The organism is Pseudomonas moorei (assembly GCF_008801475.1).
Lineage (GTDB): Bacteria > Pseudomonadota > Gammaproteobacteria > Pseudomonadales > Pseudomonadaceae > Aquipseudomonas > Aquipseudomonas moorei.
The window spans coordinates 454788-511075 of record NZ_VZPP01000004.1 but is presented as its reverse complement, the minus strand read 5'-3'; the positions used below and the strand labels follow the sequence as shown (position 1 = coordinate 511075).

Here is a 56288-nt window from a genome sequence, read left to right as displayed (position 1 = left end):
CAAACAGATGTTCAAGCGACATTAAAGCGCGCGGACAACTGATCCAGTGCCCGCGCCAATTGTTCCAGATCCGAGGCGGCCACCGCGCTGCGCCCGGCGCTGGCGGACAGCGCACCGGTGCCGCTGGAGACACTCTCGACCCGCGTGACCATTTCCCGGGTCACGCGCACCTGCTCGGTGATCACCGTGGCGATGGTATCCACGCTGCGGATCACATCATCGGTGCCACTGCGAATTTGCGCCACCGAATCGCCGGCCTCATGAGCCAGGTTGACGCCGTCACGCACCCGGGTGACCACCCGGCCCATGCCGTCAACCACCGCCAAAGTGCCTTCCTGAATACGCTGTACGGTGTGGTCGATTTCACCAATGGAGCTGGCGGTGCGTTGGGCCAGCAGGCGCACTTCGTCGGCGACCACGGCAAACCCGCGCCCCGCCTCGCCGGCCCGCGCAGCCTCGATGGCGGCGTTCAGTGCAAGGAGATTGGTCTGCTCGGCAATGCTGCGAATCACATTGAGCACGTGGCTGATCTCACCGGAGTACCCTTCAAGCTCGCGTATATGAACGGCGGTGTCGCTGATCACGTCGCTGATACGGTTCATCTCCCGAGCCATGTCGCGGATAAAGCCCTCGCTCTTGCCTGAGCGCCCCGCTGAATGCTGGGTGATATCGCGGGACACCGCGACATGGTTTTCAACTTCGCTGATCGACCCCGACAACTCCTCCACCGCCCTGGAAATCCCGAGTACCGCGTCTGCCTGTTGCTGGGTGGCCGTCGAGGCCAACTCCGCCGATTCGGCCATGTGCGCAGCTTCGCAACTGACCCGCTGCACCAGCTCGCGCATTTGTGAAATGAGCCCGTGCAGACTGTCACGCATCAGCGCGATGTCGCGCAGCATTAGCGCGAACTCATCGCCCCCCCTGATCTCGATCGGTTGCACCAGATCGCCGCTGGCGATGGCCCGCACGCTCGCACCGGCCTGGGCGAAGGCACGCTTGAGACGACGCAAAGTGGAAATCGCGGTGAGGCTTCCCGCCAACCCGCCCACCACGGCCAGCGCCAGGTAGGCCAATAGCGTCGAGCGATAGCGCTGCTGCGCCGCCTCGTAGGCTTGTGCCGCGCTGGCCTTCTGAAAGGCCTGCAACTTGCTCAACTCGGCCACGGCGGCGTTGCCTTCAGGTTCGGCCATGCGCAGAAACGACAGAATGCCCGGCAGACGAAAATCGCCGGCGCGAAACGATTCCAGAAGGATGCCCAACTCGTCCAGCCACGCCCGATAGTGTTTATCGAACGCATCGGCCGCCTGTTGCTCTTCAAGGGTCAATGAACGCTGGCGATAACTCGACCAGATCTCGGTCATCGCCCTGTCGTTGCTCTCGATTGCGCTCAGTGTGGTTTCCACCGGACGGTCGAACGCCGCCACCAGCGGACCTTCAGGATCCTGCTGGATCGCCAGCAGAACCTGACGACGACTTTCACCAAGTCGATGCTCGATGTCACCGAACATCAACAGTGTGGCCAGGTTGTCCTCGTTGATCGCTCGCAGGCTGTCGCGTGCCTGCTGCAAACCATAGGCACCGAGCAATACCGCCATAACGAACAACAACGTGGCCAACAACGCCCAGAGCCACAAGCGCTGTGCGATAGTAATTGCCTTGAACATTTTCAATGGCCTGTCTCATGCAGCACAAGGGCGCGCAAGGCGCCCGACACTGGAATCAGTCGCAAGTGACCGCGGCCAACATGGCCGCCAGGTAGTGGTCGCCATAAGGCGGCAACAGACCCCATTCGCGGCGTGGGTCGTGGACCGAAGCCTTGAACACCGTGCGCATGTGACTGAATTCGAGAAAGCCTTCGCGGCCATGGTAATGGCCCATGCCCGAGGCGCCGACACCGCCGAACGGCGCATCGTGCATGGCAGCATGCATCATCACGTCGTTGATGGTGACCCCGCCTGACAGGGTATGCTCCAGCAGATGACGTTGCTCCTGCGCATCCTCGCCGAAGTAGTACAGCGCCAGGGGACGAGGCCTCCCGTTGATTTCAGCGATGACTTGGTCGAGGTCGTCGTAGCCCAGTACAACGACTGCCGGGCCAAAGATTTCTTCGTGCATGATCAGGCTGTCCGGAACCGGATCAACCACCACTCGCAACGGCCGGCGACGGTCCTGGACATCGACGGCCAGGGGTTCGGGCAGGCATTCGATGCGCGCACCGCGCAACTGTGCGTCCTGAACCAGTCCCTCGACCCGGTCAAGGTGACGCTGATTTACCACCGCCACGATATCCGGGTTTCCGGCCACTGTCGGGTTGAAGTCACGATAGGCACTGCGCAGCGCATTGAGGAAAGATTCGAGCGAGTCCCTGGGCACGTACACCAGGTCCGGATTGATACAAACCTGCCCACCGTTGCACGTCTTGCCCGCCGCAATGTTGAAAGCGGTTTTGTTCAGGTCGGCGCCGCGCGAGATGATCACTGGCGACTTGCCGCCCAACTCCAAAGTGACCGGCACCAGGTTTTTCGCGGCATTGCCCATCACCCGCCGGCCAATCGCCGTACTGCCGGTGAAGACCAGGTGATCGAAAGGCTCGCTACTGAAGGCTTCACCCAGCTCCGGGCCACCGTTGACCACCGCCACGACCAATGGGTCAAGGTGTTCGGCGCACAGGCGCGCCACCAGTTCCGCCGTACGTGGTACGACTTCCGAAGGCTTCAGGATGGCGCGGTTGCCGGCCGCCAGGGCCGACGCCAGCGGGCTGAACAAGGTATACAACGGCGCATTCCACGTACCGAGGATGCCCACTGTCCCCTTCGGCTGATGCATGACCCAGGACGTGGCGCCGAGTTGATCGTAGGGGGGGAACATCTGGCGCGGTTCGTCCTGCATCCATGTCTGCAGATGGTCGCGGGCATGTTTGAGCGAAGCCAGTGCGCCCAGTACGTCGTTCATCAGGGAAAAACCGGCAGGCCGCCCACCAAAATCCTGGTCGATCGCCGTGGTCAACGCTTCATGGTTCTGGACCAACAGCTCGATTACTTGCTGGAGTCGCTGGCGGCGGGTGTCGGCGCTGACACTGCCAGCGCTGGCAAAGGCACTTTTCTGTCGCGCCAGCAGGCTGGAAAGATCTTGGACGGAAGACGTGGCTGAACTCATTGTTATCCCCTTGCAGGTTGGCTCGATGGCCATTGAGCGCCCGATGCGCCTGGCGCCACCCTAGCCTCGCGAATACCTGTGCCGCCTCGTCCAATCGGACGAGGCCCTGCATTAGCGTTAGTCCGTTGAGACGATGTTCAGCGCCTGCAAACGCTCAATACTGGCTATACGAAAATTCCACCCCATGAGGCCAGTCATGGCAATGCAAAACATCAGCTTCGATCCCCAGGCATTTCGTGCCGCGCTTGGCACCTTCACCACCGGCGTCACGATCATCACCACCCAGACCGAAGACGGCTCGCCCGTGGGCATTACCGCCAATAGCTTCAACTCGGTGTCACTCAACCCGCCGCTGGTACTCTGGAGCCTCTCCAAGCAGGCGCGCAGCCTGCCGGTATTCAGCAGCGGCAAGCATTGGAACGTGCACGTACTGTCCACGGAGCAAGAGACCCTGTCGGGACGTTTCGCCACTCAGGGTGAGGACAAGTTCGCCGAAATCGCACTGGATCGCGGCGTCAGCGAAGCCCCCTTGCTACAAGATTGCACCGCTCGCTTCCAATGCCGCACGGCGTTCCAGTACGAAGGTGGCGACCATGTGATTTTTGTCGGCGAAGTACTGGCCTTCGATCACAGCGACCGGGCGCCGCTGGCATTCCAGAGCGGCCAATACGCCCTGGCCACACGCAAACCCCGTAGCGAGCTGCGCCTGGCGACCACGCCGCCACCGCCTGATTGCAGCTACACCGAGGATTTGCTCGGCTATCTGCTTGGGCGCGGACATTACCAGACACTCAATGCCCTGCGGCAGTTGCTGAGCAGTCAACAACTGGACGAACAGACATTTTTTGTTCTGTCGATTTTGTGTATCCGGGACAATCTGACCCTTGAGGAAATCAATACTTTTGTAAACTACACAGGCCGCGTCGTTTCGCTCGCCAGCATGCGTTTTCTCGAACGCCAGCGCCTGGTAGCGTTTGAGGGCCCGGCCCAATCGCTACGTTTTGTGCTCACGGCTCAGGGCCGCGAAGTTTCATTGCATCAACTGGCGCTGGCCAAGGCTGTGGAGGAAGACCTCTCGGTCAAACTCGGTGCCGCCGACGCACAAGCCTTGAAGGTCTTGCTCAAGCGGTTGATCGTCGTGAGTGACCCAGGCTTGCCTGATCTGTGGGCACCGCGATGACCGCCAGCGCAGGCAACTTGCCTCCGGCCAGGGTTGGCTGGGGCAACCACGGTTTGCTGTTGTTGCTGGCTATGGTGTTTGCCGACAACTTTGTCGGGCGACAGATTCTCGCTGTCATGGTCGAGCCGATCAAATCCGAATTCGCCGTCAGCGACACCGCCATCGGTTTGATCTCTGGCCTGGCGTTCGCAGCCATGTATGCACTGATGGGCCTGCCCGCCGGACGGTTGGTGGACCGCATGCCGCGCATTCGCCTGTTGGCTATGTCTTGCCTGCTCTGGGCCGTGGCAACAATGGCTTGCGGGCTGGCCGGCAGCTTCCTTGCGCTGGCCATTGCGCGAATGCTGGTTGCAGTCAGCGAATCGCCTACGACTTCGGCCTCGCTTTCACTGATCGCCGACCTGTATCCACCTCAACGACGCTCCTTCGCCATTAGTTGTTTCACCGCGGCACCCACATTTTCCTCGATCATCGGTTTAAGTCTCGGAGCCTGGGTGGTCGAGCACTTTGGCTGGCGCAGTGGGTTTATTGCCCTGGGCGTGCCGGCACTGGTGTTTTGCGCCATCCTGGCCCTCGTTGCGAAGGAACCGCTGCGCGGTCGTTGGGACCTCACGCCACACACGCAAAAGCCTTCTGCGCTGCTGGGCATGGGCGCCGAAGCACGCAAACTTTGGGCACTGCCAGCGTACCGCTGCCTGATCCTGGCAGGCGGTCTGACCACGCTCAGCTCCTACGCCATTGGCATGTGGAACACCAGTTTCCTGGTGCGCTCCCACGGCTTGTCATTGCAACACGCCGGGTTGCTGGCGGGGGTCATCTGTGGCACCTCGGCCGGGTTTGGCGGCATCTTCAGCGGGTGGCTAAGTGACCGCCTGTGTCGGCACAATCCACACTGGCAAGTTTCGATCCCCATAATGGGTCACCTGGCGGCCCTCTGCGCACTGGTTCCCTATCTGCTCTGGTCCGACGCCCTACTGGTTCGCCTTGGCGATGTGCCGATTCCAAACGCCATGCTCTGGTGCGCGCTCTATTCGTTCTTCGCCGTGTGGTGGGTAGCCCCCTCGTACAACCTCGTTACCCAACTGGTGCCGCCCGGTCGACGCGGAACCGCAATGGCTTTGCAAACTATCGTCAGCACGCTACTCGGGGTCGGCGTCGGACCGCTGATTACCGGCTTGTTCAGCGACATGTTGCTGCCTCTGCTTGGCCAGGAGTCACTGCGATATTCGCTGCTTTTGGTGAATCTGCCAGTGATTTGCGCGGTGCTGTTACTGATGCGAACCGCTAATCATGCTTCCAGAACTGACTATCGCCACGCGGGATAAATCTTGCAGCACGAGTTATTTGAGAATGACACGACACAGAGCGCTAATAACTTGGGATCGCGGATACTATTAATCTGCCGCCCGAAGAACAAGCTGACTCTATAGGACTCAGGCGCTCATTGATTAGTTGAGAGATCGGCATGCCAATTGAGATTACATCAACCAAACCGGTACACAGTGCCCGTGATCGACTACTTGACGCTGCGGGCAAACTCTTCGCAGTACACGGCTTTCACGCCATCGGTTTGCGAGATTTGGCGAGCTACCTGGGCTTACACGCCGGATCGCTGTATCACCACATCGAAAACAAACAGTCCTTGTTGTTCGAACTGATTGAGTCCGGCTTATCGGATTTATTGCTCGATACTGAGCGTCGAATGAAAGGAGCACGAAGCACCCGCGAACGCTTGCGCGCTTTCATCCAGGCCTTCGTCGCCTTCCACTTCAATGAAAAGCACAAGCTGGTGTTGATTACGCATGAATTTGGCAATCTCAATGAAGAACAAAAAGCCCACCTCATCCAGCTGAAAGACAGATATTCGGCTGTTCTAAGACCAATTATCGCAGCTGACTACAGCGTTCAAGGAAACGTCTGCGGCGACCACTGCCTGATGACCAGCACCATCATTACAATTCTATTTGGGCAATCCCAGTGGTATAGCATCGCGACCACCAAACCACAGCTCACAGAAGCCCTCACGAACATTATTACGGGCATTATCGTTCAAAATAAAAATGCTCAACCACCTGCAACTCTGCGAAAAATTACTTAACACCAGGACTGTGCCAGTATAGAAGACCCGATATCCGGGATAATTGAACAACTTTATTACCGCTTCCCTCACCAATGGTATTCGCAGACAAAATCCGCGCTCTTCTGAGTACAGATCAAGGAAAACAGAAATTTCCCCCTGACTCCTTGATTCGCTTTATCCTTGAGTCGAACCCCGAAGAAAAGCCATGAACCCTGCTCACCGCCCCTGACTGTTTCCCCATGCGCAAACTTTTGTACCTGACCCTCTCCATGGCGCTGATTGCCGTCCTGACGACCTACGCCATGTGGGCTGCGGATCGCCCGGTGGGTCATTACCTTTCGGACTTGCGGATCAACCTTGCCGTCGATCAGGGCGTACCTGCCGATCGCGGCAATCTGTTGGGCATCCAGCCTGAACTGTTTCCTACTGACTACCAGAGCCCTGAACGCCTGCACCGCAAACTCGCGGCCTACTTGCAGAAAGCCAAGAACCAGGGACTGCTCAATGAGAAAACCATCGTGGTCCTGCCGGAGCATGTCGGCACCTGGCTGATGGTCAGCGGCGAGAAGGATGAGTTGTACCAGGCCACCACGCTGAAGGAAGCCATGAACTGGCTGGCCGTGAGCAACCCCTTGAAGTTCGTCCGTGCGTTGATCAGCGCCCAGGGCGGCAATCGCCTGGACGATGCTCACCTGCGCATGAAAGCCAAAGCCATGGCCAAGGATTACCAGGCGCTGTTTGGCGGGCTGGCGAAGGAATTCCACGTGACACTGGTGGCAGGCTCCATTGTATTGCCCGAGCCGAGTGTCATCGACGGCACCCTGAAAATCGGCCACGGTGCGCTTTACAACAGCAGCGTCGTGTTTGGCCGCGATGGCCTGCCGATCGGACAACCGCAGCGCCAGATACATTCGGTGTTTGCCGAGAAGGACGGAATCAAGGCCAACGGCGAACATTCGCTCAATGCTTTCGATACGCCGGCCGGACGCCTGGGTGTGCTGATCGGTCGCGACAGCTGGTATCCGGAAAACTATCGCAAGCTCGATGATCAGAGCGTGCAACTGGTAGCGGTTCCAGCCTTTGTGGCAGGGCGTGGCACCTGGGATCAGCCGTGGCGAGGATTCCGGGGCTCGTCGACACCGGTCTCGGTCAATCTCAAGCCAGGAGAGCTCAGCGAAGGTCAGGCCTGGCAGCGCCTGACCCTGACTACCCAGGCACCGGCCAGTCAGGCCACGGCTGGCGTCAGCGTGTTTCTGCGCGGGCAATTCTGGGATCAAGGCAGCAGCGGACAAAGCTTCATCAGCAGCAACGGTCAGCAGTTCATCAACGCCAACGCGCATGGTGCACGCCTGCTGAACCTCTGGTTGTAGCGCATGAAACCGCTTCCGATGCGTCTGGGCGATCTGTCGGTGGGCTTTGTTCACAGCCTGGCCGACGCGGTGCGCAGCCACGGTGTAGATCCGCAACCTCTGCTGGACCAATACGGCCTTGATGCCTCTCGTCTCGGCGAAGCGGGTGCGCGGCTCTCGATCCCCCGTTACATGCGATTGGGCCACAGTGCCATCCAACTGACCGATAACCCGGCGCTCGGCTTGCGCATGGGCCAGTTCAGTCGCCTGAGTCAGGCCGGTCTCGCCGGAGTCACCGCCGCCCAGGCGCCGACGGTACGCGAAGCGGCACGTTGTCTGATTCGTTTTGAAGCCTTGTATGGTTCCAACTATCGCGGGCAGTCGAGCTTCCACGAAGACGCTCAGGGTGCCTGGTTGCGGTTCTATTCCATCAGCCCTTACAACACCTATAACCGCTTCGTGGTGGACTCGATCATCGCCGGATGGTTACAGCAATTATCCAGTGTAAGCACCGTCCCGCTGCGTGCCGAACGCATCGAGATCGAGTTCGAAGCACCCGACTATCGCGCGGACTATGAAGTGCTGGGCGACTGTCCGATCCAGTTCGGCTGCGAACACAATCAGTTGCGCCTGAACCTGGCGAGCCTTGCCCAGCGTAATCCCGAACATTGCCCAAGTACGTGGCGGCACTTGCTGCAACTGTGTGAGCGGGAACTGGAGCAACTGACACGCACCCGCAGCCTGCGTGAACGCATCACTCAGCTGCTGGGGCCTTTGCTCAATGGTGGCCGGGAACCCGACCTGGAAGAAGTGGCGGCACGCCTGAAGCTGCCTACCTGGACCTTGCGTCGCAAACTCGCCGAGGAAGGCACGCAATTTCGCGCAATCCTCAACGACACACGTCGCGATCTGGCCATGACTTACATACGCGATACCGAACTGGCGTTCGGTGAAATCGCCTACCTGCTCGGCTTTGCCTCAGCCGAAGCCTTTCAACGCGCCTTCAAACGCTGGAACGGGCAGACGCCCGGCGAATTTCGCCGCAGCCATCGCCAGTCCGCCTGACGCTTACAGCTCGGTAGCGTCTTCGGCCGGTTCCAGTGGATCCAGTTCAAACGCCTGATACTCGAGCAGCTCTTCCTGATAATCGTCCATTGTCCAGTCTCCCCCGGCTCATTGAAAAAACGTCTGATCAAATGACCAGCAAACCGAGCATAAAGTCCGCGCATGAAAGAAAAATGACGCGGCCACGACACTCCGTCGCTGTAGGATAAAACGTAGCAGGCGGTCAGGAATTTATCAGCGTTTTTTTTGAGGCAGGCTGCAAAACGGCAGCCTGGGTTGACGTGGGTCAAGTCTGACGACGTTACGGGAGCGGCTTGCCTGTTTCCGATCCCGCAACGCTGTTGCCCATCACTGGCCGGTGACTGGCATTGCCGGGATCGGCTCGGTCGGCGGCGGCATGTCACTTGGAGGGGTCGGTGGCGTGATGGTTTCCGTGGATGCTGCCGGCGCTTCGCTCTGAGCTGCCGTGATAGGCGCCGCCTCAGGCGGTGGCGCAACCGGTTCAGAGACCGCTGGCGTGGCTTCGACAGGAGCCGGAGTCGCTGCGGGTGCCGGTTCTACTGCCGGAGCCGGGGTTGCCGGAGCCGGGGTTGCCGCTAACGGAGCCGGAGCAGCCTTGGCTTCAGGCACACCCAGATCGGTTTTCGGTTTTTCGGTGATATGCGCAGCCTTTTTGGCTTCTGGAGGCAGGAACAGCTCGACCAGGGTGAAGAATCGTTCATAGAACTTGGCGGACGAGACGGTCTCACTGGCGACCTTCACCATCGAATCGTCCGACGAGCCTATTGGCATCGACACCGAGCCCAAGACGCCGACGCCGAGGCTGGCGGAGTTGTTGGTCTTCTTCAATGCATAGCGGTCCTGCAGGGCATTGGCGAACATGGTCGCATGGTGTCCTTCGCTGCCATCATCTGCGCAAACCACACTGAAGCTGATCTCCATATGGGTCTCACCGGTCTGCTGGAAGCTCTTGTGGCCACTGACCAGTTTCGGATCACTGCTGGTGATGATGTAGCCCTGGCTAAGCAATGCCCGACGGGCGGCTTCACAGGATTGCGCATCTGTCACCGGATAGTTACGGGAAAACGTACCGGAGTCGGAGAAGTTCTCATGCTCATAGATGGCGGCTTTCTTCGACGAGCACCCGGCCGCAGCGGCCAGCACCAGCGCCAGCCCGGCAACACGCATGGGAAATGATTTAAACATTGAACATCCTGAGGAAATCGGTTCGGGGCGTATTGTGCAACAGATCGTTGCTTAGCGGCGCAACGATTGTGTCTTAAAACAGATACAGGTCCGTTGATCCCGATATTAGGCAAAAGATCCCGGAAGATTGATGACAATTGCCCAAACAAAAAACCCCGACCTTTCGGCCGGGGTTCTTGATGAGCACAAAAACTCAGTCAGGCATCAGAAACGCTTGATGTCCGCCTCGCTTTCCAGCTGCTTGCGGTAAGCCGCAAAGTCTTGCTGTCCAACGCGCGAAGCGAGGAAGCGACGGTATTGAGCCTTCTCTTCTTCGGTCGGCGTTGCGGCTTCGTTCACACTGTTCAGGCGCACGATCATCAGGCTGCCATCAGGCAAAGTCACGCTACTGAAGGTCGGCTTGTCTTTCGCGACAGGCTTCGGCATACGGAACAGCGCTTGCAGTACGGCCGGGTCAACCCCTTCCTGAGCCCGAGTCGCGGCGGCTGTGACTTTCCAGTTCTGACCGTCGATCGCCTTGTCCAGTGGCGTCTTGCCATCGCGCAGGCTGGCGATCAGCTCTTCAGCCTTGGTCTTGGCGGCAGCACTGGCATGCTCCTTGGCCAATTGCGCGCGGATCGGGCCAGCTACGCTTTCCAGCGGCAGCTGTGCAGGCTTCAAGTGCTCCTTGGCGCGCAATACGATCACGGTTTCAGGATCAAGCTCGATGGCGGTGCTGTTGGCTCCTTCGTCCAGCACTTCAGGGCTGAACGCTGCGGTCACCACGGCACGGTTGGCTGCAACACCCTCGCCACCTTCACGACCAAACGGCTTGGAGGTGTGAACGGTCAGTTTCAGGTCCTGCGCCGGCTGAGCCAGATCGGATGCCTCGAACGAAGAGTCTTCCAGTTGCTTGCTCGCCTCCACGAAACGTTGTTCGACCTGCTGGGCCTTCAGTTCGCGGGTCAGCTTGTCTTTCAGGCTGGCGAAGGTCGGCACTTCCGGCGCCTCCACACCCAACAGCTTGATCAGGTGGAAACCGTAGTCGGTGCGAACCGGCGCAGAAACCTGGTCCTTGGCCAACGAGTACAGCGCTTTTTCGAACGCCGGATCATAGACACCCGGACCTGCGTAGCCAAGATCACCGCCATTGCTTGCCGAGCCAGGATCCTGGGAAAACTCTTTGGCCAGCGCCTCGAATTTTTCGCCTTTGGCCAGACGGGCCTGGATCTCTTCGATCTTGGCCTTGGCTTGCGCCTCGGTAGTCTTGTCGTTCACTTCGATCAGAATGTGCGCAGCCCGACGTTGCTCGGACAGGTTCGCGGTTTCTTTCTGATACGCCGCCTGCAGATCTTCGTCCTTGACGCTGACCTGATCAAAGAAGGAAGCCTTCTTCAATTCGAGGTAATCGATGACTACCTGATCTGGCGTCATGAATTCCTTGGCGTGTTCGTCGTAATAGGCTTTGACTTCATCGTCAGTCAGCTTCACGGCCGCTGGATCAGCCTTGATGTTCAGGGAAGCGAAATCGCGGGTCTGTTTTTCCAGACGGGCGAAAGCCATGACCTGTGCATCGGTGACAAAACCACTGCCCGCCACACCGGCGCGCAACTGACCGATCAGCATTTCCTGAGCCAGCATCTGGCGGAATTGCAGACGGCTGTAACCGAGCTGGCGAATGACCTGATCAAAACGCTCCGGACTGAATTTGCCATCCACCTGGAATTCAGGGGTTTGCAGGATGACCTGGTCCAGTGCTGCTTCGGAAAAGGCGAATTTTGAACTCTCTGCGCCTTGCAGCAACAGTTTGCGGTCAATCAAGCCCTTGAGCGCTGATTCACGCAGCATTTTTTCGTCGAGCAAGGAAGCATCGAAATCCTTGCCCAGTTGTTGCATGAGTTGACGGCGTTGCATATCGACCGCCTGGCTCAGCTCGTTTTGGCTGATTTGTTCGCCGTTGACCTTCGCCGCTTCATTGTTGTGCGTCGTGGCCTTGAAAATGGCGTCGAAACCGGTCAAAGCCATCAATGCAACAATGACTCCGATAATGGTCTTGGCAATCCAGCCTTGTGAATTGTCCCTGATATTCTGCAGCATGCGTCCCCCATAAACGGTTGAACTTCAAAATTAGGCAACCGTGGAGCGTGGGTAGAATCCGGATAGAAGAAAGGCGCATCCGAGGATGCGCCTTCTCGTAACTGGCGGAGCGGACCGATGACTCGAACTTGCGAGCCTCGGCGTCATGGACCGGCATCTCGCCGACTGGACTACCGCTCCGCTGCCAGGTCAGGCATGACCCCGACCCGGATAGGCAAAAACCTGAATCGAACTTAGTTGACAGCTTCTTTCAGAGCTTTACCGGCTTTGAAACCTGGTTTTTTGGCTGCTGCGATTTCCAGAGTCTTACCGGTCTGTGGGTTACGACCAATGCGAGCTGGACGATCGGTTACGGAGAAAGTACCGAAACCTACCAGAACAACAGAGTCGCCAGCCTTGAGAGCGCCAGTGACGGATTCGATTACAGCATCCAGCGCACGGCCAGCAGCAGCTTTCGGGATATCAGCGGATGCAGCGATAGCATCAATCAGTTCCGACTTGTTCACTCTAAGTCCCCTTATATCTATTTGAGTATGATTCTAAGTTTTTTGGTGAAAGCAAAAACGAGTGCTGAATGGCCTACAGACACTTAAGAGCCGCTTTATAACAAGGGCTCTAAAAAGCTGTCAAGGAAGCCCCCCAGGCAAATACGTACTAATGCGTGCTAATTCTTTCCTTAGAATCGGACTCGCGTTTTTCATCCTTCGCGACTATCTCCGGAGCCACATCCGGCAAGGGCTCCGGCGCGTATTGCAGCGCAATTTGCAGGACCTCGTCAATCCATTTAACCGGTTTAATCTGTAGATCTTGCTTGATATTGTCAGGAATTTCCTTCAGATCGCGCACATTCTCTTCAGGAATGATCACAGTCTTGATCCCGCCACGGTGAGCAGCCAACAGTTTTTCTTTCAACCCACCGATCGCCAGTACCTGACCACGCAATGTAATTTCACCGGTCATGGCGACGTCCGCGCGCACAGGGATACCGGTCAATGCCGAAACCAGCGCCGTACACATGCCCACACCGGCGCTAGGGCCGTCCTTGGGGGTCGCCCCTTCTGGCATGTGGATATGCGTGTCACGCTTCTCGTGGAAGTCGAGGGGAATCCCCAGGCTCTTCGCGCGGCTACGGACGACGGTCAAGGCAGCGGTGATCGACTCGACCATCACGTCACCCAGCGAACCGGTCTTGATCAACTGGCCTTTACCCGGTACGACGGCAGCTTCGATCGTCAGCAATTCACCGCCCACCTGAGTCCACGCCAACCCGGTGACTTGTCCGATCTGGTCCTGTTGTTCAGCCAGGCCGTAGCGGAATTTACGCACGCCCAGGAAGTGCTCCAGCATGTCTGCGGTGACCTTCACCGAGAAGCGTTTTTCCAGAGCATGCTCTTTGACCGCCTTACGGCAAACCTTGGCAATCTGGCGCTCCAGCCCCCGCACACCGGCTTCGCGAGTGTAGTAACGGATAATGTCGCGAATCGCTTCGGCGTCGAATTCCAGCTCGCCTTTTTTCAAACCATTGGCCGCAATCTGCTTCGGCGAAAGGTATTTGACGGCGATGTTGATTTTCTCGTCTTCGGTGTAGCCCGGCAGACGAATCACCTCCATCCGATCCAGCAGTGCCGGTGGAATGTTCATGGAGTTCGAAGTGCACAGGAACATCACGTCGGACAGGTCGTAATCGACTTCCAGATAGTGATCGTTGAAATTGTGGTTCTGCTCGGGATCGAGCACTTCCAGCAACGCCGACGCCGGGTCACCACGCATATCGCTGCCCATCTTGTCGATTTCATCGAGCAGGAACAACGGGTTGCGGACACCCACTTTTGTCATCTTTTGAATCAATCTTCCTGGCATCGAACCGATGTAAGTACGGCGATGACCACGAATTTCCGCTTCATCACGCACACCGCCGAGGGCCATGCGCACGAATTTGCGGTTAGTGGCGTGTGCAATCGACTCCGCTAGAGAGGTTTTACCCACCCCAGGAGGACCTACCAGGCACAACACGGGACCACGAATTTTCTTCACGCGCTTTTGTACGGCGAGATATTCGAGAATCCGCTCTTTGACTTCTTCCAGACCATAGTGATCGGCATCAAGAATGTCTTCGGCGCGCGCCAGATCCAGACGCACTTTGCTCTGAGCCTTCCACGGCACCTGAACCAGCCAGTCGATATAAGAACGCACCACGGTCGCTTCCGCGGACATCGGCGACATTTGCTTGAGCTTGTTCAGTTCGGCCGTAGCCTTGGCCAGCGCATCCTTCGGCAGACCAGCGGCGTCGATACGCTTTTTCAGCTCCTCGACTTCGTTGTGGCCTTCATCGCTGTCGCCGAGCTCTTTCTGAATGGCCTTCATCTGCTCATTCAGGTAGTACTCGCGCTGACTGCGCTCCATTTGCTTTTTAACGCGACCGCGTATGCGTTTTTCGACTTGCAGCAGATCGATCTCGGCATCCAGCAGGGCCAGAACGTGCTCGACCCGGGCCGACAAATCAATGATTTCGAGAATTTCCTGCTTTTGCTCGATCTTCAATGCCATGTGCGCGGCCATGGTGTCGACCAGGCGCCCAGGTTCATCGATGCTGTTGAGCGACGACAGGACTTCAGCAGGGACTTTCTTGCCCAACTGCACATATTGCTCGAACTGTGACAGCAGGCTGCGCACGAACACTTCAGACTCGCGCTCGGGTGCTTCAACTTCATCGATCAAGGAGACTTCGGCGCGGCAATGGCCGTCGACTTCGCTGAAGCGCTCCACTGCACCTCGCTGCTCGCCCTCGACCAAAACCTTAACCGTACCGTCAGGCAGCTTCAGCAGCTGCAGAACGGTCGCAATCGTACCAACGCGATAAAGTGCATCTTCGCCGGGATCGTCGTCAGCAGGGTTTCTCTGGGCCAGCAGAAGGATCTGCTTGTCGCCCGACATCGCAGCCTCAAGGGCTTCGATGGATTTCTCGCGCCCCACGAACAGCGGGATAACCATGTGCGGATAAACCACGACATCACGCAATGGCAAGAGAGGCAATTCGATGGTTGTCTTCATGATTTCGCCTCTACGGCGGCCATAAGGCCGTAAACAGATGGAAGTAAGCTTGAAACCAAGATGGGGGCTGGTTTGGAAAAAAACAAGCGGATAAAAGAGCGACTTGAACGATCGCTGCCTACGGCAGCGCCTGTGGGTCAGGATACATCGAAAACTCAGGCCGGGCGTCATCCCGCGTGCGCTGGCAAGCCAACGCCTGCACTGACCTGTCCCACAAAAGCAAAGGGGCCCGAAGGCCCCTTCTTTGTTCCAGCTGCGTGACGCTTAAGCGTCTGGCGCGGCCTTGGCAGCAGGCTCACTGTTTTCGTAGATATACAGTGGCTTGGACTTGCCTTCTATAACGCTTTCATCGATCACTACTTTACTCACCTCAGACTGAGAGGGGATTTCGTACATAGTGTCGAGCAATACACCTTCGAGAATCGAACGCAGACCTCGAGCGCCGGTCTTTCGTTCCAGCGCGCGTTTCGCGACCGATTTCAGAGCATCGGCCCGGAATTCAAGGTCCACGCCTTCCATCTCGAACAGCTTGGCATACTGCTTGGTCAGAGCATTTTTCGGCTCCGTGAGGATCTGCATCAAAGCCGCCTCATCAAGCTCGTCCAGCGTGGCAAGTACCGGCAGACGACCCACGAATTCCGGGATCAATCCAAACTTGACCAAATCGTCAGGTTCGACCTCACGCAGGGATTCACCGACTTTCTTGCCTTCTTCCTTGCTGCGCACTTCTGCATTGAAGCCGATGCCGCCCTTGGTGGAACGGTTTTGAATAACCTTTTCCAGGCCGGAGAATGCACCACCACAGATGAACAGGATGTTACGGGTGTCAACCTGAAGGAATTCCTGCTGCGGATGCTTGCGACCACCCTGAGGCGGAACGGAAGCGACCGTGCCTTCGATCAATTTGAGCAAGGCCTGCTGCACGCCCTCACCGGAAACGTCCCGGGTGATCGACGGGTTGTCAGACTTGCGCGAAATCTTGTCGATTTCATCGATATAGACAATGCCCATCTGGGCTTTTTCCACATCGTAATCACACTTCTGCAGCAGCTTCTGAATGATGTTCTCGACATCTTCACCTACATAACCCGCCTCGGTGAGGGTGGTTGCGTCGGCGATGGTGAACGGAACGTTCAGCAAACGGGCCAGAGTTTCGGCAAGCAGGGTTTTACCCGAGCCTGTCGGGCCGATCAGCAAGATGTTGCTCTTGCCGAGTTCGACGTCGTCATTCTTCTTGTCACGCTGGTTCAGGCGCTTGTAGTGGTTGTACACCGCTACGGCCAGAACCTTTTTCGCACGCTCCTGACCAATCACGTACTGATCAAGGATGCCGCTGATTTCTTTAGGCGAAGGCAATTTATGCGCGCTGCTTTCGGCCTGTGCTTCCTGCACCTCCTCGCGGATGATGTCATTGCACAGGTCGACGCACTCGTCGCAGATAAAGACCGAGGGGCCGGCAATCAATTTGCGTACTTCATGCTGGCTTTTGCCACAGAAGGAGCAATAGAGCAGCTTGCCGTTGTCCTCGCCGTTGCGGGTGTCAGTCATTCGTTCGATCCAAATCCGATAGGCTTGCAACACAAGATGAAGGCTATTGCGGGCTTTTTCAAGCCCGCTGGTGATCGGACCCGCCGACCACCCCTATTTTGAGCTGCTTATTTTAAGCGGGGCGCTGGTTGATCACTTCATCGATCAACCCGTATTCACGCGCCGCTTCCGCACTCATGAAATTGTCGCGATTTGTATCGCGCTCGATTTCTTCAAGTGTGCGACCGCTATGCTTGGCCATCAGCGTGTTCAGACGCTCACGGATGAAGAGGATTTCCTTGGCATGGATTTCGATATCCGAGGCCTGGCCCTGAAAACCGCCCAGCGGCTGGTGAATCATCACGCGCGAGTTCGGCAGGCAGTAACGCTTGCCAGGGGCACCCGCCGTCAAAAGAAACGCGCCCATGCTGCACGCTTGACCGATACAGGTGGTCGAAACGTTAGGTTTGATGAACTGCATGGTGTCATAGATCGACATACCCGCCGTCACCGAACCGCCCGGGGAGTTGATATAGAGATGGATGTCCTTGTCCGGGTTTTCCGCTTCAAGGAAAAGCAGTTGCGCACAGATCAGGTTGGCCATGTAGTCCTCTACCGGGCCAACCAGAAAGATTACTCGCTCTTTGAGCAGACGCGAGTAAATGTCGTAGGCGCGCTCGCCTCGAGCGGACTGCTCGACAACCATCGGGACCAGACCGCCTGCGGCCTGGATATCAGAGTTCTGCTGAATATACGAATTACGGAACATGCTCTGCAGTCACTCCCAAATAGTTATGTCTTGAATACGCATAAGCCAGCACGAAGGCTGGCTTATGGTGTGTACTTCTTACCGCAAAAACGATCAGTCGGCTTTTGGAGCTTCTACCGGCTTGACCGCTTCTTCGTAAGAGACCGATTTGTCGGTCACGCTAGCTTTCTGCAGAACAGTATCCACAACTTGCTCTTCCAGCACAACCGAACGGACTTCGTTCAATTGCTGGTCATTTTTGTAGTACCAAGACACAACTTGCTCAGGCTCCTGGTAGGCAGAGGCCATTTCCTGAATCATTTCGCGAACGCGAGCTTCGTCAGGCTTGAGGTCGAATTGCTTGACCACTTCAGCCACGATCAGACCCAGCACAACACGGCGCTTGGCTTGCTCTTCGAACAGCTCGGCCGGCAGTTGATCAGGCTTGATGTTGCCACCGAACTGCTGAACAGCCTGCACGCGCAGACGGTCAACTTCGTTGGACAGCAGAGCCTTAGGCACTTCGATCGGGTTGGTGGCCAGCAGACCGTCCATTACCTGATTCTTGACCTTGGACTTGATCGCCTGACGCAGTTCACGCTCCATGTTCTTGCGAACTTCGGTGCGGAAGCCTTCCAGACCGGTTTCCTTGATACCGAATTGAGCGAAGAATTCTTCGTTCAGTTCTGGCAGTTTTGGCTCGGAAACGCTGTTTACAGTGACGGTGAAATCGGCGGTTTTGCCAGCCAGGTCCAGGTTCTGATAGTCCTCTGGGAAGGTCAGGTTCAGAACGCGTTCTTCGCCAGCCTTAGCGCCAACCAGACCTTCTTCGAAACCCGGGATCATGCGGCCGGAACCCAGAACCAGCTGAGTACCCTTGGCGGAACCACCGGCGAACACTTCACCGTCGACCTTGCCGACGAAATCGATGTTCAGTTGGTCTTCGTTTTGAGCAGCGCGATCAGCCACTTCGAAACGGGTGTTCTGCTTGCGCAGGATGTCCAGCATCTTGTCCAGATCGGCATCAGCCACATCAGCGCTCAGACGCTCTACGGTGATACCTTCGAAACCGGCAACGGTGAACTCAGGGAACACTTCGAAAACAGCAACGTATTCCAGGTCCTTGCCAGCTTCGAGCGACTTAGGCTCGATCGAAGGCGAACCAGCCGGGTTCAGCTTCTGCTCAACCACAGCTTCGTAGAAGGAGGACTGGATCACGTCGCCTACAGCTTCCTGGCGAGCTTCAGCGCCGAAGCGACGCTTGATTTCGCTCATTGGCACTTTGCCTGGACGGAAGCCAGCAATCTTGGCCTTTTGGGCAGTCTGCTGCAGACGCTTGTTGACCTGAGTCTCGATGCGCTCAGCCGGCACGGTGATGCTCATGCGGCGCTCAAGAGCAGAAGTATTTTCAACAGAAACTTGCATGGATATTCCTCGTTGCACAGACGTTGGCCGGCCGTTTCCGACCCCAGAATCAAGGGCATGCATTCTAGTGGGTCAAACTCAAGAAGTCACCCTACTGAAAACGGGTAAAAACGCAGCAGGCAATTTATAGGTGCGAATGCACGAATGCACCTCGCCCCGGTGGCAAATACAGCCAATCACGCCAGGGCTCTGCGCCAACCCTTCTATATATAGAAGAGGCTGCCAATCATCTCCCTGACAGCCGATCTTGCGTACAAGGCCGGCGGGCAGCGCAGCATCATCGAGAAACATAAATACGACGAAACGCCCTACCCCTGCGACCCAGAACCTGCGGCCACGGAAAACTCATGCCACTAAAACAAAAAAGGCGCCAGACTGTTAAATCTGGCGCCTTTCGGAATATGGGGTGGACGATGGGGATCGAACCCACGACAACGGGAGTCACAATCCCGTGCTCTACCAACTGAGCTACGCCCACCATATTGCGTAACAAAGAAGTCAAACGACTTCGTTGCTGACCCCAACCACGCCTGTCGGCATGAGTGAAGCTTTATTTGGTGCGGATGAAGAGACTCGAACTCTTACGCCTCGCGGCGCTGGAACCTAAATCCAGTGTGTCTACCAATTCCACCACATCCGCAGGTGTATCTGTTAAAGCAAAGGCGCCAGACTGTTAATCTGGCGCCTTCCGAAATATGGGGTGGACGATGGGGATCGAACCCACGACAACGGGAGTCACAATCCCGTGCTCTACCAACTGAGCTACGCCCACCATATTGCGTTACTTGTGCCAAAGCTGCCTAATGGCGCACCCGGCAGGACTCGAACCTGCGACCATCCGCTTAGAAGGCGGATGCTCTATCCAGCTGAGCTACGGGCGCCTTATTAATCTGTACCCTTGAAGGACTACAAACTAAATGCTTTCCAGCCTTGCAGAACCGTAATTCCGCTTGACCTTCTTAACCAGTGCTAGGCTGTGCCCGACAAGTGCGACGAATAGTATAGAGCCCCCCGAGGGTCGTCAAATCCTTTTTAAAAAAAATTCATTTAATTAAAGGAGTTAGGGGAATTTGCAGACCAAGCGCCTTTGCCCTCACCTCCTGACATGCGAGAATGCGTTCTCTTTTTTTCCCCTCTCGATGGTTAATCACGCGCAATGACTGCACAACTAATCGACGGCAAATCGATCGCCGCCAGACTGCGCCAGCAGATCGCCCAACGGGTCAATGAGCGTCGCCAGCAAGGCCTGCGCACGCCCGGCCTCGCGGTGATCCTGGTCGGCAGCGATCCTGCCTCTCAGGTTTATGTCTCGCACAAGCGTAAAGACTGTGAAGAGGTCGGCTTTCTTTCCCAAGCCTATGACCTGCCTTCCGAAACCACTCAAGAAGCGCTGACCGATCTGATCGATCGACTCAATGACGATCCGGCTATCGACGGTGTCCTGCTTCAGCTTCCTCTGCCAGAACACCTGGACGCGTCCAAGTTGCTTGAACGCATTCGTCCGGACAAGGACGTCGACGGTTTCCACCCATATAACGTCGGTCGCCTGGCCCAACGCATTCCACTGCTGCGCCCGTGCACCCCGAAAGGAATCATGACATTGCTGGAAAGCACCGGTGCCGATCTCTACGGCATGGATGCGGTAATTGTCGGTGCCTCCAACATTGTGGGTCGCCCGATGGCGATGGAATTGTTGCTGGCCGGCTGCACCGTGACCGTCACCCACCGCTTCACCAAGGACCTGGCCGGTCACATCGGTCGTGCCGACCTGGTCGTGGTGGCCGCCGGCAAGCCGGGCCTGGTCAAAGGTGAATGGATCAAGGAAGGCGCGATCGTGATTGACGTCGGCATCAACCGTCAGGAAGACGGCAAGCTGGTCGGCGACGTGATCTACGAAACCGCCCTGCCCCGTGCCAGCTGGATCACTCCAGTGCCGGGTGGTGTCGGTCCGATGACCCGTGCATGCCTGCTGGAAAACACACTGTACGCGGCTGAAACCCTGCACAGCTGAGTCCTGTTTCCGGCGTTGCCAGCCAGTCAAGGAACCCCGCCCATGGCGGGGTTTTTTTCGCCTTCGGAAAAAGCTGACCACCCGCCGGAAAATGACTTTTTTTTCATGTTTCAAATGACTTTAACGTCTTCCCGGAACAACCATCGACAGTTATTCAGCCATACTCCAGAATGTCGCGCTTTTTAGGAAATAGCCCGTTACAAAACGGCTTATCAACACTTTATGAGTCTGCCAGCGTGAAAATCCGTCTTTCTATCCTGAGCCTATTTTTTGCAGTTACAGGGACTTTCATCACGCCAATCGCCAGCGCTGGCGAAACCACCGCAGCGCCTCGAGATACATCGCACCTGAAGATCGCTTCCGGCAGTGCATTGCTGGTGGATCTGCAGTCCAACAAAGTCATTTACGCCAGCAATCCCGACGTCGTTGTACCCATCGCTTCCGTGAGCAAACTGATGACCGGCCTGGTGATCGTTGAAGCCCGACAGAACATGGACGAATACATCAACATCAACATCAGTGACACCCCGGAAATGAAAGGTGTGTTCTCCCGGGTCAAGCTCAACAGCGAAATGCCGCGCCGGGAAATGCTGCTGATCGCCTTGATGTCGTCGGAAAACCGAGCCGCCGCAAGCCTGGCGCACCACTATCCGGGTGGCTATGCGGCGTTCATTGCTGCGATGAACGCCAAGGCCAGGGCGCTGGGCATGACCAATACCCATTTCGTCGAGCCAACCGGCCTCTCCCCACGCAACGTGTCCACCGCCCGCGACCTGAGCAAACTGTTGGTGGCCGCGCACAAGTACCCGCTGCTGACGCAACTGAGTACCACCAAGGAAAAGACCGTGTCGTTCCGCAAACCCAACTACAGCCTGGGTTTCCACAACACCGATCACCTTATTGGCAAACCGAACTGGAACATCGAACTGACCAAAACCGGTTTCACCAACCAAGCGGGTCACTGCCTGGTCCTGGTCACCCATATGGCTAACCGCCCGGTTGCATTGGTGATCCTCGATGCCTACGGCAAATACACGCACTTTGCCGATGCCACTCGTATCCGTAACTGGGTCGAAACCGGCCACAGCACAGACGTGCCTTCTGTAGCCCTGCAATACAAATCCGAAAAGAACCTCAAACAGCGTCAAAGCGGCGTGGTTGAAGCCTCGAAATAACGACACAGCACAAAGCAAAAGCCCCGATCATTCGGGGCTTTTTTTCATCTGCCATTAATCATTGGGCAGCGGCATCTGGTCGTCATCCGGGATACCGTCGCCGGTACTCGGGTCTCTCCAGGGTTTCGGATGTTCGGTTGACACCACCGCAGGACGAGCCAGAGGATCGCGCATCGGGCTATCCGGATCCATCACCGGATCCACGTCTTGCTCAGGTGTTGTCGGGACGTTTTCCGGACGTTTATCGTCGAAACTCGAATCAGTAGACATACACACCTCCAATGAGACCTATGGCTTCAGATCACCCAGTGGATCGTAAGGCTTCGCCGGAGCCTTGGGATTATCGCCCGGCTTGACATCCCGTGGCGCCTTGGCCGGACCAATGGGATCGACCTGAGGGTCGGCGAGATCCGGGGAGTCGGGGTCGAACGCCAGCTCATCGCCAGACGAATGCTCAGACGAGTGCGGGCCGGCGGGGGTATTGGAATGTGCCATGAACGCCTCCTGATCGTGGCCCGAGAAACCCGGGCCTTAATCATCAGAGGCTGGCAATGCGCAGGGGTGCCATGGAGGTGACAAACGGGCTTACTGTGCGCCCAATGCTTTCTTCGCCTTGGTGGCCGCCTGCTCCTGACCGGCCTGCGCGAGTTCGTTGGCAGCCTTGAGCCAGCGCTGCTGATCGACATTGGCCGGTATCTGCGTTGGTGCCTGAATCAACACGGCCCAGCCACCGGCATCCTTGAACGCCGATTCAAACGAACTGAAGCTCATCAACGTGCGCTGACTCATGCCTGCGCGCAGCAGCACGGTCTGCTTGTGACGGTTGTAGCCGGCGAGAATGGCATAACGCGGCTCGGCCCACAGCGCCGAGCCTTCAGTGAAGCGCACCATCACCGGATAGCCGGCCGCAACCTGGGTCAACAAGGCTGGCAGGTTACTGTCGAGGGGATAGACCATCATCCCGTATTCACGGGCCAGGTTCTGCATGTTCTGTTGCAGTTGCGCTTCGGCGCCCGGCAAATGCAGCGGCTTGTCGAGCAAACCAGGGGTAATCACGACTCCCTGCTGGGACAGCATGCTCGCCAGCACCTGCGGCCCGCTTTGATTCGCCACGCCCTTGTAAAACTGGCCTCTAAGTTCGACACGCTCCGGCAGACGCTTGATCTCCGGCGCCACACTGCCCGCACAGCCAGCCAGACCCGCCACAGCCCCCACAATCAGTACCGCCGATAGAATTCGAGAAATTACCCGCACCATCATCACTCTCTTGATCAGACGCCAGGCGATCGCATTCCCGGCTTGGCCGTCGATCATAGGGCGCCACGCGCCGGCGGTATAGCCTTAACCGGTAGATGATCGCTTTTGATAGAGCGAACTGGTTGATCTCAGTCGACCTTCGATCAATAGCCTGAAACACCGCAGCGTCTAGACTGTCACTTGCAAGTCGTGTGTGCCCGCTGCAGGGCAAAGAGGAGGCATCGATGAGCCTGACAATGACAATCGTGATGTTGATTTCCAGCTGGCTGGCCGTTGCCACCGCCATGCTTTGGGGAGTTCTGCGCATTACGCGTCGGCACCATCACCACCCTGTTCAACCGACGCCCTTGGTCAACGCCGAAAAATCCGCCGAGCACCACGCCACGGCCCATTAACCGAAGCCTTCGGGCCCTGCAAACAAAAACGGCCGCCTGGACTCTTTCGAGCACAGGCGGCCGTTTCGTTCAGCGCCAATCAAGCTTCAGCGGAGACCCGCTTCTGCCGGGCGCGGCGGGACATCATGTTCAACACCTCGATCGCAGCCGAGAACGCCATGGCGGCGTAGACATAGCCTTTCGGTACGTGGGCGCCGAAGCCTTCGGCGATCAGCGTCATGCCGATCATGATCAGGAAGCCCAGGGCCAGCATCACCACCGTCGGGTTGTCGTTGATGAACTTGGCCAGTGGATCAGCCGCCAGCAACATCACAAGCACCGACACCACCACCGCGATGATCATGATCGGCAAATGCTCGGTCATGCCGACAGCGGTAATGATGCTGTCGATGGAGAACACCATGTCCAGCATCAGGATCTGACCAATCGCTGCGGCAAAGCCCAGGGTCACGGTCGAGGTCGCCGACGTCGGATCTTCCGGAGCCGGGTCCATGCTGTGATGGATCTCGGTGGTGGCTTTCCACAACAGGAACAGGCCACCGGCAATCAGGATCATGTCTTTCCAGGAGAAAGCCTGGCCAAACACTTCGATCACAGGCGCCGTCAACTGGACGATGAACGCAATGGTACTCAGCAAGCCCAGTCGCAAAATAAGCGCCATGCCGATACCGATGCGCCGTGCTTTCTGGCGATGTTGCTCGGGCAGTTTGTTGGTCAGGATCGAGATGAAGATCAGGTTATCGATGCCAAGCACGATTTCCATCACCACCAGGGTGGCCAGGGCAATCCACGCGGTGGGGCTGGCAGCTAGTTGTAAAAGGTATTCCATGGGTCAGTCCTGACTCGCTGTAAGACGGTTTAGATTTCCTGGGACGAAGACTCGGTTTTTTCCGCATCTTTTTCCGTTGATTCTTTTTTGCTGCTCAACCCGCCAGTGGCATCGCTCAGCGCTTGCTCGGCGGCCTTGTGAGTATCGTCGATGGCCTGTTTGGCGCTTTCGGCAGCTTTGCCCATCAGTTGCTGGGCGCTTTTTTCCGCCTGGTCACAACCGGCCAGTACCAGTAAAGACGTGATCAGCAATGCCGTGGTCTTGAACTTCATGTTGTCTCCTTCGAATAGAACAAACGGTGCCGAGACGATGGCCCGTTGATAGCGACGCATTCTAGGGAGACAAACACTTCAGGAAAATTCGTATTTTTAGCGGCTATACTTCGGTTTTAACGAACTGTAGAACCCGCAATGCTCAACTATCGACAACTGCATTACTTCTGGGTCGTGGCCAAGACCGGCAGCATCGTGCGCGCCTGCGAGCAACTGAACCTGACGCCCCAGACCATCAGCGGACAAATCTCCCTGCTCGAACAGACTTATGGCATCGAGTTGTTTCGCCGGGTCGGCCGGCAACTGGAGCTCACCGAGGCCGGCCGGCAAACCCTGCCCTACGCCGAGCAGATGTTTCAGCTGGGAGGTGAACTGGAACTGATGCTGCGGGCGCAGCCCAACGAACAACAGATCCTGTTCCGGGTCGGTGTGGCCGACGTGGTGCCCAAATCCATCGTCTACCGACTGATCGCGCCCACCATGGAATTGAGCGAACCGCTGCGCATCACCTGTCGCGAAGACAAGCTCGAACGCCTGCTCGCCGACCTGGCCATCCAGCGCCTGGACCTGGTGATCTCCGACAGCCCGATGCCGTCGCATCTGGACATCAAGGGCTACAGCCAGAAACTCGGTGAATGCGGGATCAGTTTTTTTGCGACCAAGGAGCTGGCAGCGATCTACGGTGGCGACTTCCCCGGTAGCCTGAACGGGGCTCCGCTGCTGATTCCCGGACCGGAAACCGTGGTGCGCAGCCGCTTGCAACGCTGGTTCGCCGAACAACAGATCCAGCCGCGCATCGTTGGCGAATTCGACGACAGTGCCTTGATGCAAGCCTTCGGGCAGTCCGGTAGCGGGATTTTCATCGGTCCGAGCGTGATCGCCGATGAAGTTCGGCGCCAATACGGCGTGGAGCTGATAGGCCAGACCGACGCGGTCAGCGAGTCGTTCTATGCCATTTCGGTGGACCGCAAGGTCAAGCACCCTGGCATTGTCGCCATTACCGAAGGTGCCCGCCGCGAGTTGTTTACCGAACTGTGAAGCCTCAGGCGAAGACTGGCCGAGGCTTGAAGGTCATCAGCGCGATGGCCAACAGGATCGACGCCAGAATAAAAGCGGCAGCCGCAAACCCCAGGCCTTGCAAGCCAACGCTGTCGATGACCCGGCCACCGATCATGGCGCCCAGGCCGATCCCGAGGTTGGCCCCGGCAATGTTCAGCGATGCCGCGAATGCGGGTGCCTCGGGTGCGGCTTTCATCAACCGCACATGGCTGACCAGAAACAGCGCTGCCTGAGTGATGCCCCAGATGCCCATCGCCGCCGCCAGACCGAATGGCGAATGAATGTTCGGCACCAGCGCCACCAGGCCAGCAATCATGAATGCGCAGAACATCATCGAAGCGATCAGCGGATGGCGATCCACCGCACGCCCCCCCAGCGAGTTACCGATCAACCCGACCGCGCCGAAGCCCATCAGGCACCAGCCAACCACCGTGCCATCGAAACCGGCCAAACGCTCGAGAATGTCTGCCAGGTAGGTGTAGGCGGTGAACATGCCGCTGAACACAATGATCGACAGCAGCACGTGGCCCACCATCAATGGGCTGCGCAGGATCTTGAACTGTGAACGGAAACTGACCTGGTGCTGATGCAGACTGGTTTTGGGCAAATAGATAAACAGCAGCAGCGCCTTGGCAAAGGCGATGAACGCGAGGATGCCGAAAGCACTGCGCCAGCCGAATGCATCGGAAATCAGGGTACCCACCGGAATACCGAACACCGTGGCGCAGACAATGCCGAAGCCGATCTTGGCGATGGCGCGTCCGGCGTAATCCGGCCCGACGATATCCACCGCCGTCTCACTGGCCAGCGCCCAGAACACCGGCAGTCCCAAGGCAGGAATCAAGCGGGCAAGCGCCATGACCCCAATGTTCGGCGCCAACGCCGCGAGGGTGTTGGCCAGGCCGAACATGATCAGCACACTGATGAACAGCTTGCGCCGCTCGAACTGGGCGAAATACGCGGTGAGGAATGGCCCGAAGGCGGCAACGGTGAACGCGAACAGGGTCACCAGCAAACCCGCTTGCGGGATGCTGACCTCGAGGTCGCGGGCGATGGCCGGCAGCAGGCCGACAATGATGAACTCCGTGGTCAGCACCGTGAAACCGGCGGCGGACAACAGAAGGATGGGCAACAACCGCATGCAAAACTCCAGAAAAACGACAACACCAGCGATAGCCCGAAGGCCCACTGGCAGACATGAAAATGAGGATGGCGGATCTTAACAGAGTGTTTGCGCACAGGGTTGCACGAACCTGCAAATTGCGTTGAACGCCAGGGCGTCAGTTCGTCACAGGTCTGAAGGATCGGCCCTACGCTGTGATAAAGTCCGCGCCCTGAAAAACGTACACCCTGTGGTCGATGCCGTTCAACCAAGCCGAAACACTGACCTGTGGCGAGGGAGCTTGCTCCCTCGCCACAGGTTAATCAGCGGCATTACACCCCCGCGTTTCCCCTTACGGTTTCCGGCCTGCGGCCTGCCCGGCTTGTTGCTGCACACCTGCGAAACCATGCACTTATAAAAAATCAGAGATGCTGTTTTATGACCGCTTCATCCCCTTCTCTATGGCAACACCTCAAACGCACCAGCCTGGTCACGCAAATCATCATCGGTTTGATCGCCGGGATTGCCCTGGCGCTGTTCGCGCCGGAAGCAGCAAAGGCCACGGCGTTTATCGGCAAGGTCTTCGTCAGCGCGCTAAAAGCGGTCGCGCCGATTCTGGTGTTCGTGCTGGTCATGGCGTCGATCGCCAACCATAAACATGGCCAGGAAACCCACATCCGGCCGATTCTGTTCTTGTACCTGCTGGGCACCTTTGCCGCCGCCGTGGTCGCGGTAGTGGCGAGCATGATGTTCCCCTCCAGCCTGGTGCTGTCGACCCATGACGTTGCGGTGACCGCGCCCGGCGGCATCGGCGAAGTCCTGCAAAGCCTGATGCTGAGCGTGGTCGACAACCCGATCAGCGCACTGATGAACGCCAACTTCATCGGCATTCTGGCCTGGGCCATCGGCATGGGCGTCGCCATTCGCCACGCCGGCGACACCACCCGCGAAGTGCTGGGCGACCTGTCCAATGGCGTGACCGTCATCGTGCGCGTGGTGATTCGCTTTGCACCGCTGGGGATCTTCGGCCTGGTGGCCTCGACCCTGGCCACCTCCGGTTTCGGTGCCCTGGTCGGTTACGCCCACCTGCTGGCGGTGCTGCTCGGCTGCATGCTGTTCGTGGCGCTGGTGATGAACCCGGCCATCGTCTTCTGGAAATTGCGTCGCAACCCCTATCCACTGGTGCTGACCTGCCTGCGTGAAAGCGGGATCACCGCGTTCTTCACCCGTAGCTCGGCGGCGAACATTCCGGTCAACCTGGAACTGAGCAAGCGCCTGGGCCTGCATGAAGACACCTACTCGGTGTCGATCCCGCTGGGTGCCACCATCAACATGGCCGGTGCAGCCATCACCATCACCGTACTGGCGCTGGCAGCGGTGCATACCCTGGGCATTGCCGTGGACATCCCGACCGCCATCCTGCTCAGCGTTGTCGCAGCCATTTGCGCCTGTGGCGCTTCGGGTGTGGCGGGCGGTTCGCTGCTGCTGATTCCACTGGCGTGCAGCTTGTTCGGCATCCCAAGTGAAATCGCGATGCAGGTGGTCGCGGTCGGTTTCATCATCGGCGTACTGCAGGACTCGGCGGAGACGGCGTTGAATTCGTCCACCGACGTGCTGTTCACCGCGGCGGCATGCCTGGGTGAAGCGCAGAAAGCCGAGCGTTTGGCCTGACAGAAATCCCACAGGATTCGTGGTGTAGCGAATAAATGCGCATACATGAAAAAGCCCCCGCAACCCAAGGCTGCGGGGGCTTTTTTGTACCTGGACGGTTTAGAACGCGCCCATGTAATCGCGCTTGCCCACTTCCACGCCGTTGTGGCGCAGCAATGCGTAAGCGGTGGTGACGTGGAAGAAGAATTGCGGCAGCCCGTAGGTCAGCAGGTAAGCCTGGCCAGAGAAGCGCTTCTCTTTAGGCGTGCCCGGACGGGTAACGATTTCGATGCCTTCCTTGCCGTTGATCTGCTCCGGCTTGATCTCGCCGATGAAGGCCAGGACCTTGGCGATCAAGGCTTGCAGCTCGGCGAAAGTGGTTTCGCTGTCGTCGTACTTCGGCAGTTCGACTTCGGCCAGACGGGCGGAAACGCCCTTGGCGAAATCAACGGCGATCTGCACCTGACGAACCAGCGGGAACATGTCCGGGTACAGACGGGCTTGCAGGAACGCATTCGGGTCGATGTTCTTTGCAGTCGCGTGGGCTTCAGCCTTCTTCAGCACATCGCTCAGGGCGCTGAGCATTTGCTTGAAAACAGGAACGGAAGCGTCATACAGGGAAATGGTCATGGCAGGTCTCGTGTGGTGACGGAGGGAAACGTCGGCCCCCTGTAGGAGCGAGCCGGCTCCCACAGGTGATCGGTTTTGGAACGTGGCCCGATTATAGCCATGCGCGGCCGCTCTGCGGCTTGTCTTTTGTTCAGCTCGGGATCAGGCAAGCCGCCTTCAACCGCATGCTCGAGCGCATAATGAAAATCGCGACAAGCACTGAGCCCGCACCGACGGCCACCAACAAACGATATCGCGAATCATGATGCCGATCAGTGGCAATCGCTACCCGTGCGAACCAGAAGCGCTGATCGGCCCGGTTTCAGATACGGGTCAATTTCTCCGACCTTGCACGACGCCAGGTTTTGCAATTTCGGGTTCAGGGGTTGCGGCACGAACAGCAGCCCCGCCGGCCGGGTGTCCGCTTGCAACTGAGCAATCGTCAGCCCCCTGACCGGTCGGCCCATGTAGTAGACCAGGCGGATATCCGGCTGACCGAGTGTGTAGGCTTTCTGGCCCGGCTGCCCTACCGCCAGCGTGGCGACCTGCTCAAGACCAGCGACGCGGTGAGACAGCACCCGCGCCTCGACGAACGCATAAAACACCAAGAACCCGCCCAGCATCACGAAGGGAACCGTGGTCAGGCAGGCACGCCAGCGGCCCTTCGCATCGTCAAGCACGGCCGTCCAGTGCATGGCCAGCAGCAGCGCCATGGACGGGTAAACCGGCAGCAAATACTTGCCATGTTTTTCGGTGAAAAAAGAGAACACCAGCAATGGCAGCAGGCTGCAACACAGCAACATGGCCGCCTCGCGGCGCGATCGAATCATTGCCCAGAACTTTCGCGGCTGCACAAAGACGATCAGCCAGAACGGAAAGAAGTCACCGGCCAGGTACAGCAAATAGGCGTACCAGGCTTCGGCGCCTTTGCCGTCGATCTTCTTCACGATGTCTTCGCTGATGATCGACGCCCAGATGCCCCACCCCTGATTGATGGAGACAGCCAGGTACCAGGAACCACCCAGCATCAATGCAATGAGCCAGCCCCAAGCGTCACACAGATAGGCTTTGGCCCGGGCATCGCGATAGATCAGGGCATAAGCCAGAATTGGCGCTGTCACCCACAACAGGCACACCGGCCCCTTGGTCAGCAACGCACAGCCAATGAGCACGTAACTGAGTCGACTCCAGATGGCACGGCCCTGCTGGAATATGAATTGCCAGGCCGCCAGCAGCGCGCCAAAACACAGCAGGGTCAAGAGCATTTCGATTTCAGAGCGGCGGGCGAACAGGCTGAAAGCCCCGTTCGCCGCCAGGAACACAACCGCGAACAGCCCCACCTGGCGCCCCGCCTGCCTGACGCCGTACAGATAAGTGCCGACACAGCACAAGGTCGCGGCCAGCGCCGAAGGCAGACGCACGCTCCACTCGGATAAGCTGCCCACTACGGCGGTCGAAACAAGACCGGCCCAGTAGAAAAACGGCGGTTTGGACAGGTACAAGTCGCCGTTCATGTAAGGCAGCAACCAGCTCCCCGCCTCACGCATTTCACGGACGGTGACGGCACGGCGCGCTTCGTTGACGCTGAGAAAGGGTACGTTGCCCAAGCCCCAGAAAAACAGCAGCGCAATGGCGACGGCCGCGAGCAAGGCGATATTGCGGTTCGAGAAACGAGTCAGGATCAACCCCATCAAGGCTACTCCGCAGCGGCTACTTGAGCGTTCTTGGTCTTGCTGAAGCGGTAGGGCTGATTGGGCTCGCTGACGACATACAGGTCGCCAGCGGTGTCCATTGTCATGCCCTCGCCGTCCAGTTCGGTGATGTTGTCGGACTCATCACTGGGCAACAAGCGCCACCCTCTAGTGATTACCAACGCTAACGCAACAACGACAACCAGCAGCCCAGCCTTCCTTGCTTTGCTCATTGCTTTTTTTCTCAATCCCAACTGAAACGATAAACATGCTCAGGCTGGCCCGGATGGCATTTGCCGTTATCGGCATCGGCGCCGACGATCGACCACTCGGCCCGAGATGTTTCACCCAGCTCATGTGTCGCTTCGGGCTTGAAGCACCGGGCCAGGACATCGTCCGGCACCAGGGCATAGGCCTGCGGGTGTTCACGCAGCCATTGTGCCGCCTGCTCGACCGTCGACTCGGCCATACCGAAATGCACGATCGGCTGACGGGCGTACAGCCAATGACCCTCGCGCCACTGGACCAGAACCAGATCCGCACCGTGGGTCATGGACGCTGCTTGCTCCATGATGGCGACGTGCGGATTGGCGCCGTCGCTGATCGGTTCGATAACCCCGCGGGCGAACCACAGCACGAACCAGCCCACCACCAGGGCCGGAAATACCCGTTGCAAGCGCGGACGCTGCTTGAACCAGCGTTGCAGCAACCAGGGGATCAGCGGCGCAGCCGCCAGCACCAGCCCCGGCAGCGCCGGGTAGATGTACAACTTGCGCTTGCCGGCGCTGATGCAAAAGAACAGCACCACCAGTGCGACCCATCCGAGCAGCACCAGCACCCGGCCGTCACGTTTTTTCAGCTGACGGCGCCAGGCCGGCACCAGCCATGGCAAGGCCAGTACCAAAGGCAGCCAGTATTGCGGAATGACGTTGGTGAAAAAGTACCAGAAGGGTTCGCGGTGGTCCCACGAAGCGGCGTAGCGCCCGGCGGTCTGGCGCAGTAGGATTTCCCGGGCATAGGCCACCTCGTCAGCGGAGCCATTGAATACGATGGACAACGCCATGGGTAACAGCCAGACCGCAATCGCCGCCAGCATCACCAGCAACCCGAGCCACCATTTGCGCGCCTGGCCCGGCATGGCCACCACGCCCGGCCAATCCTTGCGCACCGCATAGGCATAAGGGATCAGCATCAGCGCGGGCAGAAAGCCCACGCCTTTGGTGATCACCCCGATCCCCATGCCCGCACAGCCTATGTAGAACCAGCGCCATGCCGGCCCCAGCAACAGATGGCGGGCCAGGCCGTAGAGGCCCAGCGTGGTGAACAGAACCAGAAAGCTGTCGATCTGCCCGGTGCGCAGGATGCTGTAGGTCTGGTAGGTCGCCAGGTACAACAGCGCGGCAATGCGTCCGATGCGCTGGTTCCACAGCCGGCGACCGAGGTCATAGACCATGGCCGTGACGGTCACTGCGGAAAACAGCCCGGGTATGAACAGGGCAAGGTTGGGTTTGCCGGTGAGCCAGGCGAAGAACGCCACCGCCCACATGAAAATCGGTGGTTTGTCGCCATAGATTTCCCCGGCACGGTGGGGAATCAGCCATGAACCGTTGTGCAGCATCTCCAGGGCCACGCCGAGGAAACGCTCTTCATCGACGTTCTGCACTTGACGCAGGCCCAGGCCGGCACCGACCAAAAGCAGGGCGAGCAGCATCAAGCCCAGGCATTCGACCCTGGGCGACAACGACCTGCGCATGACTTACTCCTTGAGGTTTTTGCTTTTTGCAATCAATTGCAGGTTGCGCAGATACACAATAAAGCCAAAGGCCTGGCCGGCGATGAACACCGGGTCTTGACGGTAAATGGCATACATCAGCAGCAGGGCGCTGCCGACGATGCTCAGGTACCAGAAGCTGGTCGGGATCACGCTGCGTTTTTTGTATTCGCTGTACAGCCACTGCAGAACGAAACGACCGGTAAACGCGAGCTGGCCGGCAAAGCCGATCACCAGCCACAGGGATTCGCGGGAAAGGTTCATTCCTGAACCTCCCGGGCCTGAGTATTCAGACGGGTACGCTTGATCAGCCACCACACGCCGAAGAGGTCGAGGATGCCGACCAGGGCGCGGTCGATATTGCCGTACTTGGACACGCCGGCAGTGCGGTGCCGGTGGTTGACCGGATGGACGACCATCTTGCCATTGTGACGCTGGATCAACGCAGGAATGTACCGATGCATATGATCGAAGTACGGCAGGCGCAAAAACGCCGCGCGTTGAATCAGTTTCAAACCACAGCCAGTATCTGGCGTGGAGTCCTTGAGCAGACGGCTGCGCAGGCCATTGGCAAAACGCGAAGCCCAGCGCTTGCTCGCGGTGTCGCGGCGGTTGACCCGGTGGCCCGCCACCAGTTGCAAATCACCATTGGCTGGCTGGTTACGCACCAGCGCCAACATGCCCGGGATGTCCGCCGGGTCGTTCTGCCCATCGCCATCGAGCGTGGCCAGCCACTGCCCGCGAGCAGCCTGCGCCGCGTGGTACAGCGAGGTGCTTTGCCCCAGGGAGCAATCATGATGCAGGATGCGTAACTGGCTCAGGCCATTGTTTTTGGCCTGCTGCAGTTCGTGCAAGGTGGCATCGGTACTGCCATCGTCGACGACGATGATTTCATAAGACTCATCCGCCAGCGCCACGCGGACTTCCTCAAGCAAGGGCTTGAGGTTATTCGCTTCGTTCTTCGCGGGGATCAGTACCGATACAAAAATGTCATTGCTCATAGAGGCGCTCTTTTGCCTTGCTCTTTTGTTTTCAAGGGAGAATGGTTCATAACTGATAAAACTGGCGATACCACTTCACAAACTCCCCGACGCCGGTGCCAACCGGCACCTGCGGACTGAAATCGACCCACTCTGCCAGTGCCGACACATCGGCCCAGGTCTTGACTACATCGCCAGCCTGCAGCGGAAGATAATTGCGTTGGGCTTGCATACCCAGCGCCGCTTCCAGACAGTCGACGAACTCCAGCAGTGCCACTGGCTTGCCGCGACCGATATTGAACAACCGGTTGACACCTTCGCGCTCCCCGGTCGATTCCGGTGGTCGTGTACGCAGCCGGGCGATGCTTTCGACGATATCGTCGATGTACGTGAAGTCCCGCGCCATCTGGCCCTGATTATAGATATCGATCGGCAGGCCTTTGAGCATCGCCTCGGTAAACTTGAACAGCGCCATGTCAGGCCGCCCCCACGGTCCGTAAACCGTAAAGAAGCGCAGCCCGCTGGCCTTCATGCCGTACAGGTGGCAATAACTCTCGGCCAGCAGTTCATTGGCGCGTTTGGTCGCGGCATACAATGAAATGGGATGATCGACCGCGTCCTCGATGCTGAACGGCATTTTACTGTTGCTGCCGTACACCGAACTGCTGGAAGCGTAGATCAAATGCGCGGGGCGATGGTGGCGGCAGGCTTCCAGCACATTGAGGAAGCCGACCAGGTTCGATTGCCCGTAGACGTCAGGATTGTCCAGCGAATAGCGCACGCCTGCCTGAGCGGCCAGATGCACCACTTCGGTAAAGGGGTTATCGCGAAACAACGCCATCAAGGCCGGTTTATCGACAATGTCCAGTCTCTCGAAACGAAAGCCCGGCAAGGACTGCAGTTCTTTGAGTCGCGCACGCTTGAGCGTGACGTCGTAATAGTCATTGAGGTTGTCGATGCCAACCACTTCATGGCCGTCCAGGCATAGACGCCGGGCCGTGTGAAACCCAATGAATCCGGCAGCGCCGGTAATCAGAATAGTCATGCTGCCTGTGCGCTAATGAGCACATTTTGTCCGGCTGATACCAACATCAACTTCATGCCTTGCTCCATCTTCCATTACTTAAGGCCGGTGACGTTGTCGACGCAAGAAACGCGCAAATCCCCGCTTCAGGGACATGCGGTCCGTGGCCCCGCATACGGTGCCCGCCCATTTGTAAAAATTTCGTTAAAATTTCGTTAAACCTTCATTGACTACGACCCAGAAGGTGCACGAATTCTGTTGCCATTGTCGCACACCTAATTAAAGTGCTTCCACGCATGTGAAAACCTGAATCGGGTAAGGACGCAGAACCATGATCACCGAGCAAGAGACGACCTATGACGAGCCGCGACTCAACAGCACGGAAATCCGCATTCTGGGCTCTTTGATCGAAAAACAGGCCACCAGCCCGGAAACCTACCCGCTGACCCTTAATGCCTTGGTAATCGCCTGCAACCAGAAAACCAGCCGAGAACCGGTGATGAACCTGACCCAGGGCCAGGTTGGCCAGAGCTTGCGTGCCCTTGAGGGACGCGGCTTCGCCAAATTGGTGATGGGCAGTCGCGCGGATCGCTGGGAGCACAAGGTCGACAAGGCGCTGGAACTGGTGCCGGCGCAGGTCATTCTGGCCGGATTATTGTTCCTGCGTGGACCACAAACCATCAATGAACTGCTGACCCGCAGCGGCCGCATGCATGATTTCGAAGACGCCGAGCAAGTGGTGCATCAACTGGAGCGCTTGATTGCCCGAGGGCTGGCGCTGCTGATTCCGCGCCAGGCCGGCCAGCGTGAAGACCGCTACATGCATGCCCTGGGTGATCCGGCGGATATCGACGCGATCCTTGCGGCGCGGCAGAATCCGGTCGAACGTGGCGGCGGTAGCGGTGTTTCGGTCGAGCGCATCGAAGAGCTGGAGGCGCGGATTACGGCACTGGAAGAGCGTTTGGCACGGCTTGAATAACCATAACCAGTTGAACAAAAACCCTGTGGCGAGGGCGCGTGCTCCCTCGCCACATGTACATCTTTGTCGATTCGATCCGGGAATCGTTCACTCCCCGTCCCAGTAATCCACCCCGTCCGCCTGTCGGGCAATGGCGACAAAACCCGAGACATTACCCTCGGCATCGACCTTGAAGTCATCCATCACCGCATATTTGCCGGAATCGGGGTATTCGCAGATTTCCGGCGACTGCTGGGTACTGACCGCCAGGTAGCGCAACTCGGCCTTGCTGGTGTTAATGATCTGGTGCGCCGCCTCGGGACCGCCCGGCGGACAGGCGATCACGTCGCCCGCACGGATGGGAAAACGTTCGGCACCCAGGCGAACCTGCCCTTCCCCGGCCACGACGTAAAACATCTCCTCGTTGACCCGATGGCTGTGAAACGGGCTGCCACGCATCCCCGGTTCCAGCACGTACAAGCGATAACCTAGTTTTTGCGCGCCCAGTTGCTGGCCGACCCGAGCCAGACGCTGCTGATAGCGGCTGGCCGTCTCACCGCCGGGCGCCAGGTTTTCCGGCAGCGGTTCGAGTTCGACCTGATTCAGATTGAGAATGCGCGGATGCATGCAAACCTCCTTCTAGCTACGGGCAAAGGCCACCGCTTTCTGGAACTGCTCGGCGGTCGGCCGCACACCGGTATACAGCACGAACTGCTCCAGCGCCTGGATCGCGATCACTTCGAGCCCGGTAATGACGTGCTTGCCTTCGGCTCGAGCACGCACGATCAGCGGTGTTTCCGAGGGAATCGCCACCACATCGAAGAGGATATCCGCTGAGGAAATCGCGTCGACCTCGAACGCCAGTTGGTCGGCCTCCGGGCCGCCGCTCATACCGATCGGAGTGACGTTGATCAGCATTTGCGGGCGCCGGCCCCCCAGCTCCGCTTGCCATGGATAGCCCAGGGATTCGGCAAGGGCACGACCGGCACGTTCGTTGCGCGCCAGGATCAGGCCATTTTTGTAACCGCCATCGCGAAAGGCACTGGCCACGGCCTTGGCCATCCCGCCGCTGCCGCGCAGGGCAAATGTGGTGTCCTTGGGCACTGCGTGGGTTTCCAGCAGTTGGGCGATGGCAATGTAGTCGGTGTTATACGCCTTGAGATGACCATCCGTGTTGACGATGGTGTTGATCGATTGAATGGCGGCGGCAGACGCATCCAGCTCATCGACCAGGGCAATACAGGCTTCCTTGAACGGCATCGACACGCCGCACCCCCGAATCCCCAGGGCGCGAATGCCGCCAACGGCACCCGGCAGGTCCTGGCTGCTGAACGCCTTGTAGTAGAAATTCAGCCCCAGTTGTTCATAGAGATGGTTATGAAATCGCAGGCCGAAGTTGCCGGGGCGTCCGGAGAGGGACATGCACAGCTGGGTGTTTCTGTCCGGATTCATCTGCATGTGTTGCTCCTTCCCTTTGCACTTTCAGATGGACGGGATTAGCCAGTCCACACCGTTCTGATCGATCATATTCCCAAGCCTGCACGCTCCCACAGGCGACCGTAAGCAAGCCGGTACAGACCTTACACAAAATTTACCTAGCGGCTGTGCTGATTTTCAAAAAAACGCTGTCTTAGATGTATCCCCGCGACAATCCTTGGGTCTATTGCAGACACAAGCGCCGGGTCGAAGAACCGAGGAATTATCATGATCCGTAAAATCCCCACAGTAGCCTTGCTGATCGGCGCCCTCGCTGTCGCAGGACAGGCGCAAGCCCATGGTGGTGGTAATGACGCGGCGGTATTTGGAGCGATCGTCGGTACGGCCATCGTCGGCTCGGCCCTGATCAACGCCAACCGGCCGGTGTATGTCGCACCGCAACCTGTCTACGCCCAACCGGTATATGCCCAACCGGTATATGCCCAGCCCGCACCGGTTTATGCACCACCGCCTCCGGTCTACTACCAACCGGCGCCGGTGTACGTACAACAGCCGATCTACTACGGCCCTAGACCGGTCTACTACGGCCCCCGCGGCTACTATGGCCATCCTCACGGTTATGGACGCTGGTAACAGCCTCAACAAGCCCCGTCTGATCCGCGGGGCTTTTTCATGGCCGTCTGTCGGCGCAAGTCTGGATAAATCTCGCCGGTGTCGCTATCGGGACAGTCTCGGCTGCTCAAGTTGGCAAGATTGACTCATCGGTCCCTTTGCGGACAACCGTCATATTTATGTCATGTCAGGCCCGCAAGCTTGGGCCTGTCCGCCAACAACAGGTTGATAACAACAAGGACGAATCCATGCCCACACAAAATCCGCACCGCATTGTCGGCCTGTGCACTTCCAGCAAGGTGTACAACGCCCTGACCGAACTCAAGCACCTGGAAGGCCATCGCAGCGCCAAGTTCCTTTCGCTGCTGACGCAAAACCTGGTGCGCAAGGGCCTGCTCAATGAGCAGGAGGTGGTGCACATGCTCGATCAGGTGGTCGACTGAGCAGCAAACGGTCCATTGGACTCAATGCCGTCAATGACCACTATCGAAAACGGTGATTGTCCGTAAAAGCGCGCGCCCCGTAAGGTATCTCCATAGATTGATGGAGGTACTTATGATGTCTCAGGTTCAGATCATGTCCGTTATCGGCAGCGCCGTTCCCGCCCCGCTCAGAGAGCTGGGACTGCTCGCCTGCTGGTATCTGGTCCAGGACGGCGAACAGATCAGCGGCCCGCTGACATCGCTGCCGGCCGCCCAGGCGCTGTCGCAACGTATCGGCACTGACCAGACAGGCAAACTCAGTGCTTAAGGCAGCTGAATCCTTGGTTTGGTTTCGATGAAGATCGCCCAGCTCGACATGAACAATGCGGCAATCAAGGGGCCGATCACGAAGCCATTGAGCCCGAAGATCGCCAGGCCGCCCAGGGTCGAGATCAGGATCAGATAGTCCGGCATCTTGGTATCCTTGCCCACCAGGATCGGTCGCAGGACGTTGTCCACCAAACCGATCACAAAAACCCCGAACAACCCCAGTACCACGCCCTGCCAGATCGCCCCAGTGAACAGGAAAAACGCCGCCACCGGTGCCCAGACAATACCCGCCCCCACCGCTGGCAACAGGGACAGAAACGCCATCAATACCGCCCAGAGCAACGCGCTCGGGATATCCAGGAACCAGAAAATCAAACCACCCAGCGCACCCTGTGTGATCGCCACCAGCAGATTGCCCTTCACGGTGGCTCGCACCACGCGATTGAACTTGAGTTGCAAACGACGTTTCTGGTGTTCCTGCAGCGGTACGGCGGAGCGAACCTTGCGTGCCAACTCGGCGCCATCGCGCAGAAAAAAGAACAGCAGATAGAGCATGATGAAAAAGCTCACCACAAAATCGAACGTGCCCTGGCCGACACTGAAGACCTGGGTGGCGACAAATTCATTGCCTGTCACCGCGCTCTTGATGATTTTCTCCCGCAGACCGTTCAGCTCGCCGACCCCGAACCGATCAAGCAAGTGCTGAAAGTACGGCGGCAGGCTGTGCTTGAAGTGCGCCACATAGCCTGCGATGTCCAAGTCGCCGCTTTCAATACTCTTGTAGAGCGCCGCGCCCTCTTGAACCAGCAAGACACTCAGGATGATCACCGGCAAGATCGCGATCACCAGGCAGATGCCAAGGGTCAGCAGGGACGTGATGTTGCGCTGCCAGCCGAACTTCAATTGCAGCCGACGCTGCAGTGGCGCAAACAGGATGCCGAGGATCACCGCCCAGAACACCGCGCCATAGAACGGCAACAGAATCCAGATGAAGGCGATGCTCACCAGCCCCAGTAAAACCGTCAGTGACTTGTCTTGTAAGGTCTCTTTGTTCATGTCCGATCCATGTCAGTCCGCCTGAACGCAATGTTGCGCCCTGATGCTTAGGCCGCCATGGCTCGCGCGAGTGCCATCGTTTTTTTCATCAAGCATAGATCCAGATCAATAAACCCTCGGGGCAAGACGTTTACCCTCGGCGGCTTTTGCGATCGACACCACCATGACTCTCATTGCTCCGGAACTGCTCGCCCCCGCCGGCACCCTGAAAAACATGCGTTATGCCTTCGCCTACGGCGCCGATGCCGTGTACGCCGGGCAGCCGCGCTACAGCCTGCGAGTGCGCAATAACGAATTCGATCACGCCAACCTCGCCCTCGGCATCCGCGAAGCGCAGGCCCAGGGCAAGCGCTTCTACGTGGTGGTGAACATCGCGCCGCACAACGCCAAGCTAAAGACGTTCCTCAAGGACCTGGCCCCCATCATCGCCATGGCGCCGGATGCGTTGATCATGTCCGACCCCGGCCTGATCATGCTGGTGCGCCGGCACTACCCGCAGATGCCGATCCACCTTTCGGTGCAGGCCAACACGGTGAACTGGGCGAGTGTCGAGTTCTGGCAGCAACAGGGCTTGAGCCGGATCATCCTGTCGCGGGAACTGTCCCTGGAAGAAATCGCCGAGATCCGCCAACAGGTTCCCGGCATGGAGCTGGAAGTGTTCGTGCACGGTGCTTTGTGCATGGCCTATTCCGGTCGCTGCCTGCTATCGGGCTACATGAACAAGCGCGATGCCAATCAGGGCAGTTGCACCAACGCCTGCCGCTGGAAGTATTCGGCGCAGGAGGCCACGGAAAATACCCTTGGCGAAATCGTCCAGCAGTATCAGCCCGAACCGACCCTGGGTCTGGGCGCCCCCACCGGGCAAGTGTTCCTGCTACAGGAAGCCAATCGCCCCGACGAACTGATGCCCGCCTTCGAAGACGAGCACGGCACTTACATCATGAATGCCAAGGACCTGCGCGCCGTGCAGCATGTCGAGCGCCTGACGCAGATGGGTGTGCACTCACTGAAAATTGAAGGCCGGACCAAATCGCACTTCTATTGTGCGCGGACCACGCAAGTCTATCGCCGGGCCATCGACGACGCGCTGGCCGGCCGTGATTTCGACCGCAGCCTGATGACCGACCTCGAATCCATCGCCCAGCGCGGCTACACCGAAGGTTTTCTGCGTCGGCATGTACATGACGAATACCAGAACTACCAGAACGGCAGCTCGGTGTCGGAGCGCCAGCAGTTTGTCGGTGAACTGACCGGCGAGCGGCGCGACCGCCTGGTGGAAGTGAAAGTGAAGAATCGTTTTGGCCTGGGTGACCATATGGAACTGATGACGCCCAAGGGCAACTTCCACTTCGATCTGCATCAGTTGCAAAACATCCGCGGCGAGCCTATCGAAGTCGCGCCGGGAGATGGGCATACCGTGTATTTGCCGATTCCGGATGCAGTGGATTTGAATTTCGGCTTGTTGATGCGGGATGTCAGCAGTCTCTGAAACGCCTGGCTTTTATAGGAGCTGGCTTGCCAGCTCCACAGAAAAAGAGCGAGGTGCTCAGGCAAACTCCTCGCGCAACATCGCCACGAACGCCTCCCGCGCCGGGTGCACCCCGGCGTTTTCATGCCAGTAGAACAGGTTTTCGATGGCCGTCAGCTCGGGGAATTCATAGCCCACGCAGCCGGCGCCCTTGGCGTACTGATCGAATACACCCTTGGGCACCAGCGCCACGCCGGCCCCGGCGCTGACACACCCGACGATCGCGCCGTAACTGGCCAGGCTGACAATCGGCAGCGCCTGCCCCTGGCGCAGCAGCCAATGTTCCAGCGCTGCCCGATATGGACACCCCTGAGGCCACATGAAGACGGTCTTGTCATGCAGATCCGACATGTCGCGCACCGGGCCCAAAGACGTCGAGGCAATCAGCAACAGATCTTCGCGATACATCGGCGTGCGCTTGAGGTGCGAGCGCTCGACGTCCACCGCGACGATGGCGCCGTCAAGCCGATGATTGAGCGTGTCATCCAGCAACTGACCCCAGGTGCCCGTGGTCAACTCAAGCGCCACTTGCGGGAAACGTTTGTGGAATTTGGCCAGCAGTCGTGGCAACCGACCGGTAGCCGAGGATTCGATGGCGCCGATACGCAACGGTCCGCAGGGCTCGGCTGCGGGGTCCACCGCCCGTTTCGCCTCTGCGGTCAGCGCCAGGATTTTCGAGGCGTAGGCCAGAAAGGTTTGCCCCGATGGACTGATGCGCAAGCCGCGACCCTCGCGCAAAAACAAGGCGACACCCAACTCCGCTTCCAGCGCCTTGATCCGCGCCGTGATGTTCGACGGCACGCAATGCAGCATTTCGGCGGCACGGGCGATGCTGCCCAGTTCGGCAACGGTCTTGAACATGCGAATCTGCGACAGCTCCATACATCACCCAAAGTGAACAATCGCCGCAGTATAAGTCAGTTGTGGCGAATGGATCAGGTTCAGATACTGAGTGCACCTGCCTACCGGTGCACTAGCATGAAGCCGCTCATACCCTCCCCCGTTTCGCCGTTGAAGATCATCCTGGCCATGGCATTTGTCGTGACCTGCTGGGGGTATTCCCCGACCGGCATCCATATCGGCCTGCTGGCCTACGACCCCGTGCATCTGGCGCTTTTGCGCTTTTTGCTGGCATCGGTGTTCATGGCCGTGGTCGCCTTGTGCAGGGGCATTCGCCTGCCGGGACTGCGCGATGTTCCCCTGCTGTTCGGGCTGGGTTTCTTTGCGGTCAGCCTGCATCACGTGTCGATCAACTTCGGCCAGCAAGGCGTCAGCGCCGGCGCATCCAGTGTGTTGGCACAAACCACGCCACTGTTCAGCACCTTGCTCGCGCGCTTCGCCTTCAAGGACCGGGTGAGCCCCTGGCGCTGGGGCTGCGTGGTATTGGGGCTGATCGGCGTGGTGATTGTGGTGACGGGCGATCATGGCCTGGGCAGCATTGACGTCCACGGCCTGCTGATCCTGTTGGCGGCGCTGTCCTGGAGCCTGTATTTCGCCCTGCAAAAGCACCACACCGGGCGTTATGATGGGTTGACCCTGGTCTGTTACACGGTCTGGTCCGGGACCTTACTGTTACTGGTTTTCCTGCCCGGCCTGATGGAGCAAGTCGCCGTGGCCCCGCTGCGCGTGCAACTGGCCGTGTTTGCCCTGGGGATCTTCCCCAGCGCCCTGGCCTATCTCGCCTGGGCTTACGTGCTGGCGCATGTGGACTTGAGCCGGGCGACGATGACGCTGTATCTGATACCGCCGACAGCGATGGCAATGGCGGCTTTTGCATTGGGTGAACAGCCGACACTGATGGTGGGGATCGGTGCACTGGTGGTGTTGATCAGTGTGCTGGCGTTGAATCTGGAGCGCAGACCGATGGTTCAAGAGACTCGCACGGGATCAGCCGTTTGAGTTGAGGTGTCTGGCACCCCCAGGGTTCAGGGGCGCACACAGAATATGCGCACCGCCTCAATCCTTGTGGGAGAGCGGGCTTGCCCGCGATGAACGATGTCTCGCAATCAACTGGCAGAAAACCGGTCACGGCTGTTGGTCAAATGCAACCACATCGCTGCCCGCGCTGCGTCCGGGTCCTGGCGCCGAATGGCATTGAGTATCGCCTCATGCTCGAGATTGGCCAGTTCTCCGAGCTTGCTCAGATCCACCGCCCCGCGCTCAGCGGCATTCACTCGGGTTCGCGGAATCATGGCGCTGCCCAGGTGCTGCATGATTTCGGTGAAGCACACATTGCCAGTGGCTTCGGCGATCAACAGATGAAAGCGCCGATCCGCTTCGACACAGCTGTCGTTGTTGGACAACAGGCGCTGGTAGTCGTCGAGCGCCTCGCGCATCTGCGCCAACTGTTGATCGCTGCGGCGAGTGGCGGCCAGTGCGGCGGCCTGGGTTTCCAGACCCAAGCGCAATTCCAGAATGCTGCGCACCCCTAGCGCCGTATCGACATTCAGTCGCAGACCCTGTTCCGGCGCACGCTCCAGCACAAAGGTGCCGATGCCGTGCCGGGTTTCCACCAGCCCGGAGGCCTGCAACTTCGAAATCGCCTCGCGCACCACGGTGCGACTGACGCCATGCTCCTGAACAATCGTGTTCTCCGACGGCAGCTTTGCGCCGGGCAGCATCTGGCCGAGCAGGATGCTCTGGGTCAGCTTGGCCACCAGGTCATGGGCCAGGTTGTGGCTGCGCTTGCGGGCAGGTGCGTCGAGATCTTCTTGCATGGCGATCATCCAAAAGCGGAACTAGCGCAATCGTAGCACTGCACTCACCTGCAGACTCAAGAAAACATCGCTCAACTTGTATGACAACACTCAACAAAAAGCCTGCCAAAGCCCAATCAAACGATCACAAACCACAGAAAAACGAATAAAAACCGCCTGAATCGCGCCATTTTATTCCGCCAGACCTCTTGCAAGATAAAAAATTGCAGTTGTATGATGTCTATCAACAACGCAGTACCCAGCCGCACCCCGCATAAAAATAACGAGTGGGAGAAAACGCAGTGAAAACATCCATTTCAGCCATGGACGATGGCGCCAATTCGGTGCTGAAGTCCGCCATCTCGAAAGTCAAACGCCACGTCTTGCCGCTGTTCGTAATCATGTTCATCGTCAATTACATTGACCGCGTGAACATCGGCTTCGTCCGTGCCCACATGGAACACGACCTGGGGATCGGCGCTGCCGCCTACGGCCTCGGTGCCGGTCTGTTCTTCATCGGCTACGCACTATTCGAAGTGCCCTCCAACATCCTTCTGCAGAAAGTCGGCGCTCGCCTCTGGCTGACTCGCATCATGCTGACCTGGGGCCTGGTCGCTGCCGGCATGGCGTTCATCCAGAACGAAACCCACTTCTACGTCCTGCGTTTTCTGCTGGGTGTGGCCGAAGCCGGTTTTTTCCCTGGCGTGATCTACTACTTCACTCGCTGGTTGCCTGGCGTGGAGCGCGGCAAGGCCATCGCCATTTTCCTCAGTGGCTCGGCGGTTGCGTCGCTGATTTCCGGCCCGCTGTCCGGGTTGCTCCTGCAAATCAACGGCTTCGGGATGCACGGCTGGCAGTGGATGTACTTCATTGAAGGCATGTTTTCGGTCGGGCTGTGCGTGTTTGTCTGGTTCTGGCTTGATTCCAGGCCCCACGACGCCAAATGGCTGACCCGCGACGAGCAAGACGCGCTGGTCCAGGCCATCGATGATGAGCAACAGGCCCGCGAAGCCGCGACGCCCGTCAAACCGTCCCTGGGCAAACTGCTCAAGGACCGCCAGATCATCCTGTTCTGCCTGATCTATTTCTTCATCCAGCTGACCATCTACGCCGCCACGTTCTGGCTGCCGAGCATCATCAAAAAAATGGGCGACTTGAGCGACTTCCAGGTCGGAATGTTCAACTCGATTCCGTGGTTGCTGTCGATTGTCGGCATGTACGCCTTTGCCTCGCTGTCGGCCAAATGGAAGCACCAGCAGGCGTGGGTCGCCGCCGCGCTGCTGATCGCCGCCGCCGGGATGTTCATGTCCACCACGGGCGGGCCGGTCTTCGCTTTTGTCGCGATCTGCTTTGCCGCACTGGGTTTCAAATCGGCGTCATCACTGTTCTGGCCGATCCCCCAGGCCTATCTGGATGCGCGCATCGCCGCTGGCGTCATCGCGTTGATCAACTCGGTGGGCAACCTTGGCGGGTTCGTTGCGCCCACCACTTTCGGCCTGCTGGAAGAACGCACCGGCTCCATTCAAGGTGGCCTGTACGGCCTGGCCGCGACTTCGATCATCGCCGCGATCATCGTCTTCGCCGCACGCAACACGCCCAAAGCCGCCTCCCTCACCACAACGGCCAAACCGGCGCCCCACCACGCCTGAATACTTTTCAAGAACACGGTTTAAAAGGATAAGAACATGACCCCGCACGACACCGCCAAAGCCCCGATCATTACCAGCATGCAGGTTGTTCCGGTGGCCGGCCACGATGGCATGCTGCTCAACCTGAGCGGCGCCCACGGCCCGTTTTTTACCCGCAACATCGTGATCCTCAAGGACAACGCCGGCCATACCGGCGTCGGCGAAGTACCGGGTGGCGAGCGCATTCGCCAGACTCTTGAAGACGCCCGCAGCCTGGTGGTTGGCAGCCCGATCGGCACCTATCAGAAGATTCTCAATCAAGTGCGCCAGACCTTCGCCGACCGCGATGCCGCCGGTCGTGGCCTGCAGACCTTCGATTTGCGCATCACCATCCATGCCGTCACGGGACTGGAGGCGGCGCTGCTCGATCTGCTCGGCCAGCATCTGGACGTCCCTGTCGCCGCCCTGCTCGGCGAAGGCCAGCAGCGCGATGAAGTGAAAATGCTCGGTTATCTGTTTTATGTCGGCGACCGCCAGCAAACTGGTCTCGCTTACCGCAGCGAGCCGGAGGCCGACAATGACTGGTTCCGGGTGCGTCACGAAAAAGCCATGACCGCCGACGCCGTGGTGCGTCTGGCCGAGGCCGCCCACGCCCGGTATGGCTTCAAGGACTTCAAACTCAAGGGCGGCGTACTCAGCGGCGATGCCGAAATCGAAGCGGTCACTGCTTTGGCCGAACGCTTCCCTGACGCACGCATCACCCTCGATCCCAATGGTGCCTGGTCGCTCAAAGAGGCCATTCGCTTGTGCCGCGACCAGCACAAGGTACTGGCTTACGCCGAAGACCCCTGCGGCGCGGAAAACGGTTACTCGGGACGTGAAGTCATGGCCGAGTTCCGGCGTGCCACGGGTTTGAAAACCGCGACCAACATGATTGCCACCGACTGGCGCGAAATGGGTCACGCGATTCAGCTGCAATCGGTGGACATCCCACTGGCCGACCCGCATTTCTGGACGATGCAAGGCTCGGTTCGCGTGGCCCAGATGTGCCATGAATGGGGCCTGACCTGGGGCTCGCATTCCAACAACCACTTCGATATCTCCCTGGCGATGTTCACCCATGTCGCGGCGGCCGCACCGGGTGACATCACCGCCATCGACACCCACTGGATCTGGCAGGACGGCCAGCGCCTGACCGAAGCCCCACTGCAAATCGTCGACGGCTGCGTGCAAGTGCCGCAGAAACCGGGACTTGGAGTCGAGCTGGATATGGACCAGGTGGCCAAGGCTCATGAACTCTACAAAGGCATGGGTCTGGGCGCGCGGGATGACAGCGTGGCGATGCAGTTTTTGATTCCGGGCTGGACTTTCGATAACAAGCGGCCGTGCCTGGTGCGGTGATCTGACGGATGCACGGTCTCCAACAACCCGTCCTGCCGCCGATTGCGGCAGGGCTCAAAAACCATTCGGAGCGTAGCGATTAACCCCCTAAAATGACGCGCAATTGAATCGACGACGGACAACACTCCCATGGACAGACTGAAAATCTTCGCGGTTTGCGTGGTGGCGCTCGCTGCTGGCCAATGTAATGCACAGGATCAAATGGAGACGGTGGTGAATGCCGCCGTGCGCCCGGTCATGCAAGCTCAGGGCATTCCCGGAATGGCGGTAGCGGTGACCGTCAGCGGCAAGCCGCACTACTTCAACTACGGGGTAGCGTCGAAAGAACACGCGCAACCGGTCACTGAGAACACCCTGTTTGAAATCGGCTCCCTAAGCAAAACCTTCACTGCTACCCTCGCCGCCTACGCCCAGGCCAGCGGCAAGTTGTCCTTGTCCGACAAGGCCAGCCAGGTGTTGCCTGCGTTGCGCGGCACTGCGTTCGATCACATCACCGTATTGCAACTGGGCACCTACACCGCCGGCGGCCTGCCCCTGCAATTCCCCGACGCCGCCGACTCGGCGGACAAGATGCTTGGCTATTTCAAGCAGTGGCAACCGACCTACGCCGCTGGCACCCACCGACAGTATTCGAATCCGAGCCTCGGCTTATTTGGCTACCTCGCAGCCCAAAGCATGGGCCAGCCATTCGATGAACTGATGGAAAACACGCTGCTGCCCAAGCTCGGACTCAAGCACACCTACCTCAACGTGCCGCAGGCGCAGATGGGCCTTTATGCACAGGGCTACAACAAGGACGACAAGCCGGTGCGCGTCGGGCCGGGGGCGCTGGACTCCGAGGCTTACGGGGTGAAAACCAGCGCCTCGGACCTGATCGGCTATGTGCAAGCGAACCTGCAACCCGCCTCGCTGGAAAAGCCGTTGCAACAGGCCATCGCCCTGACCCATACCGGTTATTACCGCGTTGGCGAGATGACCCAGGGCCTGGGATGGGAGCTGTATCAATACCCGGCCCCCCTCGACCGATTGCTGGCCGGCAACTCGTCGCAGATGGCCATGGAGGCGCACAAGGTCCAGTGGCTCAACCCGCCTCAACCGCAACCGGACAACCTGCTGCTGAACAAAACCGGGTCGACCGGTGGCTTCGGTGCCTACGCGTTGTTTGTGCCGTCCAAGGACATTGGCATCGTGATCCTGGCCAACAAGAACTACCCGATTGCAGAGCGGATCAAGATCGCTCACCAGATTTTGAGTGCCCTGAGCCAGTGAACCCGAGGTAGTTTTCCTGTGGCGGAAGCCTCTCAATCATCCGGCATTTCCGGTGGTTTGGCGGGCTTGGCCGGCTTGCCGGATTTTGTGCCTTTGGCGCCCTTGGCGGTCGGCTCGGGTTCGGCGGCGGGCGCTATGGTGGGGGGTGGTGTTTCCTTCTCGGCCGCCGGCAGTTGATCGACAGCGGCGAACACCTCTTTCAACTCAATCGGCCCCGGCTGTTCAAGTTTCTTTTCGCCATCCTTGCCGACCAGAATCACCTTGGTCTTGGCTCCCGCCCCCAACTTGAGCGAACGGATCAATGCGGCCGTGTCCTGCGGCCCGAGGTCTTTGCCATCGCGCTGACCCATCAGATTGAGCACCGTGTACAGCACCAGGTTTCGCTCGGTGAAGCCCTTTTTGTTGTCCGGCTCGTCCAGCGCCTTTTTCAGGCTGACCCACGTCGGGTCGACCGTGCTGGGAGCAATGATGATCAGTGGTCGGGACCTGCCCTTGTCCATGTCCAGCGGCGAGTCGCCATCGGCGGCGAACAACGGGCCGGCAACTGCCAGCAGGGTAGCCAGGGTCAGTGACCTGATGAGCATGCGCATCTCCTTTTGATATCCACGCTCTAATGATTGCGCATCGCGGCGATCGTTCCGGGTGACGCTCCGCGAATGTTGTTCGCCTTGCCCAAAGCTTAGGTCAGGGCGGTCATTGCGCAACAGGCCAGGCTAATCTCATGCCTCATCAGGCTTGCTGACCATCAGTCCTTGAGCAAGAGCGTTTCAAGACGCTTGGGCTGTGGTCTTCTAGACTTAACGGGTGGTCGTGGAAAGAACCGAACACGTCGCTTTGGTGCTGATGAATCAAAGGCGGCGTGGCAAGCTGCCTTAATGCCCTTCAAGAGGCGCGGCAAAGACCGCCCCGGGCCCCAAAAGATGCCCGCTCAGGGTGCCCTGGCCAACGGCCTGAAAATGCCACGATTCCGTGACGTGGCGTGAATGCCGCAGCCGACACTTTCGGACGACCGACAACCGCCTGGTTTGTCCGTGACCGTGAGGAATGCTGTATGCCTGATGAGATGTTGCACCTGCCCATGGTCAACAGCCTGCTGGAGCGCCACAAAGGCTCCCCCGGCGCACTGTTGCCCATCCTTCATGAAATTCAGGAGGGCATCGGCTATATCCCCGATGCCGCCATCCCCGAGATTGCCCACGCCCTCAACCAGAGCCAGGCCGAGATTCGCGGGGTCATCAGCTTCTACCATGACTTCCGCACTGCGCCGCCCGCCCGGCACATCCTGCGTCTGTGCCGGGCCGAGTCCTGCAAGAGTCGGGGTGCCGAGCAGCTTGCCGCGCAGCTGCGCGACCGCCTGCAACTGGACGACCATGGCAGCAGTGCCGATGGCAGCATCAGTCTGCGTCCGGTCTATTGCCTAGGCGCCTGCGCCTGTTCGCCGGCCCTGGAGCTGGATGGCCGCGTGCACGCGCGGTTGAGCGCAGAGCGTCTGGATGCCCTGCTCGATGCTTGCCGGGAGGACGCTTGATGTCAGCTTTCCATGTGTCCGGTGATTCACTGGCTCGCGCCGTGGGCGCCGAAGAAGTTGTGGTCGCCCTGATTACCCATGCCCGGGGACGCGTCGTGCCCCTGGAGGTGAAGCGCACCAGCTCGCGTGGCCTTTACTGGCTGGAACCACTGCTGGAAGTGGACACCCCGCAAGGCCGTATTGGCTTCGGCCCGCTGACCGCAGCCGATGTGCCCTCTGTGCTCGAAGCGCTCGAGGGCGAGCCGTCTTCTCATCCACTGGCCCTGGGCCTGGTGGAGGAGTTGCCGTATCTGAAGACTCAACAGCGCCTGCTGTTTGCCCGCGCCGGCATTACCCAGCCGCTGGACCTCGATGAATATCGCGATCATGGCGGTTTCGAGGGTTTGAAAAGAGCCGTCGCCATCGGTGGCGAACAGACCGCGACCGAGGTGTTCGATTCAGGCCTGCGTGGCCGTGGCGGCGCGGCCTTCCCCGCGGGGATCAAGTGGCGCACGGTGCGCGCGACCGAAGCGGCGCAAAAGTACATCGTGTGCAACGCCGACGAAGGCGACTCCGGCACCTTTGCCGACCGCATGCTGATGGAAGGCGACCCTTTCCTGCTGATCGAAGGCATGGCGATCGCCGGTATCACCGTCGGCGCCACCTACGGCTACATCTATGTGCGCTCGGAATATCCGGATGCCGTGACCACCCTGCGCAATGCGCTGGAGATTGCCCGGTCGAACGGTTACCTGGGCGCCAATGTCGGCGGCAGCGGCCTGGCCTTCGACATGGAAGTGCGCGTGGGTGCCGGCGCTTACATTTGCGGTGAAGAAACCGCGTTGCTCGACTCTCTCGAAGGCAAGCGCGGTGTGGTTCGCGCCAAGCCGCCCATCCCCGCGTTGAAGGGGCTGTTCGGCCAGCCAACCCTGGTGCACAACGTGCTGACTCTGGCCTCGGTGCCGCTGATTCTGGCCAAGGGCGCACAGTTCTATCGCGATTACGGCATGGGCCGCTCGCTGGGCACCATGCCCTTCCAGTTGGCGGGCAACATTCGTCACGGCGGCCTGGTGGAACGCGCCTTTGGTCTGACCCTGCGAGAACTGGTGGAAGACTACGGCGGCGGCACCGCCAGTGGCCGGCCGCTGAAAGCCGCACAGGTCGGCGGCCCGCTCGGCGCCTGGGTGCCGCCATCGCAATTCGATACGCCACTGGATTACGAAGCCTTCGCCGGCATCGGCGCGATGCTGGGTCACGGTGGCGTGGTGGTGGCCGACGACAGCCTGGACATGGCCCACATGGCGCGTTTCGCCCTTGAATTCTGCGCCGAGGAATCCTGTGGCAAATGCACCCCGTGCCGCATCGGCTCGACCCGCGGCGTGGAGGTGATTGACCGCCTGCTCGCCGCCCCGGACCAGAGCGCTCGCGATGAGCAGGTGATCATCCTCAAGGACCTGTGCGACACCATGCAATACGGTTCGCTGTGCGCCCTGGGCGGCATGGCCCCCTTTCCGGTGGTCAGCGCCCTCAAGTACTTCCCCGCCGACTTCGGTCTGCAACCCTCGGAGGCCGAGCAATGATCACTCTTTTCGACCCGAAAACCGATATCGATCTGGGAACGCCGGCCCGCGACAGCCAGGTGCAAGTCACCCTGAACATCGACGGCCGCAGCATCAGCGTGCCCGAAGGCACTTCCGTGATGCGTGCCGCCGCGCTGCTGGGCACCACCATTCCCAAACTCTGTGCCACCGACAGCCTGGAAGCCTTCGGCTCCTGCCGCATGTGCCTGGTGGAGATCGATGGCATGCGCGGCTACCCCGCGTCCTGCACCACGCCGGTCAGCGAAGGCATGACCGTGCATACCCAGACGCCGAAGCTCGCCACCCTGCGCCGTAACGTCATGGAGCTGTACATCTCCGATCACCCGCTGGACTGCCTGACCTGTTCGGCCAATGGCAACTGCGAGCTGCAAACCGTCGCCGGCCAGGTCGGCCTGCGTGAAGTGCGCTACGGCTATGAAGGTGACAACCACCTGGCCGACCAGAAAGACACTTCAAACCCCTACTTCGACTATGACCCGAGCAAGTGCATCGTCTGCAACCGCTGTGTGCGTGCCTGCGAAGAAACCCAGGGCACCTTTGCCCTGACCATTACCGGGCGCGGTTTCGAATCCCGGGTCGCGGCCGCCGGTGGCGATAACTTCCTCGAATCGGAATGCGTGTCCTGCGGTGCCTGTGTGCAAGCCTGCCCCACCGCGACCCTGATGGAAAAAAGCGTGGTCGAACTGGGTCAGCCCGAACGCAGCGTGATCACCACCTGTGCCTATTGCGGCGTCGGCTGTTCGTTCCGCGCCGAGATGAAAGGCGAGCAACTGGTACGCATGGTTCCGGACAAGAACGGCCAGGCCAACCACGGCCATTCCTGCGTCAAAGGGCGATTTGCCTGGGGCTATGCCACCCACCCGGATCGCATCACCAAACCGATGATCCGCAAGCACATCAACGACCCGTGGCAGGAAGTCAGCTGGGATGAAGCGGTGACCTACGCCGCCAGCGAATTCCGCCGGCTGCAGCAAAAATATGGCCGCGATTCCATTGGCGGCATCACCTCCAGCCGCTGCACCAACGAAGAAACCTATCTGGTGCAAAAACTGGTGCGCGCAGCCTTCGGCAACAACAACGTCGACACCTGCGCGCGGGTTTGCCATTCGCCCACCGGCTATGGTCTGAAACAGACCCTGGGCGAATCCGCCGGCACCCAGAGTTTCGACTCGGTGATGAAAGCCGACGTGATCCTGGTGATGGGCGCCAACCCCAGCGACGCCCACCCGGTATTCGCTTCGCAGCTCAAACGCCGCCTGCGCGAAGGTGCACGGCTGATCGTCATCGATCCACGGCGCATCGATCTGGTGGACTCGGTGCATGCCCGCGCCGAACTGCACCTGGCCCTGCGCCCGGGCACCAACGTCGCCATGCTTAACGCCCTGGCCCATGTCATCGTCACCGAAGGCCTGCTCAACCAGGCCTTTATCGACGCCCGATGCGAGGGCAGCGATTTCGCCCGCTGGAGCGAATTCGTCAGCCGCGCGGAAAACTCGCCGGAAGCCCTGGACCCGGTCTGCGGCGTAGAAGCTGCCGACATCCGCGCTGCCGCTAGACTGTATGCCACCGGTGGCAATGCGGCGATCTACTACGGCCTGGGCGTCACCGAACACAGCCAGGGCAGCACCGCCGTCATGGGCATCGCCAACCTGGCCATGGCCACCGGCAACATCGGTCGAGAAGGCGTGGGCGTGAACCCGTTGCGCGGTCAGAACAATGTGCAGGGCTCCTGCGACATGGGCTCCTTCCCCCACGAGTTGCCCGGTTACCGTCACATCTCCAACGAGGTGGTACGGGCAGAGTTCGAACAGGCCTGGAACGTCACCCTGCAACCCGACCCGGGCCTGCGCATCCCCAACATGTTCGAGTCTGCCCTGGCCGGCAGCTTCAAGGGCCTGTATTGCCAGGGCGAAGACATCGCCCAGAGCGATCCGAACACCCAGCACGTGACCGCGGCGCTGTCGGCCATGGAATGCGTGGTGGTGCAGGACATTTTCCTCAATGAAACCGCCAAGTTCGCCCACGTGTTCCTGCCGGGCAGCTCGTTCCTGGAAAAAGACGGCACCTTCACCAACGCCGAGCGTCGCATCTCCCGTGTGCGCAAGGTCATGGAGCCCCTGGGCGGCAAGGCCGACTGGGAAGGTACGGTGGCCCTGGCCAATGCCCTGGGCTATCCGATGAACTACGAACATCCATCGCAAATCATGGATGAAATCGCCCGCCTGACGCCAACTTTCACCAACGTCAGCTACGCCGAACTCGAGCGCCACGGCAGCCTGCAATGGCCGTGCAACGCCGAGGCGCCGGATGGCACGCCGACCATGCACATCGAGCAGTTCGTGCGCGGCAAGGGGCGTTTCATGCTCACCGGCTACGTGCCCACGGAAGAGAAGGTCAACAGTCGCTACCCGCTGCTGCTGACCACCGGGCGCATCCTCAGCCAGTACAACGTCGGCGCTCAAACCCGGCGTACCGAAAACGTTGCCTGGCATGAAGAAGACCGCCTGGAAATCCACCCGACCGACGCCGAGAGCCGGGGCATCAACGAAGGTGATTGGGTCGGCATCGGCAGCCGTGCCGGGCAAACCGTATTGCGTGCGCGAATTACCGAACGGGTCGCGCCGGGCGTGGTGTACACCACCTTCCACTTCCCGGAATCGGGGGCCAACGTGATCACCACCGACAACTCCGACTGGGCCACCAACTGTCCGGAGTACAAGGTGACCGCCGTGGAAGTCAGCCGCGTCTACCACCCTTCCGAGTGGCAAAAACGCTACCAGGCCTTCAGTGACGAACAGGACCGTCTGCTCAAGGATCGGCGCCACGCCCGTGGCGATAAAGCGGAGGTGCGCCGATGAGCACGGACAATCTGATCAAGATGGCCAACCAGATCGCCCAGTACTTCGCCAGCGAACCGGACGAGCAAAAGGCTGTGCTCGGCATACGCAATCATCTGCAGTTGTACTGGACGCCTGGCATGCGCAAGGAATTGCTGGCCTGGCAGAACTCGCATCAAGGCGCAGAGCTGCACCCACTGGCGCAGGAAGCTGTGGGTGGGGCTGGCTGGGAGGCTTAGGTTTTCCCCGGACTGAAAACCGAGGTGACAGCAGAAACAAAAAAGCCCCTGATTGTCAGGGGCTTTTTTGTCGGTGCCGCATTTTAGAACACCAGTTTGTAGCCGATCAGCACCAGCATCGTCGCCAGGCAAGGACGCAGCACTTCATCGGAAATGCGGCCGGTCAGATGGCTGCCCAGATAAATCCCCGGCAGCGAACCGACCAGCAAGTAACCGAGGACATGCCAGTCCATGTTGCCCATGCTCGCATGGCCAAGGCCGGCGACCAGGGTCAGCGGCACGGCGTGAGCGATTTCCGTGCCGACCAGGCGGCGGGTCGGCAACAGCGGATAGAGGATGAACAGCGCCACGGTGCCCAGCGCGCCAGCGCCGATGGAGGTCAGCGCGACCATGGTGCCGAGCACCAGACCGGTGATGACCGTCAGGACATTCAGCCGCGTACCGCTGGGGTTGTAGTTGCCGCCGGCACGCCTGTGGGCGAAATCGAGCAGGCGTTTCTTGAACAGGATCGCCAGCGCCGTGGCAAACAGGACGAAACCCAGGGCCTGCTTGATGATGGCGTTCATCGCCTCGGGCGCGCTGTGCAGACTGCTCAGGAACCACAAGGTCAACGCCACCGCCGGTACACTGCCCAGCGTCAACCAGCCGGTGATCGCCCAGTCGATGTTGTTGTTCTTTCTGTGAACCAGCACGCCGCTGGATTTGGTGATGGCCGCGTACAGCAGATCGGTGCCCACCGCCGTTGCCGGGTTAATGCCGAACCACAGCAGAATGGGCGTCATCAACGATCCACCGCCCACGCCCGTCATGCCGACGATGAAGCCAACCACCAGCCCGGCTACGATCAACCCGATATTCACTAAATCCATCGATACGCCCACAAAGACTGCAAGGGAAATCTGGCCCGCAGCATAGCGATTTTTCTTATAACCAGTTATATCGATGCGATCTATCTTTATATCCACATCACCAAATGCCCCCTGGAGCTGGCTTGCCGGCGATGGCGTCGGTTCGGGCGATCAACGTGTGAACCACCCACCGCTATCGCTGGCAAGCCAGCTCAGGAATAGATGGCGAACTTACTGCACCGGCAGAAAATTCAAAAACAGCAGGCTCTGGGCGTAATTGAGGCCAATGCGCCGGTAGCGCTCGTCCAGCATCTGCGTCAGCAAATCCAGGCGCGCGACTATTTTGCCGAACTCCACGGCAAAACTCAGGTTGCTGCCCTCCTCCGAGATTTCGTTGGAGAACAGCATGGGTTCGCCGTTCTTATTTTGCCGCTGGCTCAGGATCCAGGTGGCAATCTCGATGTTGCGCGCAGCGTTGCTGACGAACGTCGGGTTGATCGCGTCCGTCATGTAGAACTCCAGGCGATTGCCGTGGGCGGTGACCAGCATGCTGCCGATGGCATAGATGAACGCACCGACCCGGTCGCCAAGAAACTCCGGACTCATGGCAAACCGCAGCGCCGCCAGGTCCTTTTTACCGCCAAGCGTAGGCAGCGGCTGCTGCAGTTCGATGGCCATGCGCACTTGCTTGCCTGCGGTGCGGGCGTCGAGGAAGCCGGATTTTTTCAGCTCGTCGGGGTTGCGCCGGTACAGCTTGCTCATCAGCAGGTAAAGGCTGTCGAGATTGTCGCGCATGGTCAGGGTGGCCATGCGGTCGACACTGGTTTGCAAAAATTCCTGGGGTTTGCCTTCGCGCAATTGAGTCATGAGGTCGTTGCCGTCCTGATGGCTGCATCCGCTGACGAGGAACGTCGACAGGCCAACCAGCAGCAGGCAATGGCGGCGGATTGAGGTGATACTGATGGGTAACGCTCGAGCCATGGGTTCTTGGACTTGGGCATGGGCCGACGGTGGGGATCGCCGCAGGCTGCCCAAAAGTAGAGCCGTTGATTTCGCAAAAGTGCAGTCATGCCGTCACCAATCGATCACCGGCATGCTGCAATTTTGATCGAAGCGCGGAACCCGGAAGCTATGCTGATTGCCAATAGCAATACGGCTTGAGTGTTTACAGGAGATTTGCATGCGTTCTCTCGAATTGGCCGGTGTCAACGTATCGGTCATCGGCCAGGGC

Annotated in this window: 53 protein-coding genes, 4 tRNA genes and 1 pseudogene (1 of these 58 only partly in view); 24 read left to right on the top strand and 34 right to left on the bottom strand. The window is 59.0% G+C overall.

The window, feature by feature from the left end; translation table 11 throughout:
* Positions 1–11: 11 nt before the first annotated feature.
* Positions 12–1664, bottom strand: coding sequence for a methyl-accepting chemotaxis protein (locus F7R06_RS10220; protein WP_090323720.1), 1653 nt, complete (start codon positions 1662–1664; stop codon positions 12–14).
* Positions 1665–1719: 55 nt separating this feature from the next.
* Positions 1720–3189: a coniferyl aldehyde dehydrogenase gene (locus tag F7R06_RS10215; protein ID WP_090323722.1), complete on the bottom strand. Its 1470-nt coding sequence runs from the start codon at positions 3187–3189 to the stop codon at positions 1720–1722.
* Positions 3190–3352: 163 nt separating this feature from the next.
* On the opposite strand from F7R06_RS10215, the gene F7R06_RS10210 reads away from it, so the two are divergent.
* The 5 genes from F7R06_RS10210 (at position 3353) to F7R06_RS10190 (ending at position 8830) form a co-directional block, all read left to right on the top strand.
* Positions 3353–4336: a flavin reductase family protein gene (locus F7R06_RS10210; RefSeq protein ID WP_090323723.1), complete on the top strand. Its 984-nt coding sequence runs from the start codon at positions 3353–3355 to the stop codon at positions 4334–4336.
* Positions 4333–5661: a spinster family MFS transporter gene (locus F7R06_RS10205; RefSeq protein ID WP_090327454.1), complete on the top strand. Its 1329-nt coding sequence runs from the start codon at positions 4333–4335 to the stop codon at positions 5659–5661. The genes F7R06_RS10210 and F7R06_RS10205 overlap by 4 nt, the downstream gene beginning before the upstream one ends.
* 140 nt (positions 5662–5801) lie before the next feature.
* On the top strand, positions 5802–6434 hold the full coding sequence (locus F7R06_RS10200) for a TetR/AcrR family transcriptional regulator (protein ID WP_090323725.1): 633 nt from the start codon (positions 5802–5804) through the stop codon (positions 6432–6434).
* 221 nt (positions 6435–6655) lie between these two features.
* Positions 6656–7786: a carbon-nitrogen hydrolase family protein gene (locus tag F7R06_RS10195; RefSeq protein WP_090323726.1), complete on the top strand. Its 1131-nt coding sequence runs from the start codon at positions 6656–6658 to the stop codon at positions 7784–7786.
* Positions 7787–7789: 3 nt separating this feature from the next.
* Positions 7790–8830 (top strand): AraC family transcriptional regulator, encoded by a 1041-nt coding sequence (locus F7R06_RS10190; protein ID WP_090323728.1) that lies wholly within the window; start codon positions 7790–7792, stop codon positions 8828–8830.
* A gap of 348 nt (positions 8831–9178) precedes the next feature.
* Here F7R06_RS10190 and F7R06_RS10185 read toward each other — a convergent pair whose 3' ends face one another.
* From F7R06_RS10185 to F7R06_RS10135, 11 genes are all read right to left on the bottom strand, one after another.
* Positions 9179–10036 (bottom strand): DUF2242 domain-containing protein, encoded by an 858-nt coding sequence (locus F7R06_RS10185; RefSeq protein ID WP_090323730.1) that lies wholly within the window; start codon positions 10034–10036, stop codon positions 9179–9181.
* Between the two features lie 204 nt (positions 10037–10240).
* On the bottom strand, positions 10241–12112 hold the full coding sequence (locus F7R06_RS10180) for a SurA N-terminal domain-containing protein (protein ID WP_090323732.1): 1872 nt from the start codon (positions 12110–12112) through the stop codon (positions 10241–10243).
* A gap of 233 nt (positions 12113–12345) precedes the next feature.
* Positions 12346–12618 carry an HU family DNA-binding protein gene (locus F7R06_RS10175; RefSeq protein ID WP_002552737.1) on the bottom strand — a complete coding sequence of 91 codons (273 nt, stop codon included), beginning with the start codon at positions 12616–12618 and terminating at the stop codon, positions 12346–12348.
* A 148-nt stretch (positions 12619–12766) separates the two neighbouring features.
* The gene (lon, locus tag F7R06_RS10170; protein WP_090323734.1) at positions 12767–15163 is read right to left on the bottom strand and encodes an endopeptidase La; all 2397 of its coding nucleotides are present in this window, start codon (positions 15161–15163) and stop codon (positions 12767–12769) included.
* Positions 15164–15427: 264 nt separating this feature from the next.
* Positions 15428–16711 (bottom strand): ATP-dependent Clp protease ATP-binding subunit ClpX, encoded by a 1284-nt coding sequence (gene clpX / locus F7R06_RS10165; RefSeq protein WP_007946893.1) that lies wholly within the window; start codon positions 16709–16711, stop codon positions 15428–15430.
* A gap of 112 nt (positions 16712–16823) precedes the next feature.
* Positions 16824–17459, bottom strand: a complete 636-nt coding sequence (clpP, locus tag F7R06_RS10160) for an ATP-dependent Clp endopeptidase proteolytic subunit ClpP (RefSeq protein WP_090323736.1) — start codon at positions 17457–17459, stop codon at positions 16824–16826.
* 93 nt (positions 17460–17552) lie between these two features.
* Entirely contained in the window at positions 17553–18863 is a 1311-nt protein-coding gene (gene tig, locus F7R06_RS10155; RefSeq protein WP_090323738.1) for a trigger factor, read from the bottom strand.
* Between the two features lie 402 nt (positions 18864–19265).
* Positions 19266–19341 (bottom strand) — tRNA-His (locus F7R06_RS10150).
* Positions 19342–19418: 77 nt separating this feature from the next.
* Positions 19419–19503 (bottom strand) — tRNA-Leu (locus tag F7R06_RS10145).
* 56 nt (positions 19504–19559) lie between these two features.
* Positions 19560–19635, bottom strand: a tRNA-His gene (locus F7R06_RS10140).
* Positions 19636–19667: 32 nt separating this feature from the next.
* Positions 19668–19744, bottom strand: a tRNA-Arg gene (locus F7R06_RS10135).
* 275 nt (positions 19745–20019) lie between these two features.
* Here F7R06_RS10135 and folD point away from each other — a divergent pair.
* Together folD and pbpG are read left to right on the top strand one after the other, a co-directional pair.
* The gene (gene folD, locus F7R06_RS10130; RefSeq protein WP_090323739.1) at positions 20020–20874 is read left to right on the top strand and encodes a bifunctional methylenetetrahydrofolate dehydrogenase/methenyltetrahydrofolate cyclohydrolase FolD; all 855 of its coding nucleotides are present in this window, start codon (positions 20020–20022) and stop codon (positions 20872–20874) included.
* 236 nt (positions 20875–21110) lie between these two features.
* Positions 21111–22049, top strand: coding sequence for a D-alanyl-D-alanine endopeptidase (gene pbpG / locus F7R06_RS10125; protein WP_090323741.1), 939 nt, complete (start codon positions 21111–21113; stop codon positions 22047–22049).
* A gap of 54 nt (positions 22050–22103) precedes the next feature.
* Here the strand turns inward: pbpG and F7R06_RS10120 are convergent, their stop codons facing one another.
* From F7R06_RS10120 to F7R06_RS10110, 3 genes are all read right to left on the bottom strand, one after another.
* The gene (locus tag F7R06_RS10120) at positions 22104–22319 is read right to left on the bottom strand and encodes a hypothetical protein (protein ID WP_090323743.1); all 216 of its coding nucleotides are present in this window, start codon (positions 22317–22319) and stop codon (positions 22104–22106) included.
* Between the two features lie 18 nt (positions 22320–22337).
* Complete coding sequence (locus F7R06_RS10115) at positions 22338–22544, bottom strand: DUF6021 family protein (RefSeq protein WP_090323745.1); 207 nt, start codon at positions 22542–22544, stop codon at positions 22338–22340.
* A 90-nt stretch (positions 22545–22634) separates the two neighbouring features.
* The gene (locus F7R06_RS10110) at positions 22635–23363 is read right to left on the bottom strand and encodes a peptidase C39 family protein (protein ID WP_090323747.1); all 729 of its coding nucleotides are present in this window, start codon (positions 23361–23363) and stop codon (positions 22635–22637) included.
* A 167-nt stretch (positions 23364–23530) separates the two neighbouring features.
* On the opposite strand from F7R06_RS10110, the gene F7R06_RS30730 reads away from it, so the two are divergent.
* Complete coding sequence (locus F7R06_RS30730) at positions 23531–23701, top strand: hypothetical protein (protein ID WP_162842377.1); 171 nt, start codon at positions 23531–23533, stop codon at positions 23699–23701.
* Positions 23702–23780: 79 nt separating this feature from the next.
* Here F7R06_RS30730 and F7R06_RS10105 read toward each other — a convergent pair whose 3' ends face one another.
* Together F7R06_RS10105 and F7R06_RS10100 are read right to left on the bottom strand one after the other, a co-directional pair.
* Positions 23781–24530: a TerC family protein gene (locus tag F7R06_RS10105; protein ID WP_090323749.1), complete on the bottom strand. Its 750-nt coding sequence runs from the start codon at positions 24528–24530 to the stop codon at positions 23781–23783.
* Positions 24531–24559: 29 nt separating this feature from the next.
* Positions 24560–24802, bottom strand: coding sequence for a hypothetical protein (locus F7R06_RS10100; RefSeq protein ID WP_090323751.1), 243 nt, complete (start codon positions 24800–24802; stop codon positions 24560–24562).
* A gap of 138 nt (positions 24803–24940) precedes the next feature.
* Here F7R06_RS10100 and nhaR point away from each other — a divergent pair, with 138 nt between their 5' ends.
* Positions 24941–25840 (top strand): transcriptional activator NhaR, encoded by a 900-nt coding sequence (gene nhaR, locus F7R06_RS10095; RefSeq protein ID WP_090323752.1) that lies wholly within the window; start codon positions 24941–24943, stop codon positions 25838–25840.
* A gap of 4 nt (positions 25841–25844) precedes the next feature.
* Here the strand turns inward: nhaR and F7R06_RS10090 are convergent, their stop codons facing one another.
* Complete coding sequence (locus F7R06_RS10090; RefSeq protein WP_090323754.1) at positions 25845–27002, bottom strand: MFS transporter; 1158 nt, start codon at positions 27000–27002, stop codon at positions 25845–25847.
* 399 nt (positions 27003–27401) lie between these two features.
* On the opposite strand from F7R06_RS10090, the gene sstT reads away from it, so the two are divergent.
* Positions 27402–28634, top strand: coding sequence for a serine/threonine transporter SstT (gene sstT / locus F7R06_RS10085; RefSeq protein ID WP_090323756.1), 1233 nt, complete (start codon positions 27402–27404; stop codon positions 28632–28634).
* 99 nt (positions 28635–28733) lie between these two features.
* Here the strand turns inward: sstT and F7R06_RS10080 are convergent, their stop codons facing one another.
* The 7 genes and pseudogenes from F7R06_RS10080 to F7R06_RS10050 form a co-directional block, all read right to left on the bottom strand.
* Positions 28734–29243 carry a DUF1993 domain-containing protein gene (locus tag F7R06_RS10080; protein WP_090323758.1) on the bottom strand — a complete coding sequence of 170 codons (510 nt, stop codon included), beginning with the start codon at positions 29241–29243 and terminating at the stop codon, positions 28734–28736.
* 251 nt (positions 29244–29494) lie between these two features.
* Complete coding sequence (locus F7R06_RS10075) at positions 29495–30913, bottom strand: ArnT family glycosyltransferase (protein ID WP_090323759.1); 1419 nt, start codon at positions 30911–30913, stop codon at positions 29495–29497.
* Between the two features lie 5 nt (positions 30914–30918).
* Positions 30919–31080, bottom strand: a pseudogene (locus F7R06_RS10070) (SdiA-regulated domain-containing protein); the annotation flags it as partial.
* 77 nt (positions 31081–31157) lie between these two features.
* On the bottom strand, positions 31158–32666 hold the full coding sequence (locus F7R06_RS10065; RefSeq protein ID WP_090323762.1) for an ArnT family glycosyltransferase: 1509 nt from the start codon (positions 32664–32666) through the stop codon (positions 31158–31160).
* 3 nt (positions 32667–32669) lie between these two features.
* Entirely contained in the window at positions 32670–32948 is a 279-nt protein-coding gene (locus F7R06_RS10060; protein WP_090323764.1) for a lipid-A-disaccharide synthase N-terminal domain-containing protein, read from the bottom strand.
* Positions 32945–33685, bottom strand: coding sequence for a glycosyltransferase family 2 protein (locus tag F7R06_RS10055; protein WP_090323766.1), 741 nt, complete (start codon positions 33683–33685; stop codon positions 32945–32947). Before F7R06_RS10055 ends, F7R06_RS10060 begins: the two co-directional genes overlap by 4 nt.
* Positions 33686–33731: 46 nt before the next feature.
* Entirely contained in the window at positions 33732–34709 is a 978-nt protein-coding gene (locus tag F7R06_RS10050) for an NAD-dependent epimerase/dehydratase family protein (protein ID WP_090323767.1), read from the bottom strand.
* A gap of 310 nt (positions 34710–35019) precedes the next feature.
* Here F7R06_RS10050 and F7R06_RS10045 point away from each other — a divergent pair, with 310 nt between their 5' ends.
* A complete protein-coding gene (locus F7R06_RS10045; protein WP_090323769.1) occupies positions 35020–35667 on the top strand; it encodes a YceH family protein in 648 nt (215 codons plus the stop codon).
* An 87-nt stretch (positions 35668–35754) separates the two neighbouring features.
* On the opposite strand, the gene F7R06_RS10040 is transcribed toward F7R06_RS10045, so the two are convergent.
* Both F7R06_RS10040 and F7R06_RS10035 read right to left on the bottom strand, forming a co-directional pair.
* Entirely contained in the window at positions 35755–36273 is a 519-nt protein-coding gene (locus F7R06_RS10040) for a cupin domain-containing protein (protein ID WP_090323771.1), read from the bottom strand.
* Positions 36274–36285: 12 nt separating this feature from the next.
* Positions 36286–37104, bottom strand: a complete 819-nt coding sequence (locus F7R06_RS10035; protein WP_090323772.1) for a shikimate 5-dehydrogenase — start codon at positions 37102–37104, stop codon at positions 36286–36288.
* Between the two features lie 246 nt (positions 37105–37350).
* Here F7R06_RS10035 and F7R06_RS10030 point away from each other — a divergent pair, with 246 nt between their 5' ends.
* From F7R06_RS10030 to F7R06_RS10020, 3 genes are all read left to right on the top strand, one after another.
* Entirely contained in the window at positions 37351–37716 is a 366-nt protein-coding gene (locus F7R06_RS10030) for a hypothetical protein (RefSeq protein WP_090323774.1), read from the top strand.
* A 227-nt stretch (positions 37717–37943) separates the two neighbouring features.
* Positions 37944–38138 carry a hypothetical protein gene (locus tag F7R06_RS10025; protein ID WP_034149937.1) on the top strand — a complete coding sequence of 65 codons (195 nt, stop codon included), beginning with the start codon at positions 37944–37946 and terminating at the stop codon, positions 38136–38138.
* A 115-nt stretch (positions 38139–38253) separates the two neighbouring features.
* Positions 38254–38445: a hypothetical protein gene (locus F7R06_RS10020; RefSeq protein ID WP_090327456.1), complete on the top strand. Its 192-nt coding sequence runs from the start codon at positions 38254–38256 to the stop codon at positions 38443–38445.
* On the opposite strand, the gene F7R06_RS10015 is transcribed toward F7R06_RS10020, so the two are convergent.
* Entirely contained in the window at positions 38442–39503 is a 1062-nt protein-coding gene (locus F7R06_RS10015) for an AI-2E family transporter (protein WP_090323775.1), read from the bottom strand. The two genes, F7R06_RS10020 and F7R06_RS10015, sit on opposite strands and share 4 nt — an antisense overlap.
* Before the next feature lie 163 nt (positions 39504–39666).
* On the opposite strand from F7R06_RS10015, the gene trhP reads away from it, so the two are divergent.
* Positions 39667–40992, top strand: a complete 1326-nt coding sequence (gene trhP / locus F7R06_RS10010) for a prephenate-dependent tRNA uridine(34) hydroxylase TrhP (protein WP_090323777.1) — start codon at positions 39667–39669, stop codon at positions 40990–40992.
* A gap of 57 nt (positions 40993–41049) precedes the next feature.
* Here the strand turns inward: trhP and F7R06_RS10005 are convergent, their stop codons facing one another.
* Positions 41050–41913, bottom strand: a complete 864-nt coding sequence (locus F7R06_RS10005) for a LysR family transcriptional regulator (protein ID WP_090323778.1) — start codon at positions 41911–41913, stop codon at positions 41050–41052.
* A 96-nt stretch (positions 41914–42009) separates the two neighbouring features.
* Between F7R06_RS10005 and F7R06_RS10000 the strand changes: the two genes are divergently transcribed.
* Positions 42010–42930: a DMT family transporter gene (locus F7R06_RS10000; RefSeq protein ID WP_090323780.1), complete on the top strand. Its 921-nt coding sequence runs from the start codon at positions 42010–42012 to the stop codon at positions 42928–42930.
* 107 nt (positions 42931–43037) lie between these two features.
* Here F7R06_RS10000 and F7R06_RS09995 read toward each other — a convergent pair whose 3' ends face one another.
* A complete protein-coding gene (locus F7R06_RS09995; RefSeq protein WP_090323781.1) occupies positions 43038–43748 on the bottom strand; it encodes a FadR/GntR family transcriptional regulator in 711 nt (236 codons plus the stop codon).
* A gap of 281 nt (positions 43749–44029) precedes the next feature.
* Here F7R06_RS09995 and F7R06_RS09990 point away from each other — a divergent pair, with 281 nt between their 5' ends.
* The 3 genes from F7R06_RS09990 to ampC all read left to right on the top strand — a co-directional run bounded on the left by F7R06_RS09990 (position 44030) and on the right by ampC (position 48025).
* A complete protein-coding gene (locus F7R06_RS09990) occupies positions 44030–45376 on the top strand; it encodes an MFS transporter (RefSeq protein ID WP_090323783.1) in 1347 nt (448 codons plus the stop codon).
* A gap of 36 nt (positions 45377–45412) precedes the next feature.
* Complete coding sequence (gudD, locus tag F7R06_RS09985; RefSeq protein WP_090323784.1) at positions 45413–46756, top strand: glucarate dehydratase; 1344 nt, start codon at positions 45413–45415, stop codon at positions 46754–46756.
* Positions 46757–46885: 129 nt separating this feature from the next.
* On the top strand, positions 46886–48025 hold the full coding sequence (gene ampC, locus F7R06_RS09980; protein WP_090323786.1) for a class C beta-lactamase: 1140 nt from the start codon (positions 46886–46888) through the stop codon (positions 48023–48025).
* A 32-nt stretch (positions 48026–48057) separates the two neighbouring features.
* Here ampC and F7R06_RS09975 read toward each other — a convergent pair whose 3' ends face one another.
* Positions 48058–48609: a DUF4174 domain-containing protein gene (locus F7R06_RS09975; RefSeq protein ID WP_090323787.1), complete on the bottom strand. Its 552-nt coding sequence runs from the start codon at positions 48607–48609 to the stop codon at positions 48058–48060.
* Positions 48610–49076: 467 nt separating this feature from the next.
* On the opposite strand from F7R06_RS09975, the gene F7R06_RS09970 reads away from it, so the two are divergent.
* Genes F7R06_RS09970 through F7R06_RS09955 form a run of 4 tightly spaced genes read left to right on the top strand, consistent with a single transcriptional unit; the run spans position 49077 to position 54209 of the window.
* On the top strand, positions 49077–49553 hold the full coding sequence (locus F7R06_RS09970) for a formate dehydrogenase subunit gamma (protein WP_090323789.1): 477 nt from the start codon (positions 49077–49079) through the stop codon (positions 49551–49553).
* A complete protein-coding gene (locus F7R06_RS09965) occupies positions 49553–51112 on the top strand; it encodes a formate dehydrogenase beta subunit (RefSeq protein WP_090323790.1) in 1560 nt (519 codons plus the stop codon). The genes F7R06_RS09970 and F7R06_RS09965 overlap by 1 nt, the downstream gene beginning before the upstream one ends.
* Positions 51109–53991 (top strand): formate dehydrogenase subunit alpha, encoded by a 2883-nt coding sequence (gene fdhF / locus F7R06_RS09960; RefSeq protein ID WP_090323792.1) that lies wholly within the window; start codon positions 51109–51111, stop codon positions 53989–53991. The genes F7R06_RS09965 and fdhF overlap by 4 nt, the downstream gene beginning before the upstream one ends.
* Positions 53988–54209, top strand: coding sequence for a formate dehydrogenase subunit delta (locus F7R06_RS09955; RefSeq protein ID WP_090323793.1), 222 nt, complete (start codon positions 53988–53990; stop codon positions 54207–54209). Before fdhF ends, F7R06_RS09955 begins: the two co-directional genes overlap by 4 nt.
* 83 nt (positions 54210–54292) lie before the next feature.
* Here the strand turns inward: F7R06_RS09955 and F7R06_RS09950 are convergent, their stop codons facing one another.
* Both F7R06_RS09950 and F7R06_RS09945 read right to left on the bottom strand, forming a co-directional pair.
* Positions 54293–55078, bottom strand: coding sequence for a sulfite exporter TauE/SafE family protein (locus F7R06_RS09950; RefSeq protein ID WP_090323795.1), 786 nt, complete (start codon positions 55076–55078; stop codon positions 54293–54295).
* Between the two features lie 210 nt (positions 55079–55288).
* Positions 55289–56038: a hypothetical protein gene (locus tag F7R06_RS09945; RefSeq protein ID WP_090323797.1), complete on the bottom strand. Its 750-nt coding sequence runs from the start codon at positions 56036–56038 to the stop codon at positions 55289–55291.
* A gap of 199 nt (positions 56039–56237) precedes the next feature.
* On the opposite strand from F7R06_RS09945, the gene F7R06_RS09940 reads away from it, so the two are divergent.
* Positions 56238–56288, top strand: the start of a protein-coding gene (locus F7R06_RS09940; protein WP_090323798.1) for an aldo/keto reductase. Its footprint extends 771 nt past the window's final position; the window shows 51 of its 822 coding nt (coding positions 1–51); the start codon lies at positions 56238–56240; the stop codon falls past the right edge of the window.

Excerpts from the sequence above, each read along its gene's own strand:
- fdhF (WP_090323792.1), top strand. The coding sequence starts at position 51,109 with ATGATCACTCTTTTCGACCCGAAAACCGATATCGATCTGGGAACGCCG.
- F7R06_RS10220 (WP_090323720.1), bottom strand. The coding sequence starts at position 1,664 with ATGTTCAAGGCAATTACTATCGCACAGCGCTTGTGGCTCTGGGCGTTG.
- sstT (WP_090323756.1), top strand. The coding sequence starts at position 27,402 with ATGACCGCTTCATCCCCTTCTCTATGGCAACACCTCAAACGCACCAGC.
- clpP (WP_090323736.1), bottom strand. The coding sequence starts at position 17,459 with ATGTTCCGTAATTCGTATATTCAGCAGAACTCTGATATCCAGGCCGCA.
- F7R06_RS10020 (WP_090327456.1), top strand. The coding sequence starts at position 38,254 with ATGTCTCAGGTTCAGATCATGTCCGTTATCGGCAGCGCCGTTCCCGCC.
- F7R06_RS09950 (WP_090323795.1), bottom strand. The coding sequence starts at position 55,078 with ATGGATTTAGTGAATATCGGGTTGATCGTAGCCGGGCTGGTGGTTGGC.
- F7R06_RS10080 (WP_090323758.1), bottom strand. The coding sequence starts at position 29,243 with ATGACCATTTCCCTGTATGACGCTTCCGTTCCTGTTTTCAAGCAAATG.
- F7R06_RS10075 (WP_090323759.1), bottom strand. The coding sequence starts at position 30,913 with ATGGGGTTGATCCTGACTCGTTTCTCGAACCGCAATATCGCCTTGCTC.
- F7R06_RS09970 (WP_090323789.1), top strand. The coding sequence starts at position 49,077 with ATGCCTGATGAGATGTTGCACCTGCCCATGGTCAACAGCCTGCTGGAG.
- trhP (WP_090323777.1), top strand. The coding sequence starts at position 39,667 with ATGACTCTCATTGCTCCGGAACTGCTCGCCCCCGCCGGCACCCTGAAA.
- F7R06_RS10090 (WP_090323754.1), bottom strand. The coding sequence starts at position 27,002 with ATGCGGTTGTTGCCCATCCTTCTGTTGTCCGCCGCCGGTTTCACGGTG.
- F7R06_RS09975 (WP_090323787.1), bottom strand. The coding sequence starts at position 48,609 with ATGCTCATCAGGTCACTGACCCTGGCTACCCTGCTGGCAGTTGCCGGC.
- F7R06_RS10210 (WP_090323723.1), top strand. The coding sequence starts at position 3,353 with ATGGCAATGCAAAACATCAGCTTCGATCCCCAGGCATTTCGTGCCGCG.
- tig (WP_090323738.1), bottom strand. The coding sequence starts at position 18,863 with ATGCAAGTTTCTGTTGAAAATACTTCTGCTCTTGAGCGCCGCATGAGC.
- F7R06_RS10195 (WP_090323726.1), top strand. The coding sequence starts at position 6,656 with ATGCGCAAACTTTTGTACCTGACCCTCTCCATGGCGCTGATTGCCGTC.
- F7R06_RS10190 (WP_090323728.1), top strand. The coding sequence starts at position 7,790 with ATGAAACCGCTTCCGATGCGTCTGGGCGATCTGTCGGTGGGCTTTGTT.
- clpX (WP_007946893.1), bottom strand. The coding sequence starts at position 16,711 with ATGACTGACACCCGCAACGGCGAGGACAACGGCAAGCTGCTCTATTGC.
- F7R06_RS10015 (WP_090323775.1), bottom strand. The coding sequence starts at position 39,503 with ATGAACAAAGAGACCTTACAAGACAAGTCACTGACGGTTTTACTGGGG.
- F7R06_RS10185 (WP_090323730.1), bottom strand. The coding sequence starts at position 10,036 with ATGTTTAAATCATTTCCCATGCGTGTTGCCGGGCTGGCGCTGGTGCTG.
- lon (WP_090323734.1), bottom strand. The coding sequence starts at position 15,163 with ATGAAGACAACCATCGAATTGCCTCTCTTGCCATTGCGTGATGTCGTG.
- F7R06_RS09995 (WP_090323781.1), bottom strand. The coding sequence starts at position 43,748 with ATGCAAGAAGATCTCGACGCACCTGCCCGCAAGCGCAGCCACAACCTG.
- F7R06_RS09945 (WP_090323797.1), bottom strand. The coding sequence starts at position 56,038 with ATGGCTCGAGCGTTACCCATCAGTATCACCTCAATCCGCCGCCATTGC.
- F7R06_RS10120 (WP_090323743.1), bottom strand. The coding sequence starts at position 22,319 with ATGTCTACTGATTCGAGTTTCGACGATAAACGTCCGGAAAACGTCCCG.
- F7R06_RS10035 (WP_090323772.1), bottom strand. The coding sequence starts at position 37,104 with ATGCAGATGAATCCGGACAGAAACACCCAGCTGTGCATGTCCCTCTCC.
- F7R06_RS10005 (WP_090323778.1), bottom strand. The coding sequence starts at position 41,913 with ATGGAGCTGTCGCAGATTCGCATGTTCAAGACCGTTGCCGAACTGGGC.
- nhaR (WP_090323752.1), top strand. The coding sequence starts at position 24,941 with ATGCTCAACTATCGACAACTGCATTACTTCTGGGTCGTGGCCAAGACC.
- F7R06_RS10045 (WP_090323769.1), top strand. The coding sequence starts at position 35,020 with ATGATCACCGAGCAAGAGACGACCTATGACGAGCCGCGACTCAACAGC.
- F7R06_RS10040 (WP_090323771.1), bottom strand. The coding sequence starts at position 36,273 with ATGCATCCGCGCATTCTCAATCTGAATCAGGTCGAACTCGAACCGCTG.
- F7R06_RS10050 (WP_090323767.1), bottom strand. The coding sequence starts at position 34,709 with ATGACTATTCTGATTACCGGCGCTGCCGGATTCATTGGGTTTCACACG.
- F7R06_RS10200 (WP_090323725.1), top strand. The coding sequence starts at position 5,802 with ATGCCAATTGAGATTACATCAACCAAACCGGTACACAGTGCCCGTGAT.
- F7R06_RS10060 (WP_090323764.1), bottom strand. The coding sequence starts at position 32,948 with ATGAACCTTTCCCGCGAATCCCTGTGGCTGGTGATCGGCTTTGCCGGC.
- F7R06_RS10030 (WP_090323774.1), top strand. The coding sequence starts at position 37,351 with ATGATCCGTAAAATCCCCACAGTAGCCTTGCTGATCGGCGCCCTCGCT.
- F7R06_RS10000 (WP_090323780.1), top strand. The coding sequence starts at position 42,010 with ATGAAGCCGCTCATACCCTCCCCCGTTTCGCCGTTGAAGATCATCCTG.
- folD (WP_090323739.1), top strand. The coding sequence starts at position 20,020 with ATGACTGCACAACTAATCGACGGCAAATCGATCGCCGCCAGACTGCGC.
- F7R06_RS10100 (WP_090323751.1), bottom strand. The coding sequence starts at position 24,802 with ATGAAGTTCAAGACCACGGCATTGCTGATCACGTCTTTACTGGTACTG.
- F7R06_RS10105 (WP_090323749.1), bottom strand. The coding sequence starts at position 24,530 with ATGGAATACCTTTTACAACTAGCTGCCAGCCCCACCGCGTGGATTGCC.
- F7R06_RS10180 (WP_090323732.1), bottom strand. The coding sequence starts at position 12,112 with ATGCTGCAGAATATCAGGGACAATTCACAAGGCTGGATTGCCAAGACC.
- F7R06_RS10115 (WP_090323745.1), bottom strand. The coding sequence starts at position 22,544 with ATGGCACATTCCAATACCCCCGCCGGCCCGCACTCGTCTGAGCATTCG.
- ampC (WP_090323786.1), top strand. The coding sequence starts at position 46,886 with ATGGACAGACTGAAAATCTTCGCGGTTTGCGTGGTGGCGCTCGCTGCT.
- F7R06_RS10215 (WP_090323722.1), bottom strand. The coding sequence starts at position 3,189 with ATGGCCATCGAGCCAACCTGCAAGGGGATAACAATGAGTTCAGCCACG.
- F7R06_RS10110 (WP_090323747.1), bottom strand. The coding sequence starts at position 23,363 with ATGATCGACGGCCAAGCCGGGAATGCGATCGCCTGGCGTCTGATCAAG.
- F7R06_RS10055 (WP_090323766.1), bottom strand. The coding sequence starts at position 33,685 with ATGAGCAATGACATTTTTGTATCGGTACTGATCCCCGCGAAGAACGAA.
- F7R06_RS09965 (WP_090323790.1), top strand. The coding sequence starts at position 49,553 with ATGTCAGCTTTCCATGTGTCCGGTGATTCACTGGCTCGCGCCGTGGGC.
- gudD (WP_090323784.1), top strand. The coding sequence starts at position 45,413 with ATGACCCCGCACGACACCGCCAAAGCCCCGATCATTACCAGCATGCAG.
- F7R06_RS10065 (WP_090323762.1), bottom strand. The coding sequence starts at position 32,666 with ATGCGCAGGTCGTTGTCGCCCAGGGTCGAATGCCTGGGCTTGATGCTG.
- F7R06_RS09955 (WP_090323793.1), top strand. The coding sequence starts at position 53,988 with ATGAGCACGGACAATCTGATCAAGATGGCCAACCAGATCGCCCAGTAC.
- F7R06_RS10205 (WP_090327454.1), top strand. The coding sequence starts at position 4,333 with ATGACCGCCAGCGCAGGCAACTTGCCTCCGGCCAGGGTTGGCTGGGGC.
- F7R06_RS10025 (WP_034149937.1), top strand. The coding sequence starts at position 37,944 with ATGCCCACACAAAATCCGCACCGCATTGTCGGCCTGTGCACTTCCAGC.
- F7R06_RS30730 (WP_162842377.1), top strand. The coding sequence starts at position 23,531 with ATGAGCCTGACAATGACAATCGTGATGTTGATTTCCAGCTGGCTGGCC.